The organism is Limibacillus sp. MBR-115 (assembly GCF_040549425.1).
Lineage (GTDB): Bacteria > Pseudomonadota > Alphaproteobacteria > Kiloniellales > CECT-8803 > Limibacillus > Limibacillus halophilus.
The window spans coordinates 113,113-168,900 of the sequence record NZ_JBEPTJ010000008.1 but is presented as its reverse complement, the minus strand read 5'-3'; the positions used below and the strand labels follow the sequence as shown (position 1 = coordinate 168,900).

Here is a 55,788-nt window from a genome sequence, read left to right as displayed (position 1 = left end):
CTATGGCATGGCTGCCATCGGCCATGGCCGGAGTTGCGACCAACACTACGGCGAGGGCACTCAAGGGAAGGCTCTTCATGTCTGGCTCCTAAAGGATTCAATCGGTTCAGCATTAATAGTAGCGAGTCGATATTATTGCAAATGAAATTTCGACTCGCTATAAAATTGTCATGGCAAACGATTCACCTGCGCAGATTCGCTCTTTGATCGATCGTCTCGCTCGTCTCGATGCCGCCGAGGCCTGGTCAGGCGATCTCAATCCGGCGCAGGTTGCCGCCCTGAGCTACCTTTCGCGAGCAAACAGGTTCTCCCGCTCCCCGTCCCAGGTCGCCGACTACCTAGGAGCAACGCGCGGCACCACGTCTCAAACGCTTAAGGTGCTGGAGCGAAAAGGGTACTTGGTGGAGCAGCGGTCGCTTTCCGACCGCCGCAGCATTTCCTATTCGGTCTCGCATGAGGGTCAGGCCCTCGCTGGTGAAGAAGCGCCGATCGAAGCGGTCTTGCGGTGTCTGGATGGCGCTCAGGCCGCCGCGCTTGAACACACTTTACGTGAGATACTTCAGGCCTTGCTGGACAAGCGGGGCGGGCGCGCTTTCGGCGTTTGCCGAACCTGCCGCTACCACCAGAAACGCGGCGCGGGCGGGTTTTGCACCTTGCTTTCAGAGCCGCTGAAGGAAGTGGAGACCACACAAATCTGTTTTGAACACAAAGCGCCTAAACCTGCCCATAATTGATAGCGCACGAACATCTTCCTTCCGACGGTACGCTGATCGCGAGATAACTTCGGGGATTCCTAAGCCGGGGTGGCAAGCAGGCGGGACTAGCCGACCCCGGTGCTGGAATAGCCCGAAGCGGCCGGGCAGACCCTATAGTCTCAATTTCGCCGTAAGAGCTCGTAAACCCGCAACTCTTCGAGCTTTCCTTTGACTCGCTGCATCCCTTTGTCTTCAAGGCTGAAATCCGCGGTCAGGGAATCGGCGATGTTTTCACTGACAAGCACAATGGATTCGGCTTGGGGGTTAACAATCTTTCCCAAGCCTTCCAGCCTTTGCGCGGTGTTAACCGCATCGCCGACGATCGTGTAGTTTATGCGCTCCGGGGCGCCGATATCACCGACGACGACCGGACCTGCGTGAATGCCGATTCTTATGCGGACCGGCCTCAAGCCCTGTTTGATGCGGTGCTGATTGTCGGCGGCAATCGCTTTTCGGATCTCCAAAGCAGCCCGTGCGGCTGAAACAGCAGGGTTGTCCACGTGACCCGGCGCGCCCCAGAAAGCCATGACGGCATCCCCGATATACTTATCGATTGTACCGCCTTCACGCTCTATGCAAGCGGATACCAGCGTGAGGTGCTGATTGATGAAATCGGCAACCTCGTTCGCCGACAGGCTTTCACAGGTTTCCGTGAAGCTGGCGATATCGGTGAACATGATCGCCAGTTCCTTTTCCTCGGTGCCTGCACCGACCCGCCCTTCCTTGATCAGCACGTTTACAAGGCTATGCGGCACGTATCGGCCGAAGGCCATTAACCCTTCCAGCATGGCGTTGAACGAACGGGATAGCTCATTGACCTCGCGAAACGAGGTAATGGGGAGTTGGTTCACTTCGCCGAAATCGAGGCGGCCGATTTTGGCTGCTTCAACGGCGGCGCGCCGGATTGGGCGCGAGACATAGGCTCCAAGGATGGCTGCAGCCACCAGGGAAAGGGCAAGAACGACCAACGCCGCGCCCATTGCCCAGTAGAAGATGCGCAAGGGCGCATCCACGGCGCTCTTCAAGCTGTAAGCTCCTACCGTCAACGGCAGATTATTGAAACCGGCAACCTCTCGCGAAACGATCAGGTACGGCTTTCGTCCGACCATTGTTTCGCGTGCCACGGCGCCGGGGGGCGGCGTGATCAGGAAGGCACCGCTGGCTTCGGGTATATCATTGTAGTCAGTGATGACCCCATCGGAGAACTCGTTGAGCAACGGCAGCGGCACGTCCAGAGTCTGTCCGCCAAACCCATTGATCAGGAAGGGGTGTGCCAGGACATAGTCGTGATCATAAAGGATAAACGCCGTATAGCGCGGCGGATCGCTGAGCCTAGCGGTAAGCCTGGAAAGTGAACCGGTTGAAACCGTGGCGATGACGACACCGATCAGGTCCTCACGCACCCAAACGGGCACGCGATAGGTCAAGAATGTCGTGTTGGCTTCCGGTATGAACACCGGCTTACCCCAATGGGGGCGAACGAAAGCGTCGACGTCGGCCAGCACGGAAGAAAAAGCAGGGTCGTGGGAAAGGTCCAGCGTGTTGACTGCGACGGATCCGCCGCCGTCATCCCGGACAGCCCGCAGTGCATGTCCTTCCGGGTCCGAAATCAAAAGCGCGGTGATCTGAGGCGCTGCGGCGAAGGCGCCGGCGGCGAAATCCTGCAGCGCCGGATCGGAAATCTCGTAGCGTTTATCACTGAGCGCACTGGCTACATACTTTGCTTGAAAAATAGCGGCGTTCAGATGATCGCGTAACTCGGCCTCCTCGGTCGCCAGCGCACGCTCGATCAAACGGCTCGCAAACTCCCTGATAATGCCGCGTCCGGTATACCACTGTAGCGCTTGTACGGCACTGACAGCGACCAATACGAAGATACCAAAACTCAAGATCAAGGCTGGCATTAGCGGCATTCCGCGAAGCCGTTCCGCGCCATTGGTCTTGCCGGAAACTGAAGGCTGTTTTCTCGCCTTGGTCACTGTGTATCGGCTCCCTTGCCCGTCTGTCCGGCTTACACCTCACCGGACACCCCCTCCGTCTGGTGCCTTTAACGGGACTCCCAACCCGCCATCAATAGACTTCTTCATAGGCCGCGCAAACCGCCGATTGATCACGGTCGGCAAGAAAAGCGATTTCCCCCTTCTTATGCTGAAGATAGAGATCGGCAAAACCCTTGGGGAACCAACTTGTAACCACCGAATTGGCGTGGAACCGCTCGAGGGCCTCGGGCAGGGATTGCGGCAGACGGGTGTAGCCGCGCACCGCCAGCGCGGCCGCGTCCAGCAAGGATAGGTCCTCTTCCGTCGCTTCGGGAACTTCCAGGCCTTCCTCAATGCCTTGGACGCCTGCATGCACGATGGCGGCAAGCTGAAGATGGGGGCTGGCTGCGGCGTCAGCGGCGCGAAACTCGAAATTGAACTGTGCAGCCCTGTCGATGTCGCTCATGTCGGAAACCGGGCAGATTCGAACCGACGCCTCTCGATCCCGGAAGCCCAGGTTGTTGAAAGCCGCACTCCAGCGATGCGGCGTCAAACGCAGGTAGGAAACGACACTGGGCGCGGTGATCGCCAGGATACTGTCGAGATACTTGAGAACCCCGGCAACAAACTGCCCCGCCGGCCGGGTCAAGCCATGCTTGCCCTCGGGGTCGTAGGTGGCATGTTTGCCGTTCCGGTCAAAAAAGCTCATGTGGATATGAACGCCGTTGCCAACACTGGCCGGATCGCGGATCGGCGTGAAGGTTACCTCGCGATCCAGGCGCTGTGCGGTGGCGCGTGTCAACTCGCGCAGGATCGTCGATTGATCGGCAATGGCCAAGCCGTGTTGGGGCCCCATCGTGACCTCATACTGGCCTGGGCCATACTCCTTCATGAAGGTGTCCGGTTCGATACCGGTCTTGGCGAGGGCAGCCACCAGTAGTTCAGCGAACTCGCGCTCGGCGCGGAACCCGGACAGCGTATAGGCGTCTCCTAGCGGGTGATGCCGCCCTTTGAACTGAAACTCATGCTCGAAGGCCCCATAAAGCGACAAGCCGCCGACGTCCTTCAGGCGCGCCAAAGCGGTGCGGAGCATCGCACGCGTGCAGAACTCCCAGGGGTCGCCGTTTGTATGTCTTATGTCACCCAAGGCAAAATGCTCGACGGGCCCACCGTCTTCGAAATCCACCCGTACGCGTGCATCCGGATCCGGGATGAGTACAAGATCGCCAAGCGATCCGAACGGACTGGATGCCAACAGATCGAAGCAAGTGATTTGAATGTTGGTCGGTGTCCAGCCGACGCCACGGCGTAACCGCTTATCGAACTGGCTGGCCGGAAAGCCCTTGCCGCGAACCTTGCCGGCGATATCGGTACAGCAAGCAACGATCATTTCTTCAGGCGTCATCTTGTCCTCGTATGGTTATTCTTGGCTGCCGCTGGGCGGCGATAATCTAAGGCTGTCCCAGGCTTCGATCCGCTTACGGGTCTCGGGCCAATTGACTTCCGATACTTTGACGATCAAGGCTTCGACAAAGGCGATGGCGCAAGCAACGGTATCCCATGCGGTGCCGCTTTCGATGGGTAAGGCAACCACAAGATCGCTGTGTCTTGCGATCGGTGACATCCACTTGTCGGTAATCAGAATTATCGTTGGGTTGCGTCGAGATGCGACGGTCGCCGCAAGGCGCTCAAGATCGGGTTGATAACGCCGGAAATCAAACAGGACGAAAACGTCACGCTTGCGCATGCGCAGAATGTCGTCCGGCCAACGCTCTTGATTGCCAGCCAAGTGATAAATATTCGGGCGAATCTGGCGCAAGTGGACTGACAGGAAGGTCGCGATACTGTCGCTTATGCGTCCGCCAAGCAAAAAAACGCTTCGCGACGGGTCCGCGAGCAGCCGCAAGATTGAGTTGAACTGGTCCTGAGGAACACTGCTGGCCATTTCCGCGACCTGCTCGGCAATGCGTTTGGCGTAGTCGCCCAGGAAGGATTCGTCCTGGCCACTGTGCTCGCTTGCCATTAGATCCAATGGGGAGCGTTGTCCTTCACGCAGTTCGCCGATCAACTGGCGCTGAAATTCCTGATAGCCGCCAAACCCGACTTTGCTGACGAAGCGTGTGATCGACGGTGCGCTGACGCCCGTTTGCGCGGCCAGTTCCTGAATTGTCTGCAATCCGGCAAAGGGGTAATCGGCAAGAATTGCGCTCGCGATCTTCCGTTCGCTGGCGGTAAGCTTTGTGCCATCTCGTCGAACGATGTCACGAACCGTCGCCATTTCCTCCCGATCCCCATCCGGTATGCTTTCTGACCCGCTTTAAGGTTGAATTATCAATCATGAAAATTATCAGTCAATTTAAAAAACATCGTTGACTATGAGCGGAAAATTTCTTCCACTTCCTTCTGTTGTCTTGGCGCTCAGGCCATATCTGTGAATCTCTTAGGCAGGCACCGATAGCCATGTTGCAAACAGTTCAGGCAGAAGCTTTGTTTTTGACAGCGGACGACCCTGATCCTGTTGGCACGATCAATGCCGAAGGTGGCTCTCCGTTTTTTCTGACCTGCGAGCACGCTGGTCGTCTCGTGCCGGTGCGGCTTGGTGATCTGGGCGTGGCGACGGCGGAGATGGATCGCCATATCGCCTACGACCTCGGTGCCCTGGCATTGGCCGAGCGGCTTTCCGGGTTACTGGACGCGCCCCTGATAGTACAGCGCTACAGCAGGCTGGTGGTCGATTGTAACCGGCCTTTCGAAGCGCCTGGCTGCATCCCCACCGTCAGTGACGGAACGGAAGTACCGCGAAATCAGAATATCTCAGCGCAGGAGCGCCGCCAGCGCTATGCGGAGATTCACCAACCTTTCCACAACGTCATTCGCGATGCGCTGGACGAACGTAATCAACGGGGTGTGCCGGGTGCTCTCGTTTCCGTGCATAGCTTTACTCCCTGCCTGTCGGTCAGCGGCAGCCCGCGCCCTTGGCATCTTGGCGCGCTGTCCAATCGCGACAACCGATTCGCGCGGGCATTTCTCAACGCTTTTCAGCAAGACAATCCTGGGATCGTCTGTGCGCACAACGAACCCTACAAGGTCTCCGATCAGACCGACTATACAATCCCGGTACATGGCGAACGCCGTGGTCTGCCACATATTCTGTTGGAAGTGCGCAACGATCTGATCGTCGACCCGCAGGATCAGGCCGACTGGGCCGAGAGAATCGCCAAGGCTTTGGACACCGCAGAACAATCGCAGCTTTGAAAGATGACGAGAATGGCCGCTGAATTTCCGACGACCCGCGATATAGCACTCGACCCCAAGACTTCAGGTATTTTGTTTATCGATGTGCAGAATTTTTCCTCAGGACCGGAAGGCGGCGAGTTCAAGGACGTGCCACCTGACGAGGTGACCAAGACGTACGGTTACTTTTTCGACCAGGCCAAGACCGTCGCCATTCCAAATATGCAAAAGCTCCAAGCGGCTTGCCGAAAGGCGGGGGTCGAGGTCCTTTATACGACCATCGAAAGCCTGACCAAGGACGGCCGCGACCGTAGCCTTGATTACAAGATCACCGGTTTCAATGTGCCGAAGGGTTCTTGGGATGGTAAGGTCATCGACGAGATTGCGCCCACAGATGACGAGATAGTTCTGCCGAAGTCGTCCTCTAGCGTCTTTATCTCGACCAACATCGATTACCTATTGAGAAATCTGGGCATACGGCAGCTTGTTCTTTGCGGCTTTCTAACGGATCAATGTGTTGAATCCGCTGTGCGCGATGCGTGTGATTTAGGATACCTGGTAACCTTGGTGCCGGATGCTTGTGCCACGATTACGCCGGAGCGGCAGGAAACGTCACTGCGGGCGATCAAGGGCTATTGCAGGCAGGTAAGTACCGACGACTTGTTAAGGGAGATTGAAGGCCGATAAGGGCCGGACGACCGAAAGCGCCACAGGATTTGTGTAACGCTTTCGATAGAGTGGGTTGAATGCGCCAGAACGAGAAGAGAGGCTCGGCGTTGCAGCCCGGTGGTGAAGCCAATGAATAGGACAGGGAGAGTCATATGAGAAACAAAGCAACATGGTTCGTAGCATCGGCAGCCGCGCTGTTGATAGCGACCACGTCTCAAGCGGCCGAGGATAAGATCATTATCGGCGGTGCGCTTTCGCTGACCGGTGTTCAGGCACCCCTAGACACGCCGGGCCTGCAGGGCGCGGAAGTGGCGGTGAAATACCTGAACGACAACGGCGGCCTGCTGGGTAAGCAGATCGAGTTTATCAACATCGACGGCAAATCCGATCCTGTGACGGTCGGCAACGTTGCGGTCGAATTGATCGATAAGGGTGCCGAATTGATCGTAGCGCCTTGCGATTTCGACTTCGGCGGTCCGGCCAGCCGCGAGGCTCAGGCCTCCGGGTTAGTCGGTATCTCGACCTGCGCATCGGATCCGCTCTATAGCTCTTGGTCGCTGGGCGACAAGCAGTTCACCCTCTCCATGTGGAATACCACGATGGGTGCGGTGGCGGCCGATTATGCCTTTAAGGAGCGGGGTTGGAAGACGGCCTATGTCGTGACCGACCAGTTCATCGCCTACACCAAATCCCTATCGAAGTATTTCGTCGCGCAGTTCGAGGCGAACGGCGGTGAGATCATCTTGGAAGACACCTACACAAACGGCGATAACAACTTCTCGGCGCAACTCGCCCGCCTGCAGGCGCTCGGCAAGAAGCCGGACGTGATTTTCCTTTCCTCCTATGGACAGGACATCGGCGCCATTATCCGCGCGTTACGTGAAGTGGGTTACGACGCCCCTGTTCTGGGCGGTGACGCCTATGACGACCCGGCCATGCACGAGGCTTTGGGAGATAAACTCGGAAACGATGTCTACTTCGTAACCCACACTTGGATGGGCCCCGAAGCGCATCCCGACATGCCCAAGTTCATCGATCTCTTCACCCAGATGTACGGCAACGCACCCGATACGTCTTTTGTGTCGACCGGGTGGGACACGATTATGCTGTTGGCGGCCGCCGTCGAAGCGGCGGGCACAACGGATGGCGACGCCGTGGCCAAGGCGCTGGAAGAGGGTGAATTCGATCTTCTGACAGGCAAGCTTGATTACGGGACCGCAGAGGAAGGTCACGTACCGAACAAGGCCGCCGTCTTGGTTGAGCTAAAGGGCGGTAAGCCGACTTTCGTTGGTTGGCGCAAGCCGGAAAGCATTCCTGCACCTTGACGAGGGATGACGCCGGGAGCTTCGTGTTCCCGGCGTCCTTTTCCGGGGACTAAATGTCGAATTCTACTTTGATCGCTGAAGATGTTTCGGTGGAGTTTTCCGGCCTGCGTGCGCTGGACGGCGTGACATTGAAACTCGATCCTGGCGAAATCGTCGGTCTGATCGGCCCAAACGGATCGGGCAAGACTACCCTGATCAATGCCATCACCGGACAGGTACCGTTGGCCGGCGGCGAAGTGCGGTTGGGCGAAGCGAAGTTGTCGGGACTATCGCCACGGAGTATCGCATTAAAGGGGATTGCCCGTTCATTCCAGATCGTGCGGCTTTTCAACAATCTGACGGTTATCGAGAACATCGAGAGCGCGGCGCTGGCGCACGGTGATGGGCTCCGCAAGGCCCGTCAGAAAGCGGCCGGATTGCTGGAAGAGTTCGGCCTAACGGCCCTGTCCGATGCTCTGGCTGTGGGATTAAGTTACGGCGACAAACGCCGCGTGGAGATCGCGCGCGCTTTGGCTGCCGAACCAGGGTTCTTGCTGCTCGATGAACCGGCAGCGGGCATGAACGAGGCGGAAACGGAAAAACTGCTCCACACATTACAAGGCCTGCCGCGCGAGCGCGGTCTGGGGCTGCTGATCATCGATCATGACATGAGCTTGATGATGCGCTTGTGTGACAGACTGCATGTCCTGGCCTCCGGCGGCACGATTGCCACGGGAACCGCCGAGGAAGTGCGGCGAAACCCGGCCGTGATCGAAGCCTATCTAGGATCGGAGGCGGTCGATGCTTGAGGTCCGTGATTTACAGGTGCGCTACGGCGCGATCCGCGCTGTCCACGGCGTTTCGCTGGAAGCCGCCGACGGCGAGTTGGTGGCTTTATTGGGCGCCAACGGCGCGGGCAAGTCCTCGACTTTGATGTGTATCGCCGGGGCGTTGAAGGCCGCGGGCGGCTCGATCCGTTTGGGCGCGGAGGACGTCACGGGCGCCAGCCCGGAGGCGAAGGTACGCAAAGGCGTGGCAACCGTTCCGGAAACCCGCGATGTCTTTCCAGACTTGACGGTCGAGGAGAATTTGACCTTGGGCGCCTATATCCGGCGCGCAGACACCAACGGCGTGCGTGAAGACCGAGAGAAGATGCTGACGCTGTTCCCTCGCTTGGCGGAACGTTCGGCACAACCTGCTGGTACCTTGTCCGGCGGTGAGCAGCAGATGCTTGTGATCGCGCGCGCGATGATGTCACGCCCGAAGTTGCTCTTGCTTGACGAACCCTCGCTGGGACTGGCGCCGGTTGTCGTCGACCAGATTTTCGAGATGATCGCAGCATTGAAGCAATCCGGACTGACCATTCTTTTGGTCGAGCAAAACGTCGCCAAGGCTCTGTCGGTAGCCGACAGAGCCTATGTGATGCGGTTGGGTGCGATAGCAGCCTCCGGCAGTGCTGCCGAGATCGGCGCTGCCACCGACCTCAGTGCACTCTATCTGGGAGGTTGAGCGCGTGACCTTCACCATCCAGTTCATTATCGATGTTCTGAGCCTGGGCGGGGCTTATGCGCTGATGGCTTTGGGGCTGGTCATCGTATATGGCATCTTGCGTCTCGTGAACTTTGCCTACGGCGAGTTGATCATGGTCGCCGGCTATACGATGTATATGGTTGGCGGCACCGGCTTGCCTTGGTTGGTCATGGCTTTGATCGCGGTGATCATGGCGATTGCTGCCGGCATCGCGACGGACTACGTGGCCTTTCGACCGGTCAGGGATAAGTCTGTGACGGCCGTTCTCATCACCTCTTTTGCCTTTTCGGCCTTGCTGCAGAACGCGGCGTTGTTGTTCATCTCGCCCCGACCGCGGACGGTTCCGCTGCCGGAAATTTTCTCGCAGACCGTTCAGATTGCAGGCGTCATCACGCCCCTCCGCAATCTGATTACAATAGCGGCTTCGGTTATATTGCTGGCGCTCTTCGCATTCCTCATGCGCCGGACCGTTTTGGGCATTGCCATGCGGGCGGCGGCAACGAATTTCACTATGGCCCGGATGCTGGGAGTCCCCGCGAATCTCATCATCACTTCGGCCTTTGCGATCAGCGGTTTCCTGGCCGGCGTGGTCGGACTGTTGTGGATCGGCCGGATTGGCACAGTGGTGCCGGGGATCGGTCTGGGTCCGCTTCTTGTTGCTTTCATAGCTACGGTGATTGGCGGCATGCGCAGTCTTCCGGGTGCGGTCATCGGCGGTTTTCTGCTGGCGATGATCGACACAACGCTCAACTACACCTTGCCGCAGGATCTCCTGAAATTTCGAGACGCCTTCACCTTCAGTCTGGTCATCATGATCCTGCTGTGGCGTCCCGAAGGTTTGATGAAGGGCCCGGCGTCGGGTCAACGAACATGAGGGCCTCATGAACCGCAACCTGCTGACATTGCTGATCCTCAGCAGCCTGATCGGCCTGACGGTGCTGGCCAGCGAAGCGGTGGGAATCCGGCTTTACGACCGTGTCGCCACTAATCTTTGCATATCGTTGGTTTTGGTCCTGGGGTTGCAGGTCTTTATGGGCAACTCGGGGATTCTTTCCTTCGCGCACATAGGCTTTATGGGAATCGGCGCATACACGTCTGCGGTTCTGACCATTCCGGCCCAGATGAAAGGCATGGCGTTACCCGATCTCTATCCATTCCTGCAAGGCGTGGCCCTGTCACCCTACATCGCCATTGCCATCGGCGGCGCGGTGGCCGCGTTTGTCGCCGCAGCCATCTCCTATCCTCTGATGCGCCTTTCCGACGCGGCTGCGGTCATCACGTCGTTCGCCCTATTGGTCGTTCTCTATACGGTCATGACGCACTGGAGTCAGGTAACAAACGGACCGCGGACTCTATTTGGCTTGCCTAAGGCAACGGACCTCAATCTGGCGGCGCTCGTTGCCGTACTTGCGTTGGGCGGGGCTCTGGCCTTCAAGGAGTCTGCGACTGGAAAACTCCTGAGGGCAAGCCGGGACGATGAAACCGCGGCGGCCGCCGTCGGCGCTCACATTCCACACCTTCGCTGGCGCGCCTTTATCTTGGCGGCTTTCTTCGCTGGCGTTGGCGGCGCCTTATGGGGCCACTTCATTACCTCATTCTCGCCGAAAGCTTTTTACCTGAAAGAAACCTTCCTGATCCTTTCGATGCTGGTGATCGGGGGCGCAAACACGGTCACCGGTGCGGTGGTTGGCGCTTTCATCGTGACTGGCGCCTACGAAAGCTTGCGTGGGATGGAAAGCATGATGAACGACGCCAAAGTCATGGACGAGCCGGTCGTGGGTCTGACGGAAATAGTCCTGGCCATCGCCATGATAGCGATCCTCGCTTTGCGCCCGGGTGGGTTGTTCCCGACCCGTGAGATCGGCGCGTTGTTGTTCCGGAAGAAGACGAAAACGGAGAAAACCTCATGAGTTGGAAAACTGCCCATCGCTCGTTCTACTACGCCAACGCGGAGGAACCGGAGGACATTCGGCTCGATCCGAAGACCACCGCGCTGCTGGTGATCGACCTTCAGGAAACCTATATGGAGGACAAGGATACGCCGGAGGAAACGGCGCGCTGGCAGCCTTTCTACGACCGTATGCGCAAGACGGTGATCCCCAATAACGCGCGACTGATCGCAGAATGCCGGGCACGGGGCGTGGAGGTAATTTTTGCGCGGATCGCCTGCATGAAATTGGACGGCCGTGACCGCTCCCTCAGTCAGAAGAAACCGGGCTTTAACTATCTGTTGCTGCCGAAGGATCGACCCGACGGTCAGGTGATCAAGGAGATCGCCCCCCAAGACGACGAGATCACCATCATCAAGACCACCGATAGCGCGCTGACCGGCACCAACCTGCGTTTGGTCCTGCACAACATGGGGATCAAGGATGTTATCTGCTCCGGTATTTTCACCGATCAGTGCGTCGCTTCGACGGTGCGGAGTTTGGCTGATGAGAGCTTTGGCGTGGTGGTAGTCGAGGACTGTTGTGCCGCCGCTACGATGGAACTGCACAACCATGAACTCGACATCATCAACATGATTTATTGCCACGTCGTCCATCTCGATGAAGTTCTCGAGTTCTTCGATTGACGCTACTTGCATCGGGAGGTGCAGCGTGACGGGTTTGTACGAGCGGGATAAGCGATCTCTTTCGACCCTGTCCAACCTGCGGTTTTTCCCGCAGTCGATTACGGGTGGCAAAGGCAGTTTTCTGATCGCGGAGGACGGTCGGCGGCTGCTCGACTTCTCGGCTTCCTGGGGGGCGGCCAGTCTCGGCCATTCCCATCCCGCCCTGGCGGCGGCGGTTGCGGGGGCCTTGAAGGATCAAGCGGGTGCCAGTCACCTTTCCACGGCCAACCTTCCGGCTGTCGAGCTGGCTGAAAAGCTGCTTGCTTTGGTGCCGGATCGGGCCGCGGGCAGGGTTTGGCTGGGCCATTCCGGCTCCGACGCAAATGAAACGGTGGCACGTGCCGTGCTGGCCGCGACGGGACGCTCTCGTATTCTTTCCTTTAAGGGCGCATACCATGGCGGCACCAGCGGATCGATGGCCGTGTCCGGGCACCCGGTGCAACAAGGTGTTCCCAAAGCGGCCGGCCTCAGCCTGATACCCTTCCCCAACGGGTACCGGGATGGCGGCGACGCGACTGCAGCGCAGGCAGCGCTCGATCATCTCCGAGCGCTTCTGGATGGCCCCGTTCCGCCAAATGAAGTTGCCGCGCTTTTCCTTGAGCCGATCCAATCGGATGGCGGCATGATTGTTCCGCCGGATGGTTATTTCCAAGAGGTTGAAGCGCTTTGTCGTCGGCACGGCATTTTGATCGTGGCCGACGAAGTCAAGGTAGGGTTGGGCCGGAGCGGGCGGTTCCATGCTTTTGAGCACCTTGGGATTCAGCCCGACATCGTTGTCTTCGGCAAGGGGCTGGGGGGTGGTCTTCCGGTATCCGCCGCTGTGGGCCCTGAAGCGATCATGAATCACGGCACGGCCTTCTCTTTCCAGACAGTCCATGGGAACCCGGTCTGTGCAGCGGCCGCAAAGGCAGTGCTGGAAACCATCGAGCGGGACTCGCTGGTTGAACAGGCGGCAGAGGTTGGGCTGCACCTCAAGGGACTTCTGGAGCGATTGCAGGAAAAGCACGCTTTAGTGGGCGACGTTCGTGGGCGTGGCCTGGCGGTTGGCGTCGAACTGGTGACAGACCGTCAAACCAAGGAGGCGGCAAAGACGGCAACCGCGTTGACCGTTTATCGCGCGTTCGAACTTGGCCTTATTCTTTATTATGTCGGGGTCAGTTCAAATGTGTTGGAGTTCACGCCCCCGCTGACGCTGACCAAGGAAGAGGCGACGGCTGGAGTCGCCCTGCTGGATCAGGCTCTAACCGACGTAGCGGCAGGCCGCGTCGATCAAAAGAAGGTCGCGGCCTTCGCAGGTTGGTGATGGCGTTGTTCCCCGCAGATTCTCAGGCAAAACAAACGCCGTAGATCGGCGGTAAGGTATTGGTCACCGCGCCCCAGCTATCACCTTGGTCTTCACTGACCCAAAGGCCCCCGGTGGTTGAGCCGAATGCCAGGCGATCTCCGCTGCTATCGATGGCAAGAGCGTGCCGGTAAACCAGATCGTAAGCATGGACCTGGGGCAAACCCTTTGTCAGGGCCTCGAAGCTTATGCCGCCGTCGCGCGTGCGGGTCACTACCAGCTTCCCGCCCTTTGGAATGCGCTTCTCGTCCTTGATCTCCGGTACGAACCAGGCTGTATCCGGGTCTTGCGGGTGGACCACGACCGGGAACCCGAATGTGGAAGGCTCGACGTCGGTGATCTCCGTGAAATTCTGACCCTCGTCGGACGATACGAAGATACCGTTGTGGTGCTGTACCCACATGCGCCATGGGGCTGCCGGGCAGAGCACGAGGCGATGAACATCTTGGGCGATAGGATCATGGGTCAATTCCGGTGGCACGTACTCCGCGCGCATGCCATGGCCACGTTGCGACCAGCTTTTGCCTGCATCGTCGGAGAACCATATGCCTCCGGTCGACACGGCAACCCAGAGCCGTTTTGAATCCGTGGGATCGAGACAGATGGAATGAATGCCGGGCAGGTCTGCGCCGCCACCGGCCCATTGCTTGCGCAAGGGATGATCCCAGAGCGGCCGCACTAGATCCCAACTATCACCATGATCCCGGCTATGGAACAGGCCGCCGGGAAGTGTGCCGCACCAAAGGACGCCCGGTTCATCCGCGCCACCGCTTTCGAGCGCCCAGATACGGTTTGTGCTCCATTCCAAAGGACGGCCCCACATGTCGAATTCTTCGTGGCCGTCGGGCTTCGGCGGATAGGTCGGTACAGCAATTTCGGCCCAACGATCCTTGGCCCGGCGGTGGAGCTTGACTCCGAAGTGGCCGTGGTCGAGCGCGGCGTAACAGCAACCATCCCGCGGGTCGACGAGGGCCAGCGAAACGTTGTCGCCCAGAAAATCGACGTCGCTTACCGCCCAAACGCCTGCATCGCGTTTAACCGTAAAAAGACCCTTCCGGGTCGACAGAAGAAGTTTGTCGCTCATGCTCAGCCTCCCGAGAGGGCTTGTATGACGTGAATCTGGCTGGTGGAATCCACCTTGTCGCTGAGGTGTACACGGTCGCGTATGGCCTGACCGTCAATAAAGATCGTCATATGCTTCCGAAGGCACGATTGATCATCCAGGATATAGCTGCGCGCTGCCGGGTTCTCAGAAAAAACCCGTTCAAGAACTTCCCCAACCGTCGCGCCTTCGGCCACGCTGGTGGGGCAGGCTACATGCCTTTGAATGTTGGCTGTGAAGAATATCGTGGCCATCGTTCGCAATCCCTCGCAGCTCTGGCCTTCCTGGGTCCTGGATGCCGAAAGCAAGCTATCATGGTAAAGTCGCGGCCATGAGTGCGCGGTTTTCTCTACCAGTGAAACGCTATGGACTCCCAGCACGCACGTTTGATCAAGAAAATTCGCCGGATTTTTCCGAAAAGGAGCAGCGAAGCCATCTTTGCGGCACTGCGGAGCTATGGCGTGGAGCCGCATGAGCGAGAGCCCTATCGCGTGTATCTGGCGATCCTAAAGCTTAGCGAGGAAGATCATCTTTCGGACGTCTCGTTCTATCTGAAAGTGGCAAAGCAGGACCATCGCGACGTTCTGGCTTGGGCAGAGTATCCGAATCAAACCAAGCTTGGACCTAATGCAGATTCCGAGGAGAGAGCGGAAAGCGTGCGAAAGGATGAAGCGCAATATCAAGCGTGGCTCGAAAAAACCTAAGTGTCGGCAAGAGCCAAGCTCACCCGAAAAAAAGTGCTGTCGTCGGCAAGAAACTCAATCGTCAGGTCGCCGCCCATCGTACGCATGATCGCTCGACTTATGGGTAACCCCAGCCCAGCGCCTTGATCTCGTTCCGCGCGGCGGCCGCGGGTAAACTTCTCGAACATGGCCACTGCTTCATCGCGACCGACCCCACCGCCGTTGTCGATGACATCGATATTCAAGCGGCCAGCGACAACCTGAGGTTTGAGCTTGATCCATGGATTGTCTGCGTCGTTGTACTTGACTGCATTGGTCAAGAGGTTGATCAAAACCTGACAGAGACGATCTTCGTTGGCGCGGACGCGCACCTTTTCAGCAACCGGCTGTGATTCGACGGTCACACCGCTCTTGCGTGCGAAACCGGACACCGTGGCAATTGCCGTGTCGATGGCGTTGCCGGGATCGATCGGACTGAGCGCCAAGTCGAGCGTTCCAGCTTCAAGGCGGCTAATATCGAGAATCTCATCCAAGAGACGGGTCAAGCGCAGGCATTCTTCATGAATGATGGCGATGAAGCGCTGGCGCTCCGCCTCATCCACTGGTTCAGCACTCAAAAGTATTTCGGAGAACGACCGGATCGAGGTCATGGGCGTGCGCAATTCATGGCTGACTTGGTTGAGAAACTCGTCCTTGCGCGCATCAAGGCTGCGCAACCGCTCGTTCGCATCCCTAAGTTGGCGCGCTGCGCGCTCCAGTTCGGTGGACTTCTCGGATAGCTGGCGCGAGGTTTCGATCAATCGTTGGGTCTCGTCGGCGATATTGATCAACTCGGTGATACCAATCATTTCCTGACCGGCTATGCGGCTGACCATGGCATGTGCCGAGGCCGCCCCCACCGAGCCTGACAATTCACGCTCGAGTCGCGTTATAACTGCATCGTTAGGCGAGGGCAGTCCATCCGCCGTGCCCTCGCTTCGGGCCATCTCGTCAAACAGTGCGCGGGCCGGTTCCGCACCAAGAATACGCTGCGCCAGTACGAAGAGATCCTCAGATGTCGCCTTACCGCCGACGAAACGCGGGGTTTCACCGCTGGCCGAGCGGAACACGTCGACGAAAAGTGCGCCCTGCAGGCGTTCAAGCGGTCGCATGTCCGACAGTCCTGAAACGATAAGAAAAAGGAGTGTGTTGGTCCCCAAGCTCCAAATAAGAGCATGGGTGAGCGGCTCGACATCCTGCAGTCCGAGCAGCGCTTCTGGGCGAAGCAGGTTGATACCCCAAGGTCCAACTTCGAGCATTGTTGCGATTTGAGGGAAATCGCCCCCGAAACTGGGTAGGAAAAGCGTATAGGCCCATAGGAAAAAGCCGAATCCGAGGCCGACGAGCGCGCCCATTCGCGTCGCACCACGCCAGAAAATCCCACCAACAAGACTCGGCAGAAACTGCGCGACACCGACGAAGGCGATCAAGCCAATGGCCGCCAGGGCGTCGGACCCGCCGCTGAACTGGAAGTAAAGAAATCCAAGACCCAGAACCAAGGCGATGCTGATACGGCGCGTCGTCAACAGCAGATTGCGCACATCACCGCTGACTTGATGCTGGGCCGAGAAGAAGTGCAGGGCAATGGGCATGACAACATGGTTGGATAGCATGGTCGATACGGCAATTGCCGCCACGATCACCATTGAAGCTGCTGAGGAGAAGCCGCCTAGAAAAGCCAGAAGCGCAAGGTCCTGCCGTCCGGATTGCAGCGGCAAAGTCAGCACGAACAGGTCCGGATTTGATCCACTTGGTAAGAACTTCAAACCGGCAATTGCGATCGGCATGATGAAAATGCTCATACCGAAGAGGTATAGAGGGAACAGCCACGACGCAGTTGCCAGATGCTTTTCCTCGACGTTCTCGACGACCGTGATCTGAAACTGACGAGGCAGGCAAATTATGGCGCTGGCAGAAAGGAAAGTCAGGACGATCCAGCGCGACCCAAAAACACCCTCCTGACCATAAATAACCTCGTCCGGGACATTGGCGAAAATCTCACGCCAGCCGCCGGCCAGGCCGTAAACCGCGTACACTCCAATCACAATCAAGGCGACCAGTTTGATTACGGCCTCCACTGCGATGGCCGCGACGACACCGTGGTGCCGTTCGTTTGCATCAAGGTTGCGAGTGCCGAACAGGATGGTGAAAAGCGCCATGCCTGCAGCGATCCAAAACGCGGTTGTGGTGCTATCCGCCCCGCCGGCAACAACCTGATAGCTTCGTGTGACGGACTGTAACTGCAGGGCGATGTATGGTGTGATTGCCATTACCGAAATCACGGTAACCAGAACCGCCAGGCTCGAACTTTTCCCATAACGCGACGAGATCAAGTCGGCGATCGAGGTGATACGATGGACTCGCCCGATCCGAACCAGTTTGCGCAGCAGCCACCACCAGCCGATAAAAACCAATGTTGGCCCCAGGTAGATGGTGACGAACTCCAACCCGTTTCGAGCCGCGGATCCCACCGCACCGAAAAACGTCCAGGAGGTGCAGTAAACGGAGATCGAGAGGGTGTAGATCAAAGGTGAGCGTAACCAGTGGAGCCGACCGCGCCGCGAACGTCGATCGACGACGAACGCGAGGGCGAAGAGCAGGACGACATAGCCTAGGCAGATGATCAGGATGAGATCGACGGACAGCATCAGGCGGAGGTCTTCTGATTGTCCTGAAGGTCTTCGGCGGTCGCGCTGCCGTCATTTGGGTCACTCAAATTCCGAGACAGCAATGCGGCGACCGCGATCAAACCAGCCCATACCGCGAACACATAGACCCAGACACCGGGCAGGCCGAATAGCGTCAAATCCAACGGGAATATCTTTGCTATTGGCGGGGTCAAGAGCAGTAGCCCGACGAACGGCAGGATTAACGCCCTGTCCCGGGACTTGCTGTGCCTCAAAGTGCGATCTGGAATACGGGCCATGTTTGCGACACCAGTGGGATTTATTTGGAAACGGCGCCCGCGAGGCGCTCCACTGCGGCGATGACCTCCGCATTCGAGAAGGGTTTCGTAATGTATAGGTTGGCGCCACACTCGAAGGCCGTTTCACGATCTTCGCGCTGGCCTTTTGCCGTCAGCATAATCACCGGCAGGTGCTGGCCGCGCTTGTCCGCACGCAAACGGCGTAGAATTTCAAAACCGTCTAGTCCGGCAAGCATTACATCAAGAATCATGACATCCGGCGAATCGGTCAGTGCCGCTTCCAGTGCGGCCTGACCATCCATCTCCGTGGTCACGATGAACCCTGCTCGCGCAAAAAGAAACGTCAGAGATTCAACAATATTCGGCTCGTCCTCGGCCAATAGAACACGTTTGGGCATCGTGCTGGCCTTCCTCCCATCTTAATGTTGCCCTAAATTTCTTGGGTTTTGATTTTGTATTCTGGGCAGGATGGTAGGCGATCATTTCGCCGATGTCTTCAATGGAAAGATCCAAACTGCTGAAGGACTACCCTGCAAAGGGGTCTTCGACCCGATGCCCGCAATCTTTGCGTGGGCAGATTCGGCAGGCAGGCCCGACCTCTTCGACCGGTACCATGGGGCCAGGCGCATAGATCGTCTTGCGCGCATCCGCTTCACTCATGACCAGCATATCGGTGACATAGTGTCGGGGTTTGCCAAAACCGGTCGGTCCGATATTGCGGGCCCTTGCAAGGAACACGAAACGGGCTCCCGTGGGAAAAAGCGCGCGCTGTCGGATGACGGCTTCCGGCGACTGTTGAGCTCGGTAGAGAACCCACAGAGGGCAGGCGGAGGCGTAGCGAGGTGCAACCAATCCGGCAAGGCTGCGCATTTCTAGAATCGTGCCGGCGGCATTTGCGCAGAGATAGCCAAATTGAGGCACCGTGTCTTCTCGCGGTAAGGCTGTTAGGCGCCGACAGACTGTTTCAATATCGAGCGAAAAGGAGTCAGCCAATGCCTCAATATCGTAACCAAGCAACTCTGCCGTCGGTTGGAAGGAATCTATTGGTGCAAGGATTGCAGCGACGGCGTAGTTAACGAGGAGTTCGCGTGCACGGTTGCGCGCCGTAAGGGTTTCCAGTTCGGGCTGACCGTCGACAATGCCCTCTATTAGATCGCAAAGTTTTTCTTCGGCCAAAACGCGGGCTTTCTCGTAGCGTGGCTTCGGCAGGGAGTCGCTGATGACGCCCAGGTTGCGCGCTGCGTCTTCAATCTCCTCGAAAAAGTTGTCGCGCGCATCAAAAAGCGCATCAACTTCGTCCAGGGGCGTCAGATTCCGGTCGGTTTCCTCGACTTTATCGAAATAGGCGGCAAGGGCCTCACCGATTGAAGAAAGGGTGCGGCTCTCATCATGGATCATGCTGAGAAAACGGTCCCGGTCCACAGCGGAGATATCCGGGAAATCCTTCAAAATCTCTGCGGCCGACCGGATGGCGGCAATTCGGGTCAACATGCGATGAACGGTTTCACCAAGAAATGGGTCGTGAGTTAACCGGTCCGCGAGCGCACGGGCGGCCTCCGTTGCCTCGTGTTCGGATCGGGATAGCGCCGCGATGGCGCGCGACCAACCGGGATAACGCCCGATCAACTCGTCTACACTTTCTGACTCGACCTCGATGCCCTGGAGTTCGGGCGCATAGGCGATTTCCTCAAGGGCTTCCAGCAATCGATACTCGGCTGCGCCGTCGAGTTGGTCCAACTCCAATCCTAAAGCTTCCGCCGCGCGGCGAAGCAAGCTTCCAGCAATGCCTCTTTTGTTATGTTCGATCAGGTTGAGGTAGGAGGGCGAGATGTCCAACTTTTGGGCCAGCGCCACTTGCGTGATACCTAACGACCGCCGCCGCTCCCTAAGCCTCGTACCAACCATCACTTTTGGCATCGCGCTTTCCCAGTATTCCCAGCGGTTTAGTTTGCTATCTGTAAAAAAATTTACAGATTAACGCTATCTGCTGTCTAAATATTGACAGAATTTATCAATAATTTCAAATGGTTATTGTTACATTGACAAAACAAGATCATCCTATCCTTGGCGCAGATAGCGCCCATTGAGTGGGGTCGGGCCCAAGAAGACGGCGCCACCAGCTAATTCAAACATAATCTTGGGAGGATATTGATGACTACGTTTTCCACGAGCCGACGTGGGCTGCTCAAGGGCGGTGCCGCGCTGGGATTGGGTTTTGCTGCGCCGACAATTCTGACGAGCAAAGCCTTTGCCGCCAGTTACACAAACGAGCCCAAAGGCTCCACGGTCACCTTCGGTTTCAACGTTCCGCAAACGGGTGCCTACGCCGACGAGGGTGCCGACGAACTGCGCGCCTATGAATTGGCCGTAGAGCATCTGAATGGTGAGGGTGACGGTGGAATGATGGGTACTTTCTCGTCCAAAGCGCTGAAAGGCAATGGCGTGCTTGGAAAGAAGGTTGTGTATGTCACCGGTGATACGCAGACCAAGTCCGATGCCGCGCGCGCTTCCGCAAGGCGCATGATCGAAGCCGATGGCGCGATCATGGTTACCGGTGGTTCCTCGTCCGGCGTTGCGGTTGCCGTTCAGGGCCTCTGTCAGGAAGTTGGCGTTATTTTCATGGCCGGTTTGACGCACTCCAACGATACAACGGGCAAAGACCGAAAGGCCAACGGCTTCCGCCATTTCTTCAATGCCTACATGTCCGGTGCCGCGCTGGCGCCTGTGTTGAAGTCAAACTACGGGAGCGACCGCAAAGCCTACCATCTGACGGCCGACTACACCTGGGGCTGGACGCAGGAAGAATCCATTGCCGCCGCCACCGAGGCGTTGGGTTGGGAGACCGTCAATAAGGTTCGCACGCCATTGGGAGCAGGTGATTTCTCGCAGTACATCACGCCCGTCCTGAACTCCGGAGCTGACGTCCTAATTCTCAATCACTATGGCCGTGATATGGTGAACTCGCTTACCCAGGCGGTTCAGTTTGGCCTGCGCGACAAACAGGTGAATGGCAAGAATTTTGAAATTGTCGTGCCGCTTTACTCGCGCTTGATGGCTCAAGGCGCAGGCAAGAACGTGAACGGCATCTTCGGGTCGACGAACTGGCACTGGTCATTGCAGGACGAAGCCTCGCAGGCGTTCGTAAAGTCCTTCGGTCAGAAGTATGGCTTCCCGCCCAGCCAGGCGGCGCACACCTGCTATTCCCAGGCGATCCTTTATGCCGATGCTTGTGAGCGTGCGGGCACCTTCAACCCCTGCGGCGTTGTCGAGGCGTTAGAGGACTTTGAGTTCGATGGGCTTGGCAACGGTCCGACACTCTATCGCGGCGCTGATCACCAGTGCTTCAAGGACGTGTTGGTGGTGAAAGGTAAGGAAAACCCAAGCTCGCAGTTCGACCTGCTCGAAGTGGTCGAGGTTGTGCCTGCGGCGAATGTGACCTACGCCCCGGATCACCCAATGTTTGCGGGTGGCGACCTGGGTTCGTGCAACGCCGGCGTCTGATTGTAAGAAGCCCAGTTGAGACCGGTCGCCCGATCGGGCGGCCGGTCGTTCCCACGGCCGAGGTTTAAAAAATGGATGCGATTCTTCTGCAGATCCTAAACGGCTTCGACAAGGGTAGTGCCTATGCGTTGATAGCCCTGGGCTTGACACTCATTTTCGGAACCCTGGGTGTCGTTAATTTTGCTCACGGCGCCTTGTTTATGCTCGGTGCGTTTTGCGCTGTAGCGGTAAACAAGCTTCTGTCGCTCGATATTGTCACCTTGAGCGAGACGCAGACGACAGCGTGGGGTACGCCGCTGGAAATCCGAACGCCTTATGCCGAGGTCTGGTTCGGCGAAATCGGTTCGGTCCTGGTCGATTACTCGGTGCCGCTTTCCATCCTTGTGGCGATACCGGTGATGTTGATCATCGGCGTGGTCATGGAGCGCGGCCTCATCAAGCATTTTTACAAGCGCCCCCACGCCGAGCAGATTTTGGTGACCTTCGGGTTGGCGATTGTGCTCCAGGAGATCATCAAGGCTTGGTTCGGCGCAAACCCAATCCCGCAACCCGCGCCAGGATCACTTAGAGGGATGATTGATTTCGGCGCGGCTGTCGGGTTTGAAGCGGGCAGCGTCGTTTATCCTTTGTGGCGGCTCGTTTACTTCCTTTTTGCCTTTGTCATCATTGGGGCAGTCTTTGCGTTCTTGCAGTTCACCACCCTCGGCATGGTAATTCGCGCCGGTATGGCAGATCGCGAAACGGTCGGGCTGCTGGGCATAGATATTGATAAGCGCTTTACGCTTGTGTTCGGAATCGCGGCCGTGGTCGCAGGCCTGGCAGGCGTCATGTACACACCGATTCTCAGTCCCGACTATCACCTTGGGATGGATTTCCTGGTTCTCAGTTTTGTGGTCGTCGTCGTTGGCGGCATGGGGTCGTTGTCGGGCGCGGTTCTGGCGGGCTTCTTGCTGGGTATTCTCCAGAGCTTCGCATCAATGAACGAGATTAAGCAGGTCATACCGGGTATCGATCAAATTATTATCTACCTTGTTGCCGTCGTTGTGCTCTTGGCCAGACCGCGTGGTCTTCTGGGGCGCAAGGGCGTGATGGAGAGCTAGAACATGATAGAAAAAACCTCTCCACGTGCGGACCGAATTCTCCTCCTGGCGTTTGTTGCGGCGGTTCTGCTCGGTCCGATTCTCCTTGCGCCCTTCGGCGCTGGTTACCCGGACCTTTTGCAGAAGTTTGCTATATTCGGCATCTTCGCAATCGGCTTTAACATCCTCTTCGGCCTCACCGGATATTTGTCATTCGGGCACGCTGCTTTCCTGGGCGTCGGCTCCTATGCGGCGGTTTGGTCCTTCAAGCTGTTGTCGATGAATGTCGTGCCCGCGGTGATCTTCGCGGTGATCGTGGCGGGCCTTTTCTCAGCCGTCATCGGCTATATCTCCCTGCGGCGATCCGGCATTTACTTTTCGATTCTGACACTGGCCTTTGCACAGATGTCGTACAATCTAGCCTATTCGGTTCTGACACCGATCACCAACGGCGAGACCGGACTGCAGATCACGCTCGGCGATCCTCGGGTTCTTGACAGCGTTGCCAATGATGGTGGTCTGCCGGTCACCAATCTCTTCGGCCTGGCAATGAACCAGACCTGGGAGACAGCTTTGCTCGGGATGACCCTGCATTTCAACACCGGGTTCTATTTCTGCGCGTTGTTGCTCATTGCCGCCTTTTATATCTCGATGCGGATTTTCCGATCACCGTTCGGCATGATGCTGCGGGCGGTGAAGTCGAATCAGAACCGTATGAGCTACACGGGGCTCAATATTCGTCCCTATATGCTGTCGGCCTTCATGATTTCCGGCATGTATGCCGGCCTTGCAGGTGGGTTGTTGGCGGCGACGGACCCGCTGGCTGGTGCTGAACGGATGCAGTGGACCGCGTCGGGAGAGGTTGTGCTGATGACCATTCTGGGTGGCGCCGGCACCTTGATCGGGCCGGTGCTCGGTGCGGGAATCATCAAGTACGCGGAGAATGTCTTCTCATCCTTCAACGATCAGATACTCGCCGGTTTCTTTGACTTCCTACCTGATTCCCTGGCTTCGGCATTGGTTTGGGCTGCAAGCGCCTTCGTTGGCGATGGCTGGCAACTGACCTTGGGGATCATCTTCATGGTGATCGTCACCTTCCTTCCAGGCGGCCTGATGGAAGGCGTCAACCGGATTCGGAAGTGGCATGAACAGCGCCAAAGGGGCAATGACCTGTCCTCTTGCAGCGCCAAACCGGCTGAGTGAGGAGACGAAGGATGGCAATTCTCTCCGTACGCAACGTCAACAAGAACTTTGGCGGTTTGGCCGCGCTTGCCGACGTCAACTTGAAGGTCGAGGAAGGCATGGTCCATGCCATCATTGGTCCCAACGGCGCTGGCAAGTCGACATTGCTGAACTGTTTTGTCGGCCGGCTCGATCCGGATACCGGCTCAGTCGACTTCGACGGTACCTCGCTCCTCGGTCTCAAACCGCACGAGATCAATCAGGCCGGCATCAGCCGGGTCTTTCAGACACCTGAGATTTTCGGCGAGCTGACTTTGGTTGAAAACGTCATGATCTCCGCTTTCGCCAAACGTGACGGGGCCTTCAAGCTTAATGGTTGGCAGGAAGTGTGGCGCGCGCAAGACATACATGGGCTTGCCATGGAGACCCTCTCCGACCTTGGACTTGCGGGGTTTTCCCTCAATAACGCCGGACAGCTTTCGCGGGGCGACAAGCGTCGCCTGGAACTGGCCATGTGTCTGGTTCAAAAACCCAAGTTGCTACTGCTGGATGAGCCGACTGCGGGCATGGCCCGCGCAGATACGAACCGTACCATCAGCCTGCTCAAGGAAATCGCCGGGCGGGGCATCACCATGATTGTCATCGAGCACGACATGCATGTGGTGTTCTCTCTCGCGGATCGGATTTCAGTGCTATCACAGGGCACGATAATCGCCGAGGACCTGCCCGAGAAAATCAAGGGGAACCCGCGCGTGCAGGAGGCTTATCTCGGTGGGGCACATTTATGAGCACCACAAGATCGATGCAATGCCGGAAGGGAGGAACGCGATGAGTCCGTCCGCAGCCAGCGCGACAATCGGGGCCAAAGAAGCCTCGGATTCCGCTTACGTCTCAGTGCGTGGCATTCACGCATACTATAACGAGAGTTACATCGTACAAGGTGTCAGCTTTGACATTCGCGAGGGTGAGATCGTGGCGCTTTTGGGGCGCAACGGTGCTGGAAAAACCTCCACCCTGCGGACTCTGGCAAGAGTCGACAATCCCGCTTTGCGGCAAGGGGAGATATGGCTTGATCAGAAACCTCTGCACCAGATGAAAGCCTTTGAGGCGGCGCAAAGCGGTATCGGATTGGTTCCAGAAGATCGCCGCATTATCTCGGGCCTGACGGTCGAGGAAAACCTGCAGCTTGCCCAGATTGCGCCGCCGAAAGGTTGGTCGATCGAACGGGTGTATGAACTCTTCCCTCGTTTGGCAGAGCGTCGGCGGCAGGATGGTGTCACGATGTCTGGCGGCGAGCAGCAGATGCTGGCGATCGCCCGCGCGTTGGTGCGTGATGTCAAGCTGCTCCTTCTTGACGAACCCTACGAGGGGCTGGCTCCGGTTATCGTACAGGAGATCGAAAAGACTCTACAGCAGATCAAGGGTCTGAGCATGACGACTATCATCGTCGAGCAAAACGCGATTGCGGCGCTGAACCTGGCAGACCGAGCTATTATTCTTGATATGGGCCAGATTGTTTTCGACGGCACTGCAACAGAGGTTCTCGAGAACGCCGAACTACGCCAGGAATACCTTGCGATCTGATCGAACCCGCGAACAATTGCTTCGTGATCCCAACGCGCGGTCTTTATCGAACAACAGAAGAAGCTCGCCCGAATCATCGGCGCGCGGGAACGCAATACTAGGGAGTAGGCTAAGAGGGTTCGAAAAGGGGCCGGTGTGAAAAACAGCCGGCCCCTCTTTTCTAGTGACCGACGACCTTTCGATAGAGATGCCAGGTCGCATGCCCCAACAAGGGCATGACGATGATCAAACCCAAAAGGGCGGGCAGTGAGCCGAGGACCAAGCTACCGGCCACGATCATGCCCCACACCGCCATGGTTTTCGGGTTGGCGCGAACAGCACGAACCGAGGTTTCAATGGCTTTGTTTACGCCGACGTTCTTGTCTAGCAGCAGAGGAAAGGACACGACGCTGATCGTCAGAACGAGAAGCGCAAAAAGGAACCCGATGCCAAACCCGAAGATGATCATTGCCCAACCGGCGGAGGTCGTGAAGACATCCCCTATGAAGGCGCCAATTGCAACGGGTGGCTCCGGCCCCAAAGTCGCCGCGTAGACCGCATAGGCAGCGCCCAGCCAAACCAGAAAAATACCAAGCAGAACGAGACCTAGGGCGATAATGGAGGTGAAAGCCGGGGCGCGAATTACACCAAAGGCATCGAGCCAGGTGACCTTGTCGCCTCGTTCCCGACGGCGGCTGATTTCATAGAGCCCCACCGCCGCTACCGGCCCAATCAAAGCAAACCCTGAAAGGAGCGGGAAAAGGAGCGGCAGCATGTCGTAGCCGAACAGCAACCGCGATAGCACCAGACCGGCTACCGGATAAATGATGCATACGAAGATGATATCCGTTCGATAAGCACCCAGGTCGGCGAACCCTTTGACCAGTGCGTCCTTCAAATCGACGATTTCGATACGCCTGATTGTTAATTCGGATTGTTTGGCTTCGTCGGGGTGGCGCAAATTGTGATCGGCTTTTTCGATCACGCCACCTACGGCTTTGACTTCATCCATGACCCACTCGATTGGATTGCGGATGTGGTCTTTCGAGTCCATATCGCTCCTCCCGAACTTTCTGGTTGGTGACCTTTGTCGGACCGCTGATCGAACAGAACCATTTTTGTCGATCCTGGCGGCGGCGAAGCCCACCTTGTCTTGAAGCTTACCTCAATTCTCGACCGTCGTCCTCAGCTATCCGGTTTCCATAAGTCAGCCATGCCGAGCGGCTTGGGCTTGCTGGTGTTTCAATAGGGTAAGCCAAAGACATGCAAGACCCAAAGACTCCAGCTAAGGGCAGCGGCACCGCCCATCGTTGCCGCCACCGCCATGCCGACGATACTGCGATCCTTCATTGCTAATTCTCGCGCTGGCTCAACGGAGCACGCGGTCGGTCCTTCAAAAGATCAACCTCCTGCGCCAAAGAACAGATGGCGCGTGAACAGAGTGTGCTCCGATTCAATCGCCATGATGCCGACAAAAACCAACACCGCCAGCGGTGGCACGAGGATCGCATAGATCAGCGCCAGCCGCTCCCAGACCATATGCATGAAGACCGCGACGATAAGGCCTGCTTTTAGCATCATGAAAATCAGGATGAGCGTCCATCGCAGATACCCTTCAAACTGGAAGTAATCGACCATGTAGGAAAGAGCGCTGAGGACGAAGAGCCAGCCCCAGACCACAAAGTAAACCTTGAGCGGGTGATGCTGGCCATGATCCGGAGCCGCTTGGTTCGCGGTTCCCGGCGAAGAATGTGCGGCTTGTGTCATATCATCCCCCCTCACCAAAGATAAAAGAATGCAAAAATAAACACCCAAACCAGATCGACGAAGTGCCAGTAGAGGCCCATAACCTCGACGGACTCGTAGTTGCCTTTCCGGCTGGTGAAAAATCCCTTTTTCTCTTCGTCGTACTCGCCGCGCCACACCTTGCGCGCGACGATCAACAAGAAGATCACGCCGATGGTCACGTGAGTCCCGTGAAAGCCGGTCACCATGAAGAAGATTGATCCGAACTGCGGTGCGCCCCAGGGATTACCCCAGGGTCGAACACCTTCGTGTATCAGCTTACTCCATTCGAATACCTGCATGCCAACGAAGGTGGCTCCAAGGGCCGCCGTCACCAGCAGTAGGATCAAGGTCATGCGTCGGTTCCTGCGATAGCCGTAGTTGACCGCCAGCGCCATGGTGCCGCTGCTGCTGATCAGGACGAAAGTCATGATGGCGATCAGGATCAGAGGGATGGACTCGCCGGCGATGGTGAGGGCGAAAACCTCGCTCGTATTTGGCCAGGGATCGACCGTCGACATGCGCACTGTCATGTAGGCGATCAGGAAGCAACTGAAGATGAAGGTATCGCTCAGTAGGAAGATCCACATCATGGCCTTGTGCCATGACGCCGTCTTGAAGGATCGCTGATCCGCAGACCAGTCAGCTACGAAGCCTCGTCCACCAGGTTGTAGCGCCGCGGAGGCCGCGGCATGAGGTGTCGAAGAGGATTCTGCCATGTCAGGTCTCCCAGTCTATCTAAGCCCACAAAGGACGAGCAGAGCGTTCAGGTTGTCGTTGTCCGAGAACAGCAAGCCAAAGAGGATCAACCAAATGATGAGAAGGAAGTGCCAGTAAGTCGTGCACAGGCGGATTCGAAGGGCCATGTCCTGCGTGTTCGGGCTCTGCCAAAGCACTTTGGCAGTTCGCCTCCAGGCTACCAGCCCACCCATCATGTGCAGCGCATGCAGTGCGGTGATGAGATAGAAGAATGCGACCGCAGGGTTGGTGATATCGAATTCAACAGCGGCGATCATCTGCCTCCAGGCTAGGAGTTGCCCAATCAGGAAGGCGACGGCGAAGAGCCCGGCCACAAGCATACCAACCTTCGCATTGTCCACGCGATCGCGGCGAATGCTGAACAGAGACCACTGAAAAGCAATGCTGCTTTGGATCAACAGCCCCGTATTGAACCACAGAATCCACTGGGATGGCGTCGGGCGCCAATCCTCGAAGAGCATGCGGTCTGCGTAGGTGATGACCAGAAGCGCGAACAAAACCGAAGCGATACAGAGGAACATCCGAAGCCCGACCGTGGCAGCCGACAAATCAAAGCTCCGCCCCCCGTCTATCGCGGGGTTATCGGATCCTACCCATGGCTTTTCCACAAGTTGGTGGAAGATGTTCATGTTGCCTGCTCCTTGGTTATGCCACTCCTGGGGTTATGCCACTCCCGGCTTATGCCTAATCTTGAGCATCGCTATTCCGCCGCACCCCCTCGAACCGCGCTGGGCGGCATGTTCTGGGGCAGGAAGTCGTCCTTTGCTCCGGGCACGCTGTAGTCGTATGGCCAGCGATAAACGACCGGCAACTCATCGCCCCAGTTGCCGTGTCCAGGGGGCGTTTCCGGCGTCTGCCATTCTAGCGAGGCTGCATTCCAAGGATTGCCGCCGGCCGGTTTACCTTTGCGCAAGCTCCATACCAGATTGAACAGGAACATGATCTGCACGGCACCGACGATGAAGGCGGCAATGCTGACGAACTCGTTAATGGTCACGACGGAATGGGAGATGAAAGGCATGTCGCCCAGCTCATGATAGCGGCGCGGGACACCCATCAACCCGAGGTAATGCAACGGCAGGAAGATCGCGTAGGCACCCAGGAACGTCACCCAGAAGTGTATCTGGCCCATCGTCTCGTCGAGCATCCTTCCGGTGATCTTCGGATACCAGTGATAAATGGCGCCGAAGATAACCAAAATGGGCGCGACACCCATCACCATGTGGAAATGGGCAACCACGAACATGGTGTCGGAAAGTGGGACATCCACCACGGCGTTGCCCAAGAAAAGGCCCGTCATGCCGCCGTTCACGAAGGAGATGACGAAACCCAGCGCAAACAGCATCGGCACCGAGAAATGGATGTTTCCGCGCCACAGCGTCAGTACCCAGTTGTATACCTTCAGAGCCGTCGGAACGGCGATGATCAGGGTCGTCGTGGCGAAGAAGAACCCGAAATAGGGGTCCATGCCGCTGACGTACATGTGGTGTGCCCAGACGATGAAGCTGAGACCGCCGATGATGACAATCGCCCAGACCATCATGCGATAGCCGAAGATGTTCCGTCGGGCATGAACGCTGATCAAGTCGGATACAATTCCAAAAGCAGGGAGGGCGACGATGTAGACCTCCGGATGCCCGAAGAACCAGAAGAGGTGCTGGAACAGGATCGGGCTGCCCCCTTGGTAGTCCAGCGCTTGCCCCATCTCAACGATGGCCGGGACGAAGAAGCTTGTGCCGAGGATACGATCAAACAGCAGCATGACCGCGCCGACGAAGAGAGCCGGGAAGGCCAGCAAGGCCAGCACGCTGGCGGTGAAGATGCCCCAAACGGTCAGTGGCATGCGCATTAGTGTCATTCCGCGCGCGCGCGCCTGAAGCACAGTTACGACATAGTTCAGGCCACCCATCGTAAAGCCGATGATAAAGATAATCAGCGAAACCAGCATCAGGATGATGCCCGCGCCGCTTCCCGGCGTCCCGGACAGGATGGATTGCGGCGGATAGAGCGTCCAACCTGCGCCAGTTGGGCCGCCCGGCACAAAGAAGCTGATGACCAGGACGATGACCGCCAGCAAGTAGAGCCAATAGCTGAGCATGTTTACATAGGGGAACACCATGTCCCGGGCGCCCACCATGAGCGGAATCAGGTAGTTACCGAATCCCCCCAGAAACAGCGCCGTGAGCAGATAGATCACCATGATCATGCCGTGCATGGTGATGTACTGGTAATACTGCTCTGCATCGATGATCGATAATTCAGGAAAGCCCAACTGCAGACGCATCAGCCATGACAGCACAAGCGCCACTAAACCGATGGCGATTGCCGTGCTGGAATACTGGATCGCAATCACCTTGGCGTCTTGGCTAAAGACGTACTTTGTCAGCCAGCTTTTGGCGTGATAGAGCTCTACTTCGGGAACTTCCAGGGGGGGTACTTCGTCCGAGGCGCCACCCGGCATGTTGTGCGTTGTATCGACCATCAGGCGACTCTCCTCGATCCAATCATTTGGCGCCGCAGATGCCGGGCTGCCAATCCGTGCGTTCCTGTCGTCACAGCAGGTCTCATCGTCATGGCTTAGCCTCCCCCTGGTTTTGTGTCAGGCTCGAAATCCGGCTTTCGCGGGCTGCCGCGGCTAACTGTGCAAAGGTCTTTTGTTCCTGCAGCCAAGCGAGATATTCGGCTTCCTCATCCACCACGACTTCGCCGCGCATCAGGGCATGGGCGACGCCGCAGAGCTCTGCGCAGAGAACTTGGAAGGTCCCGGTGCGAGAAGGTGTCAGCCAAAGGAAAGTGACCATACCCGGCACCATATCCATCTTGGTGCGGAACTCCGGCACGTAGAAGCTGTGCAGGACGTCTATGGAGCGCATCAGGACTTTGACGGGCTTGTCCAAAGGCAAGTGCAAAGCGCCACCCTGAACGACGATATCATCCTGACCGTTGGGATCGTCGGGATTGATGCCCAGCGGATTGTCAGGGCCAATGTGCTTGATGTTGGACGTACCGAGCTGGCCATCCTCGCCCGGTAGGCGATAGCTCCAGTTCCACTGCTGGCCGATTACCTCGATCTCAGTTGCCTCCGCCGGCGGTTCGACGAACTGGTTCCACACAAACAGGCCGGGAGCCAGCATCGCCGCAACCGCAACCGTTGTCAGAACGGTGAGGATAACCTCCAGCTTCTTGCTTTCGGGCTCGTACTCCGCACGGTTCCCTTTCTTGTGGCTGTAGCGGACAACGCAGTAGGCCATGAAAAGCAGAATGATCACGAACACGGCACCAGTCAGCAGAAAGGTCAGATTTATCGTGTCGTCGATGTACTGCCAGTTGGACGCGATCGGAGCCCACCACCAGGGGCTGAAAATATGAAACGCGACCGTGCCGAGAGCCACACCGATCAACATGTGCGCTACATAGTTCGGTCGTTCGCGGACCAAACCTTCCGATTCGTCGAAAGCCGCGCGAATCAAATTGAAGACAACAAGGACGCCGGCGAGGAAGACGATCAGGCCGATCCAGTAGAAAATCCCGCTGCCCGCACGGCTTGCCAAAAATAATCCCAGCAGGCTGGCAAGGCCCATACATCCGCCGAGGTTCCATCTCGCACTTTTACTCACCGTTCCCTCACCTTCGTTTTATGGGTCCGGCGTGTTTGCGTACGCCGTCCCTTCATTGTTCCAGCGGTCAAGGTTGAAGTAGCGATATGCCGCTTGCGGTCGAGCCTCGGTTTCGCGGGTTGTGGCCCCGTGAATTCTGCCTCGTCCCGAAGCCAATTGAATCGACTGAAAAACGCGTAAGGAATTCGCTCTGCGCCTGAATGTTTAGCGCAGCCTGCAAAAATCGCTGTCGTGCCGAAGCGAAGGGTAGGCGAATCGACTTGCCACCCCTGGCGGTCGGCGATCGCGTACTGGTATGCCATATGCACACCTCCAGTCCCGCCGCGCCGGGCGGACGTAGTCGCGATAGGTCAATCTGTTCCCGGACTGGCCAGCGGAAGCAAGAAGCACGCCTTGGCCCTACCAGCCTCGCCGGATCTGTTGCCCGTCACGACTGTTAATCGATCTCCGGTGTCTCTGACTCACTGCGTGATCGACGCAAAAATACTGCGCGACTTATATGCTGTGGTCAAGCGTAAGCCCTTTATTAGGCTTGTATATCTAAATCAGAATATGTTTTTTGCGATATGAGGTCCGGGGTTACGTGGGGCCTCTGGCCAACAGCCTAGGGCCATCTCTAAAGCGGCTGAAAACTGCAAAATCAGTGGCGCAGTATAGCGTTCAGGGCAGAAGAAAGCGCCTTTTCGATCTCACGTCTTTCACCCTCGTCAATCGCGGAGAGGTTGAGATGCAGTTGCATTCTCTCGGACTTGACCTCGATCACGTCCGAGGACAGATCCATGTGGTCACCGTAAATGTTTTCTATGACGTAAGGCACGATCTCCCTGCTGATACCCTTGAGCGTGATGGGTTCAAGCGCGCGCGCGGTGACATGATCCTGGACCAGGGCGTAAGTTTCATAGCTCATGACGATGCCGCCGGGCTGTGCGATGGACTCGAGCCTGGCCGCTAAATTGGCTTCGGCGCCGATGATGGTGTAGTCCATGCGGTCGTCGCTACCGAAGTTTCCGACGTTGCAGTACCCGGTGCTGATGCCCATGCGGGCGCGCAATGGGTTCTCCAGGCCACGCCGCCGCCATTCGCCCCCCAGTTCCTCCAAGCGCCGTTGCATGGTGATGGCCATCTTCACGCAAGCCAAGGCGTCTTCTTTCGCACCTCTGGTTTCGGGATCGCCGAAGAATGCCAGTATCGCGTCGCCGATAAACTTATCGACCGTGGCGCCGTGTTCGTGGGCGATCTTCGCCATCTCGGTAAAGTATTCATTCAACAGTGCGGTCAGTTCTTCAGGCTGGAGGCGCTCGGTGGTGACGGTGAAATCCTTGATGTCCGAGAAAAAGATCGTGAGTTTCTTGCGCTCGGTCGCGATTACGGCGTCGCGCGCACCGCTGAAGATCGATTTGTAAACCTGTGGCGAAAGATACTTGGAAATCTTGATCGAGATGGCTGCCAGGAAGGAGTTCGCCTCCTCCAACTCGCTGTTCATGCCTGCGAACTGTACCGCCAAACGCCATTGCACCGCCGCGAAGGCAAGACCGATGAATCCAGCAAACCCCAAATAGGTCAGCAGGTAGGTGAAGGAGAACAGATTTGCGGCAATGGGTTGGTCTATCCTGATGGATTGAATGCCACGCACGTCGCCGACCTTCCAGTCGCTTCGCGGGCTTTCGGGATGAGAGTTGTGGCAGGCAACGCAGGTCGTGCCCATGACGATCGGCACTGCCATCCGGATCTGCCGATTCAGAAGCGATCCGCCAACCTCGGTCACATTGCTGTCAGGGCGTCCGTCGGCGCGCAGCGTGTTAAGGGCTTGGCTCTCGAATGGGTCCAGCACATGCGGGACGCGCCCCTTGAAGGTTTCATCGGAGACGAAACGGTAGGTAATTCCCTCCGCCCGCTTGCCGATCACTTCGCCTAACTCGATAGACAAGGTCGCAGGGATCGGGATTCCACCCTCGATCTCCTCATAGTTATGGGCCAAGGTCGCGTTGCCATCATTGTCAAGGACCCGGCGAACCACATTGCTTGAGTAGTATCCCCGGATCTCGGAAATCATTCCGTTGAGGTCTCTGGCTTGCCGGGTCAGCGATTCGTTGGAGAGTTGGTGAAGATCGAGCCAAACGGCGACCGGCAACATAATCAAAGCCAACAGGACCACCGCTACCACGCCGACCGGATGGGAAAGCGATCGCCGTCCGGCGGCATCCACGCGTGCGAGGATGCCATCGCCCTCGCCGCGTCGTGACGCACCCGCAGATTTTTGACTGCTCATTCCCACTCCCCCAGCGCCGCCAACGCCTCGGCCTAAATGCGCCTCACTTTGACGCCGCTTACGGCCAGCCTTTCCCCTTAGGCAGCTCTCAAGGATCAGGATATACCAACTTTCACCTTGGTCGCCGTTTTTCTGCTTCTGCCTAGGTGGGCGGTGGCAAAAGCGTTTGGGGTCTGCGGGATTTTCGCAAAGCAGGTTACACTGATGGAAGCCGACAACGATCAGGGGCGATGCTTTGGACCAGGAAGCAGACTTCATCCACTCCCTCGGTTTGCTAGAATTGCCCGGCCATTTGCACGACTGGCTTCAGGATAACTTTCTGCGCCTGGAGACCTTGACGCAGGCCGGGATAATCGTCGCCGCTCTATTGGTGGCCTGGCTGTTGCGAGGCAGTGTTAAAGGTGTTCTGGGAATACCGGCCAAGCGCACGCTTACGTGGGACGCCAAGCTACACCGTGTTGCCGAAGCGCTCCCTGATCTCGCCTTTCCGATCGCACTGTTGCTCTTGATCCTTGCGGGTCGGGCCGTAGCCGAAGCGGCGGAGCTTCCCAGCGGTCTGCTGGTGGTGGCGATCAGTCTGACGGCGGCCTGGATCGTGATCCGCTTGGGCGCTGCCGTTGTGCAGAGTCCGCAAACTTCCCGCATTCTGGCGGTTTCCGCCTGGGCGCTTGCGGCCCTCAATATCTTGGGTTGGTTGGACGATACCATCAGAATCCTGGATGGAACCGCACTTCCCTTCGCAGGGCAGCGCATTACGCTTCTTGTGGCCTTGAAGGCGGCAATCCTGCTGCTCCTGCTCCTGTGGCTTGCCCGCGTGCTGACGCGCTTTGCCCGTGGACGCATCGACCGTTCCAAGATGCTTACGCCTTCGATGAAGGTTTTGATCGAGAAGTCGCTCAAGATCGTCGTCTTCTCTTTAGTTTTCCTGGTGACCCTTGATTACCTCGGTGTCGATTTGACGGCCTTTGCGGTTTTTACGGGTGCGTTGGGCGTGGGCGTCGGCTTTGGCTTGCAGAAGGTCGTTTCGAATCTGGTTAGCGGTTTCATTCTCTTGATGGATCGCTCTATCAAACCCGGTGACGTGATCGAACTGGACGAAACGTTCGGATGGGTGACCTCTCTTGGCGCACGCTATGTCGCGCTCTCGACCCGTGATGGTAAGGAATGGCTCATACCGAATGAGGATCTGATTACCCAGCGGGTCGTGAACTGGTCCTATTCCAACAAACTCCTGCGCCTGCCGGTTCGTTTCGGTGTCGCTTATCATTCGGATGTGCGCAAAGCGATGGAACTGGCGATACAGGCCGCGAAATCCGAGCCTCGCGTGTTAACGGACCCGGCACCGGTATGCCGCCTTGTCGAATTCGGCGACAACTCAGTCAACTTTGAGCTGCGGGTCTGGATCTACGATCCCGAAGGCGGTGTCATGAATGTACGCAGTAACATTCTTTTGGCTCTATGGGATCTCCTACGCCAAGAAGAGATTGAGATACCCTTCCCGCAGCGCGACCTCCACATCAAGGAAGGTTCACGGCTGGTCGTGAAGTTGGACAAGGATCAACCGGACGATCAAAAGTAGTGTGTGTCGGGAAATCTCATAGCGCCCGTCAACCCGACCGTCATTGTCGGATTTTGGCGACTCCAAGTGGGACCGCGTATTTCTTGCACCAGATGATGACTTCCGATGCCTCTTCGAGCGCGGCGGTCGCTGGTGCACTGTAGCTTTGTTCGCCGGTCCAGGATTCGAGCTTTTCGAGAATGCCGCCATCGGTTGGCTTTGATGCGTTACCCAATGCAACGTAGGCATCCGGGGCGCTATCGAGCGAGAAACTTTCATCTAGCTTGATCGTGATCGTGCCATTCTCGTTCGTAACGGAGACCGTCCCGGAGGTCTTGTGACCCGATGCGCCGGTGAAGGAGCCCTCGCCAGCAAAGGCCGGGGATGTGATGATCAAGACTGTCGCCACGGCTGCTAAAAAAGTCCGCTGGAACATGATGTGCCTCCAGATATATCAAAGGAAGTTCTGTATCTTTAACAGCTTTATCGGACTGTTGGCCCCGTCTTGCCAGTTAACATCTCGTGATGAAGCGGTGCTTACAAAGCTGGGGCAGGGTTCTACCGGAGCTAGCCGAGTGCTGGCGAACCTGCGAGTTTCACCGAGGCAGCAACTGTTACAATTTCCGTATTGTCGGCCCTTTGACACGCGCCTATTGTCATCAAACGTTGGCTTTTGAAAGCCTGTTCCAACGTGCATCATGCGCCGCAGCGCGTCGGTGTCTGGTGCTAGGCCAAAAATGGTAAAGGTACCTTTGTAACGACCTAATCATAGAACGTGCGCGCGCAGACGTTTCGGGCACCTGCCCATAAAAAGACCGCGGAAGCACCGGGGTCACGACGACAGGAGAGAATGAAGATGGAAACAAAAATCACCTTAACGCCCCGCGCCAAGCGGGCCTTTAGCCGCCGCTCCGTTCTTGGTGGTGTCGCGGCTGCTGCACTTGCAGCACCCATGATTAGCCGCCGTGCCTTGTCTTCATCGGGCGAGGTCAATGTCTTTACCTGGGGTGACTACTTCCAGGACAACATGACCGAGGCCTTCACCAAGGCGACGGGCATTAAGGTCAATGTATCGACCTATGGTTCGAACGAGGAGGCGCAAAGCAAGCTACGTGCCGCCAACGGTGCTGGCTTTGACCTGATCTTCCCATCGGTGGATACCCGTCCCAACTACGATGACGGGGACTTGCTCGCCGAGATCGACGAGAGCCGCATCAAGGTAGACAGGGTACAGTCCGCGTTGTGGCGTAATTCCCTGCGATTGGGCGCTGCCCGTCGCGGCAAACGGTACCTCGTGCCGTTCAGCTGGGGTACCGAAGGCATCACCTATGACAGCAGTGTTCATAACATCGGGCCGGGCGAGCTGTCCTATGGACACCTTTGGGCCGACGGATTGGACGGCAAGGTAGCCGCCCGTCAGAAATCGGTGCTGGTGAGCTTGGCGATCTATCTCGACTCGACTGGTGAGTTGAAGTCAGACCGCGCCATGGATTTCTATAAAACTGAAGCCGATTGCCGTCGGGTCTTCGAGGGCTGTCTGGCGTTTGCCGGTAAGCACAAGAAGAACATTGGCGCTTATTGGAACAATGCCACGGAAGCAACCGGCGCTTTCACGGATGCCGGCTGCACGGTCGGCCAAACTTGGGACACCACCGGCATCAAGTTGCATCAGGATGTCGATCCGAAATGGCGCTATGCGGCGCCCAAGGAAGGCGCTCTGGGCTGGATGGACACCGTGGCCATTCCTTCCGGCGCGGCGAACGTCGATCAGGCCTACGAGCTGATCAACTTCCTGATGACGCCCGAGATCGGCGGCATGTTTGCGAACAACACCGGCTATAACTCTGCCGCAGTGAATGCCAGCGAACATCTGACCGATGCCAGCAAGGAAGCCTTCGCATTCGCTTATCCGGGCGATGCAATCGATAACCTCTGGTGGTGGCCGATGTTCACGCCATGGTTCTCGGAAATGCGTCAGGAGTACGTTGAGAAACTGACGAACCTCTGATCTGTCGAGGGCGCGGGCGAAAATTCGCCCGCGCCTTTTTCCGCCAATGACATGGATAAAGGGCCGACAGATGCGTGGTAAGGATATCGTTCTGGATGGCGCTTCGGTGATGTTCGGCAGTTTCACTGCGGTGCACCCGACCGATCTCAAGATAGAAGCTGGAGAGTTCTTCTCCATTCTCGGCCCGTCGGGCTGCGGTAAAACAACCATTCTCAGGATGCTGTCAGGATTCTTGCAGCCGACCGAGGGGGAAGTCCTGATCGGCGGCGAGCCGATGACGGGAATCGGACCCAGCAAACGTCCGACCGCTCTGATCTTTCAGAATCTGGCGTTGTTTCCTCTGATGACGGTTTGGGAGAACGTTGCTTTCGGCCTGGAAATGCGGGGATGGAGCAAGCCCAAACGCCGGGAACGAGCCTTGGAGCTCTTGGCGACCGTCGAGTTGACCGATCATGCGGACAAGACACCTGCGGAGTTATCCGGCGGTCAGCGCCAGCGCGTTGCCATCGCCCGGGCTTTGGCGGTTGAACCTGCGGTGCTGTTGCTAGACGAGCCGCTGTCGGCCTTGGACCTTAAGTTGCGCCAACACATGCGCGCCGAATTGAAACAGATCCAGAAGGCAACCGGTATCACGTTCGTTTACATTACCCACGATCAGGGCGAAGCCTTGACCATGTCCGACCGGGTCGCGGTCATGAACCAAGGGCGCATCGAACAGGTCGGCACTGCGGATCATATTTACAGCGCGCCAGCTAACTCCTTTGTCGCGTCCTTCGTCGGCGAGAACAACCTGCTGCACGGCGAGATCGCGGAGATCAACGGTGATTACGCATTGCTTGCGGCGCCCCAAGGTCGTTTCAGAGCGCGCAACGCCCATGGCTTGAACCTGGGGGACAAGGCCATGCTTTTCGTTCGGCCTGAACGCATGCAGATTGTCGCCAACGGCGAAGCGACGGAAAACACCATGGCGGCAAAGTTTTTGAGACGTGATCTTGAAGGCCCTTTTGCTAACCTTTTCGTGCGCTGCAATGGCGGTGAATTCGCAATTCACCAAACCAATTTGGCTGAAGCCAGCGCCTCTCATCCCGAGGATTTGACCGTTACCTTTCCGGCCGATGCAGCCATCGTGATGGCGGAGGGGATATTAGCCGATGAGTAATCTGCTGCGCTCCTTTGGCGGCCCCATGACGGCCGTTATTCTGTTCCTCGTCAGCCTGTGGGTGTTTGGGATGATCGCCGGCCCGCAGGTCATTATGATCGAGCAGTCCTTGTGGAAGATCGAGCGCGGCGAGGGTGGGGCGGAACTCTCGAACCGGATCGACGGTCTATACAACCAGGTCGACATTCTTTCGTTGGACCGGATGGATCTAGAAGAAAAGCCGGCCACACCCGAACGCGACGCCAAACTTGCAGCGATAGACGCCAAGATCACTGAGATACAGGCTGAAGTGAGCGAACTGGAGAGCCGTGAGATCGAGCCGAGAAAAGTCTACACCTGGGAAAATTACGGCCTCATGGGGTCGGCCCATCTGTCGATTTTCATCAAGACAATTCTGGCATCGCTCTCCGTAACGGCCATCGCTTTCGTGGTTTGCTATCCCATTGCTTTTGCGGTTGCCAAACTCGCCACGCCCGGGCGCGCGGCCATCATCATGCTTGGTCTCGTTATTCCCTATGCAATCAACGAGTTGTTGCGAATTTTCGCCTGGCAGATGATCTTGAACTATAACGGGGTGGCGAACGTGTTGCTGGGGCTGCTCGGATTTGAGCCGATTCCCTTTTTGGAAAGCGGCACGGGCGTCTTCATCGCTATGGTTTATGCCTACATCCTCTTCATGGTCTTCCCGATCTACAACACCATCGAAACTCTGGACATGAACCAGATAGAAGCCGCACGTGATCTCGGCGCGCCGACCTGGAAGATTCACTGGCGCGTTGTTCTGCCCCACGCCAGACCTGGGATCGCAGTCGGGTGTATCATGACCTTCATGCTGTCGGCCGGGTCTTATGCCGTGCCCTACATCATGACGCGCGGCATCGCCGAGCCCTGGTTCACACAATTAATCTACAACAAGTTCTTTGAGTCGACGAACTGGAACGCCGGATCGGCCTACGCCTTTACACTGCTGTGCGCCTGTGTGGTCTTCATCTTTGTCATGATGAAACTCCTCAAGGTTCGACTACAGGATATTGCGAAATGACCGGGGTTGCTGCCGCCGCGCCAGGGGCCGCCAGCCGCATGGTATTGCGGGTCTACATGACGATTTTCTTCATCTACATGTTCTTCCCGCTCTTCATCATGGTGGCCGCCGGATTCAACGACTTCGCTCAGCCGTCCGTCACGGTCTGGCGGGGTTTTACCTTCAAATGGTTCGGCCTGCTGGCACAAGACGAGCGCATGTGGACCGGGTTGGCCAACTCGGTGATCATTGCCGTTGTGGTGATCATCGTCGCGTTGCCCCAAGGATTGGCAGGGGCGTTTTTGATTACGCGCCTGCAGTCGCGGTTCACGGGACTCATTTATGCAATCATGGTTTCACCCTTGCTGACCCCGGGGATCATTCTGGGAATCTCCACCTTGATCTTTTGGCGCAACCTGGGGGTTGCCGGCGGCCTCTTCACCGCTATCCTCGCGCAGTCCACCTTCATTGCGTCGTATGCCATGTTGATGTTCATGGCGCGGTTGCAGCGCCAGGACTTGAGCCTGGAGGAGGCGGCATTGGACCTTGGCGCCACGCACTCGCAAGCATTCTGGCGGATCACCGTTCCCTTCTTGAAGCCAACGATCGTTACTGCCTCGGTCATTGCTTTCCTGCAGTCTTTTGAAAACTACAATACGACCATCTTTGCGATCGGCGGTGAGCACACCTTGGTGACCGAAATTGGATCACGTATGCGCTTTGGTCTTAGCCCGACCATCAATGTGATCGGTATTCTTTTCATTGTTTTGACCGTGATCTTCGCCACGCTCTATGTGCTGGTGCGCGAACGCGAACGTCGCCGGGAGGCCGCCAAGTGAACGCGCCTGATGGTTTTGTGGGATCCGATCATGGATTGTGGGCACAGCGAATCGCAGGCCTGTCCAAGACGCAAGCAGCGGAGTTGGCAAGACGAGCACGCCACGCGCCCTTGTTTATGCACGCCTATTCATTGCACTTGAACTTCCGGTTCGGCGATTTCAAGCCGATTGATCTGCTGGATTTCGCGGCGGAGCAGAAGCTGATCGGCGTGAAAATCCATGTTGAGGATGGTGAGGAGGCAAACAGCCTGCTGACGGCTTCCGACAAGACGCGCGCGGCATTCGCAGATCATGCGCGCGCGCTGGGCTTGAAGGTGCATATCGAAACCAGTTCGACGGCGCTGGGAGACCTTGAGGCCGCCATTGAGGTGGCGCGTGCCGTTGGCGGCGTGTCCGTTCGTTCCTATCCACGCTATGAGGCCCATGTCTCGGAGATAATCGCACGCACCATCGACGACCTCAAAGCCTTGTCCCGATTGGATCCGGAAGGAAAGTTGCTCTTTACTCTCGAACAGCACGAAGACCTAAACTCCACAGACTTGGTCGGAATCGTCGAAGCCGTCGGCAATCCGCGCCTTTCGTTGCTGTTCGATTTCGGCAACATGATCAATGCCTATGAGCGTCCGCTGGAGGCACTTCGGATACAGGCACCGCACGTGACGGAAGTGCATGTCAAAGATTGTCACGTCGTCCCGGACCGGGGCGGATGGGCGCAAACCGGCTGTATCAGCGGCACGGGCGATCTGCCCTTCGCCGATCTGTTGGTGGAATTGCTCTTGTTGGGCCGCGACGAGCCTCAGGTGACGGCTTTGGCGCTGGAAGAAGAGGTTGATTACCACGCGCCGGCGATGCGGTTTCCTGACGAGACGGATGACCCCTTCATTCCCTTTCGTACCGCGAGCCTGACGCCTTTCGATGTGGCGACGCTACCCGAGCGCATGGCGCGGGAGCGCCAGGAAGCTCTCGGGCAGATCATTACGGTACGTGGCTTGCTACAGGAAATCGAAAACCTGGCGCTCGAAGTTGCGCGCTAGACCTCACTTCCAGCCGGCCTCCGCAGCGTCGTCACTGCATTTAACCCGTACCGCGACCTTTGCCTGCGCGGATTGGTCCGGCGATAGGTTCTTCCAACGCACACGCCAGGTGTTCTCGCTGACAGGAAGGTTCATGGTGATCCCGACACTGTTGACCTTCGGCTCAGCCGACGGCATACCGCCGCCGCCAGACGACACATAGGGTTTGTCTGCCGGACAAGTGACCTCGAGGTTGCATTCGTCGCCAGGGCCCATGTCGCACTGCTTTACCTCTGGCTTCTGCCAGGCGGACTCGGCCTTTGCCTTATAGGGTGTCATTCCGACCAAAATCGCCAAAGCAAATGGGATAACTAAATGCCGTGCTTGCATTGTCAGTCTTCCTCCCGTTGAGCATTTGTAACAATGAGTATGACGGTGGAGGAAAGAGGCTCGCAAGCAGTCAGATTGGCTGTCCGGTGATCGCTTCTCGCAGGAAGCCCGAGCGATCCTGGCCGTAGTAGGGCTCGTTCTTGTAGAAGTAAGTTGGTGAGCCGAACACGGCTTTTTCAGCGGCTAGGCTGGTGTTGCTCGCCAGCTCCTCCTGTATCGGGGCGGTCATGGCTTCCTCGCAAATCTTGCGACCGGAAACGCCGAGGTTCAGTTGATCGAGAAGCGTCGAAATGACGCAGGGGTCTGCGATGTCGAAATCATCTCGCCCTCGAACCGAATGATGTGACTGCGTTCTTTAGCTTGACGCGCCGACGCGTCTGTGTTCTTGTGCAGCGCAACATAAAGACCCTCGCGATTGCGCGACCGACCGATGCGATATGAGCCCCGGTCTTCCCGAGCGGATCTTCTTCCAAATCTTTCTGCACCATGATCGCGCATGGCTGGCGGACCAAAGCGCCGCCGAACAACCGGGCAACTCCGCAGGAGTGTCCGCATGGGTTGGTGCATGAGGATTAATTTTGACTAACACGACCTTTTCCGATCTTGGCCTGACCGGCCAACTACTCTCGACCCTTGAGGCCGCGCGTTTCCACGTTCCTACGCCCATTCAGGCGAAAACCATTCCGTTGATCCTGTCCGGCAAGGACGTTTTGGGTATTGCCCAGACAGGCACCGGCAAGACGGGCGCTTTCGCGTTGCCGCTTTTGCAGCAGCTCGCAGAAAACCGCGTTAGCACAAAGAACGGTCGCATTCGCGCCTTGATCCTGGCGCCGACCCGCGAGTTGGCGGTGCAAATCGAAGCCGCCTTGCGGATCTTTGGCCGCCAGATGCGTTTGTATCAAGTCGCCGTGTACGGTGGCGTGGGCCGCCGTCCGCAGATCGAGCAACTTCGCCGCGGCGTCGATATCGTCATCGCGACCCCGGGTCGTTTCTTGGACCTCTATGACGAGGGCCACATCGACATGAGTAACCTCAGCCATTTGGTGCTGGATGAAGCCGACCGCATGTTGGATATGGGCTTCATCAATGATATCCGGCGGATCGTTTCCGGGATGCCGAAGGAGCGCCGCTCCCTGTTGTTCTCGGCCACGATGCCAAAGACGATTGATCGCTTAGCTGCGGAAATCCTGAACCAGCCAGCGCGCGTGGAAATGCCGCGTGAAAGTGTGGCGCCAGCCGCCATCGAACAGCGTGTGATCCACGTCCCGACACCTGAGAAACGCGAGCTTTTGACGACCTTGCTGCGCGATCCGGGTATGTCCAGGGTTATTGTTTTCACGCGCACCAAGCACATGGCCAATCGCGTGCAGGAGCACCTTTCCAAGGCCGGAACGCAGGCTGAAGCGCTGCATGGCAACAAGAGCCAAGCTGCCCGGCAGCAGGCGCTCAAGCGCTTCCGCTCCGGCAATGCGCGTGTCCTTGTTGCAACAGATGTTGCCGCGCGCGGTATCGATGTGACCGCGATCAGCCATGTTATCAACTTCGATCTGCCCAACGAGCCGGAAAGCTATGTACATCGCATCGGCCGTACAGCGCGTGCGGGCGGCTCAGGTGTCGCGCTTTCTTTCTGTGGTCGTGACGAAATCGCCTATCTGCGTGATATCGAGCGGCTGATTGGCCTGTCCCTTCCAGCGGAGGGGGACGTTCCCTCGGCGCAGGAGATGGCGAGCATGAAGCACGTCAAGCCGGGTCGTGGACGGCGTGGCCCAGGCGGTCACGGCGGCGGCAGAGGCCGTAATGGTTCGAGCCAGGGTGGCCCGGGCCGCAGTGCCCCGGGTCGTGGTGCCGCAGGCCGCAATGGTCCGTCCGGGCAAGATGGCGGACAGCGTTCCGAGAGCCGCAAGGGCGGACAGGCAAACGCCGGCCGCTTCCGCGGTACCAAGCGCGCCGCCTGAGGCATAGCCAGGGCCGATTTGAGGCTACAGGTTTAAGGATAACCCCGCCGGTGTTTGATAGCACCGCGCGGGGTTTGCTTATGCGATGGCTTCGCCGCCATCGACAACAAGGGCATGCCCAGTCATGAAGGAAGACCGGTCGGAGGCTAGGAAAACAATTGCTTCGGCAATTTCTTCCGGGCGCGCCCATCGCCCGAGGGGAATCTTTTCCTTCACATAGTTTTCAATGGCTTGACGGCCGCCCATCTGGCGAATGAAGGGTTCGTTGAAGGGGGTGTCCACCCAACCTGGACACAAAGCATTGATGCGAACGTTGTAGCGTCCGTAATCAATCGCGATCTGGCGTACCATGGCGATCACCGCGTGCTTGGTCGTAGCATAGGCAAGCATTTCCCGGTCGTAGAACACACCGGAGTTGGAAGAGGTCACTATGATCGAGCCACCGCCTTGTTCGCGCATCTGGGGCATCGCCAGCCGTGCCGCCATGAAATGTGCCCGAACATTCAATTCCCATGACGCGGTTAAACCGGACGGATCGACCTGTTCCAACGTCCCTTCCACTTGGATGCCCGCGTGACTGTGCAGGATATCAAGACGCCCGAAATCTCGAACTGTCCGGGCGATCAGCTCCGCAAGTTGCGCATCGTCGGTTACGTCCGTTGCCAGCGCGCTCGCGCGGCCACCCTCCGCTGCAATGAACGCTACAGTTTCACCACCTTTCTCGGCCGATAGGTCTGCAACAATCACGTTTGCTCCCTCCAACGCCAAGGCACGTGCACCCGCCCGTCCTATGCCTGAGCCGGCGCCGGTAACGATTGCGATTCGGTCCTTCAGAATCATCCAGATGGCTCCTTTGCCGAACGAACAGGCGGATAGGCGTATCAGCGCCGGGTCGGCTTCTCCCGTTTGCGCAACATGAATTGGGCCGTGATCAACAGGGTCAGAGAGACAGCAAGAACCATTGTGCCGATGGCATTGATCTCCGGTGTGACGCCACGGCGTATCGAAGAGAACACATAGATAGGCAAAGTGGTCTGCGAGCCGGCGACAAAGAAAGCAATGATGAAATCGTCAAAACTGAAGGTAAAGCTGAGCAGAAATCCGGCAAGGATCGCCGGAAAGATCTGCGGCAGTGTTACCTGCCAGAACGTTCGCCAGGGCGTCGCATAGAGATCGGTGGACGCCTCGATCAACGCGCGGTCCATTCCTGCGATCCTCGCCCTTACGATGACAATCACCAACGACATGGTGAAAAGCGTATGAGCGGCGATCAGCGACCCCAGTCCCATGTTTAACTTCGGCGCCGCTTCCGGCCCGGTGGGCCATATCGAGGCCAGGAAGGGGTTCACTACCTCGAAGACCGTCACCAGGGCAATTAGTGTCGCAATCCCGATAACGATGCCCGGTATCATGATCGATACGTAAATCATGGCGTCATAGAAAACCCGAATGCGACCCTTAACCTGTTGCAGGGCGAGCGCGGCCATGGTTCCGAACAGGCTCGCCATAACCGCACTCGCCAGGGCGACGGTGAAGCTGGTGGTTAGCGAATCCATGACGATCGGGTTGGCGAGCGCCTTGCCGTACCACTGAGTGGAAAACCCGCGTAGATCGCTGGCATGGCGTCCCGCATTGAAACTGAACAGCACAATCACGCCGATCGGTATGTAGAGGAAGAGATAGACCGCCAAAGCATAGAGACGCATCCGGCCCTCCCTAGAACAGCGAGACATCGTCGCGCTGACCGGCGCGGCGCATGGCAAGGCGCATATAAAGGCTGACGGTTATCAGCATGATGACCACGAGTGTCGCCGCGACCGCCGATCCATAGGCCCAGTTCCGAGATTGCAGGAAAAGGTCGACCAGGGCGTTGCCGACGAAGAATACCTTTCCACCGCCAAGCAGAGCCGGGATGAGGAACTCGCCCATCAACAGGATGAAAACCAGCATGCAGCCGGTTGCCACACCTGGAAGCGATAGCGGCAAAGTCACCTGACGGAAGGTTGCAAAAGGAAGGGCGCCAAGGTCGCTGGAGGCCTCTAGCAGGCGCTTATCCAGCTTTTCCAAACTGACATAGATCGGGAAAACCATGAGTGGCAGGTAGCCGTAAACAATCCCAACAAGCACCGCGAATGAGGTGTTCATCAAGCGAACGTCGGCGATCCCGACCATATCCAGCAACAGGGGGAGGCCACGCCCGCCAAGGATGAATATCCAGGCGTAGGTTCGGATCAAGATGCTGGTCCAGAAGGGAACGATCACGAGAATGAGCAGCAGGGTTCGCCAACGAGGGCTGACACGAACCGCAAGATAGTAAGCCAGTGGATAGGCCACGACGAGCGCGGCTAGGGTGCCCAAGGGTGCCATGATCAAGGTGTTCTTGAAGGCAGTGAGGCGCGCCGGAAGATTGGCATATTGCGCTAGCGTGAAGGCCGGGACATAACCGCCTGCGGCCCCCCGTTCACCGAAGCTGAACACGATGACGACTATCAGCGGCAGGACGAGCATTCCCAGCAACCAGAGCGTTGCTGGCGCGAGTAGGGCTCTGTTGATCCAGGTACCTTTCATTGCCGGGTCTACTCGTCCTTTGCGTAAGCCGCTTTCGTCAGGCCGACTTGAAGCGGGCCAACAACTCGGCCCGGTTTGGATCGGTCAGCGTTGCCGCTGCGCCGAACTCAAGAGCATCCAGCAGTTCTTGTGCCGGATAGAGGATTGGGTCTTCCAGCAGTTCCTTGGGCAACAACGCATTGGTGCGGCTGTCGGCGACCGGGTAGCCGTGGGCCAGCACCTCCTTCGCGTTGACCGCAGGGTCAAGCAGGAAGTCGATCAAGGCGTAACCGGCGGCACGGTGCTCGGCTCCGCGCGGTACCGCATAGTAATCGCTCCAGATTTCCCCACCTTCGCGGCCGAGAACATAGCGCATCTCCGGCATGTCGTTGTTTAGCTGCTTGCCGTCGCCGGTCCAGCACATTGACATCCAGGCATCGCCATTGCGCAGAGGCGGCTGATAGTCACTGTTGATGGCATAGAGGTGTGGTTTGACGTCGAGCAGCAGTTTTTCGGCATCAGCCAACTCCTTTGGATCAACAGAGTTGAAGGAGTAGCCGAAGTACTTGAGTGCGTTGCCGATGGTCGTGAGTTGGTAGTCGTGCACCATGGTGCGGCCGGAGAACTCGGCCTTGGTCATATCCCAGAATTCCTTCCAGGTCGTCGGTGTCATGCCGCCGCTATGGGCGGTATTGATGACGTAACCCGTCGTTCCCCAATTCTTGGGGACTGCGTAGAGCGTGCCGTTCACGGTACCGGCGTCAGAGAACCGCGGGTCGAAGGCTGCTGCGTCGTAGTTTGAAAGCTTGCTGAGATCGAGTGGCTCAATCAGATCTTCTCCGACATAGGTGGTGATCGTGTAGTTTGTCGGCACGAAGACGTCCCAACCGCTGCCGCCGGCTTGCAGCTTAGCCAACATCTCTTCGTTTGAACCGAAGACATTGACTTGCACATAAGCCCCGGTCATTTCGGTGAACTTCTCAAAGTTTGCCGGATCGTGGTAGTTCGGCCAGGTCGCGAGCACAACCCGATCACCGATATCGCCGGCGGCCCAAGCTTTGCGGGGTCGCAAGCCCGGAACGGCACCCGCCATCACGGCGCTGGCCATCCCTAAACCGGTAACGCCGAGGAAATGCCGCCGGGTGATGGAACCTTTTTGATAACGCCGCAACTGCGCGATGAATTCCTCACGGCTGATAGGCAGATTATCTTTGTAGTCTTTGGACATGATCTTCTCCCATGCAAATCACTTAGGGGTGCCGACGGTGATGCGCTGCTTCCCTTTTTTATCGGTCCTCCAAGACCAGGGCAGTGGCGCTTCGCCAAGATATCTGCACCTGATCGCCTGTATTGAAACCGCCGGTCATGGCCTCGGCGTGCTTGGGGGCACGCACGAGGATCTCGCCCAGGCCCTCGGCCTCGACGAGATATTCGGTCTGTTCACCCAGGAAGATGCGATTCCGGACCCGTGCAGGTACGCGAACATCGGCTTCCCGGGGGAGCATTTCGTTAGGTGAATGAATCGATATCAGTTCTGGGCGAATTGCGATGACGCCGGCTGCCCCCGGTGCCAACGCCTGCGCGGTTCGCGGCCTGCGACCGACAAGCACTATCCCGGTCGCCGCCTCAATGCTGGTGTGCCCATCTGCAGTTTCGCCGGCTCTCCCGGCGATGAAGTTGGATTTTCCAACAAAATCAGCAACATATCGGTTGGCAGGCTCGTCGTAGAGTTCTGTAGGTCCGCCGGTCTGAACGATGCGTCCGTCCAGCATGATGCAGATGCTGTCGCTCATCGACAGTGCCTCCTCCTGATCATGCGTGACAAGGATGAAGGTGATGCCGACTTCCCGTTGCAGGGTTTGTAGCTCTATCTGCATTTCCCGGCGCAGCTTGCGATCCAATGCGGCCAAAGGTTCGTCGAGCAGTAGGACTGTGGGGTGGTTAATCAGCGCCCGCGCCAGTGCAACCCGTTGCTGTTGGCCGCCCGACAGCTCCCATGTACGCCGTTTCTCAAATCCGGCAAGTCGAACCAGGTCCAGCGCCTCGCCGACACTCTTGGTGACCTCGGCTTTAGCCGGACGCGGCTTAACCTGGCGCAATCCGTAAGCGATATTGTCGAAAACGTTCAGATGCGGGAACAGGGCATAGTGCTGGAACACCATGTTGACCGGCCGGCGATAGGCAGGGATGCCGACCACGGAACGGCCTTCGATCAGAACATCGCCCTCGGTCGGCTGATCGAACCCGGCGATCATGCGCAACGAGGTTGTCTTGCCACAGCCCGAGGGCCCCAGAAAGCTGAAAAAGCCCCCGCGGGGTATGGAAAGGTCAACACTGTCGACCGCAACGACGTCGCCGAACCGTTTGGTGACCTTTTGGAACTCAATATCGTGATGATCCTTGGATTCTGTCACCAACCTATACCCTTACTCGACTTAATGGCCTTGTTTTCTTGATTAGAGGGTTATACCTCTGTTCGGGTCATAGGCTCGCAAATTTCACTTACGAGGGATATACCTCCCAAGGAGTATATCCGGGTTGGTAGAGGCAGGTAGCGCCAGCTCATCATGAGTTTTGGGTTTGGCACATAAGTCTTCCGAGGGGTATCCCGTTGAGCGGTGATCGAGACTGGCACCAGGAGCTTGCGAAAGCTGTAAGAGCTTTGCGAACCCCCGACTTTCCGCAGGCGCTCGTGGCGGCGCTCGGGACGCTCGTAAGTTTCGATTTTTCTGTCATGTTCGCCTACCGCGGAGACGAACGGCCACTCGATCTGTTTGATAACTTCGGCGAGACAAGACGGGAGATTTTTGTCTCGATTTATCAGGAGGGGCCTTACCTGCTGGACCCCTTCTTCCAAGCATCGCGAGACAGTTGCGCCCCCGGGCTCTACCGGATTCGAGAGCTGGCGCCGGATCGCTTTTACCAGAGCGAGTACTTCCGTTCCTACTACGTGAGAACAGGGCTTTCCGAGGAGATTGGGTTCTTTATAGCCCTGCCGGAGGAGGTACGGGCGGTGATTTCTCTAATGCGGGCAGGCAAACGCCAGACCTTCAGTGAAAAGGAGATGGCGCGCCTGCGGTTGGTGGAACCTGTGGTGCGCGCCGCCGCCGAATATCATTGGGAGAACCTAAGCGCGCGCTTCTCTGCCGAACGCCCAGACCCGGAGCAGGAGATACTGGAGCGCCATATTGATGCGACCTTCAGAAACTTCGGCCGTTCGCTTTTGTCTCCCCGGGAGCGCGAGGTCGCGGGCTTGATTTTACGCGGGCATTCGTCGGATTCGATTTCCAAGATATTGGGAATCGCGGCTGGAACCGTGAAAGTCCACCGCAAGAACACCTATTCGAAACTTGGCATTGCGTCCCAATCGGAGCTCTTCTCAATCTTTCTCGGGTCTCTGTCGCAGATGCGATCAACTGTGGTGGTGCCCTCAAGGAAATAGGGCTCCTGTGGCTCAATAATCGCTGATATGTTCTGAGCGATCCTGACGCGCCGAAGCGTTCAGGGCGTTGGCGATTGAACCGTAGGCGGATCGGGGCTCATGGAATGACGGAGGCGTTTGATTACATCATCGTCGGTGCCGGATCGGCGGGCTGTGTATTGGCTAATCGCTTGACCGCGGATCACCGAAACCGGGTGCTGCTGCTTGAGGCAGGAGGGTCGGATGCGCGGTTCTGGATTACGGTACCGATCGGCTACGGTAAAACCTTCTATGACCGTCGTGTGAACTGGTCGTACGAAACGGAGATTGAGCCCGGACTTGCCGGGCGAAGCAGTTACTGGCCCCGTGGCAAGGTTTTAGGCGGTTCCAGCTCTATCAACGCTATGGTCTATGTTCGCGGCAATCCTGCTGACTACGACGATTGGGCCGCCATGGATTGCGCTGGCTGGGGTTGGTCGGAGGTCGAGCCCTATTTCCGTAAGATGGAGTCTTGGCGCGGAGAGCCGTCCGAACTACGAGGATCGAACGGCCCGTTGAGCGTTTCCGATACGTCCCGCGAAATCCATCCTCTTTGCGATCATTACCTGCAGGCTGCCCAGGAAGCGGGTTTGAAAGGGAACCCGGACTACAACGGCGCTTCTATGGAAGGCGTCGGTCCTTATCAGATAACGGTGCGCGATGGTCGCAGGGCTTCAGCTTCTCAGGCCTATCTGCGTCCTGCGATGGGGCGTAAGAACTTGACCGTCGTTACCAACGCCCTGGTCGAAAGAGTATTGATCGAGGAGCAGCGTGCGACCGGTGTGCGCTATCGTCACGGCGGTCGTGTGCGGGAGGCGCGAGCCAATGTGGAAGTCATCATCAGCGCCGGCGCTGTAAACTCGCCACAGGTGTTACAGTTATCGGGTATTGGCGAGGCCGAGAAGCTCCGCGATCTCGGGATTCCGCCGATCTTGGATGCGCCACAGGTCGGGAAAAATCTCCAGGACCATCTGGGTGTTGACTATCATTACCGCGCTAACCGGCCAACGTTGAACTCTCAACTCAGACCCTGGTGGAGTCAGTTGTTGCTGGGCGCGCGCTATCTGCTGACGCGCGGCGGACCTTTGGCGTTGAGCGTCAATCAAGCGGGCGGATTCGTGCGCTCGGATGCGGGGCGATCACGCCCGAACATGCAGCTATACTTCTCGCCCCTGACATTCGATACCGCGCCAACCGGTACGCGACCGGTGACCCGCGTCGATCCTTATCCAGCCTTTCGGCTGGGCGTCTCTCCTTGCCGCCCCCTCAGCCGGGGTTGGCTCTCCATACGCTCTCCTGATCCGACCGACGCGCCGGAAATCCGGCCCGGTTACCTAAGCGTGGAGGAAGATGTGGAAGAGATGTTGAGCGGCGTTCGCTTGATCAGACGGCTGGCCGCAATGCCGGGTCTGAGCGAAGTGATCGCCGAAGAGATGCAGCCTGGGCCGATCGTCTCTGGTGACGATCAACTGCGTGAGGATATCCACAAGCGGGCATGGAGCGTTTTCCACCCCTGCGGCACCTGCCGGATGGGTTCGGACCCGAGCCGGTCGGTTGTGGATCCCAGTTTCAGGGTTCATGGTTTGCGGGGAATGCGGGTTGTCGACGCTTCGGTCTTCCCGACAGTTACTTCCGGAAACATCAATGGGCCGGTGATCATGGTTGCAGAACGCGCCAGCGACATGATTTTAGCTGACAGGAACCGGTGATCGGCCACTGAAACGCTCTTCGATTTCCCAGACTCTACAGGCCATGCAACGCGGCGGGGATGCTTGGCGCGGTTGCTCCGTACTACCCAGTGAGGGCAAAACACCCAACAGGGATAGATTGGAGCTAAATACCATGATTGGTAAAGCAAAGCAGTTTCTCAAACCAAAGCGGTTGATGCTTTTCGTGGGCGCTTGCGCCCTCGGGTTCTCCTTCGCCGCTATGCCCTATTCTCCGGCGCTGGCAGGCCACAGCCGCCAGGACACTTCCGGCTGGAACGGCAGCCGAGATAATGATGGCAACAGGCGTGTGCAGTCACGTGACAGGTATGAGGAAAAAGACTATCCCAAGTCCCGCTCCGGTGAGAGGCGCGTTGGTAACGGCGATGAGCGACCCCGCGCCAGTAACCGCAATTACAATGACCGGGACCGTTACAGAAACCGTACCGACCGCGCTGTTGTCAGTCGCGATGACCGGCACTACCAGCGCGACTATGACAAACGCAAAAAGTACAAGAAGTACGAGAAGTATGATCACAACAAGCACGGCACGCACGGTCATTGGAACCAGGGGCAAGGGCACTGGAAGCACGACCACAAAAAATACAGCAAGAAGCATGCCCACAATCACGACAGGCGCCGTTATTACAGAGATGTTGTGATCTATCGACCTCACGGGCACTGGTATTCGGGCTACGGCTATTACCGCAACGACAACGATGCCTATAAATGGTTGGCGTTCACGGCTATCACGCTAAAGCTTTTGGATAACCTCAACGAATCGCAGCAGCGCGCTCATGAACGCGCTCAGATCAATGCTGCAACAGCACCGATTGGCGAAACCATTTACTGGCGTGAAGCCGGGGCTTATGGCTCAGTTACGCCGCTACGCGACGGAAATAGTAACTCCGGGCGTTACTGCAGAGAGTTCCAGCAGACCGTGACGATCGGCGGTCGAAACGAACAGGCTTACGGCACCGCTTGCCTGCAGCCGGATGGCAGTTGGGAGGTTGTCTCCTCCAACAACTGACCTCAGCGTGCCAGAGCGGTCTTCATGTTGCGGACCGCCTGGCGGATGCGCTGCTCGTTTTCAACCAGGCCCAAACGAACGAAACCCTCTCCGTACTCTCCGAATCCGACGCCGGGGGCAACCGCGACCTTGGCTTCTGTCAGCAGGTGCTTGGAAAACTCCAGGGACCCTAAATGAGTGAAGGCCTCGGGGAGGGGGGCCCATACGAACATCGTCGCGGGCGGGCTCGGCGTTTCCCAGCCAGCTGTACGCATTCCTTCGACAAGACAGTCACGCCGTTGTTTGTAGCGTTTCCGCATCTCGTCAACACAGTCCTGCGGGCCATTCAACGCTGCGGTAGCAGCGACCTGTACGGCGGTGAAGATGCCGTAGTCTACATAGGATTTTACGCGCGCAAGCGCTGCGATCAGCTTCGGATTTCCGGCGCAAAACCCGACCCTCCATCCCGGCATAGAGTAGGTTTTCGACAGCGAGGTGAACTCTACGGCCACGTCCTTTGCGCCCGGCACCTGAAGTATGGACGGTGGCGGCCCACTCTCGAAATAGACCTCCGAATAAGCGAGATCGGAAATGATGTAGATACCGTGCTGGCGGCAGAAGGCGACGACCTCCTCGTAGAAATCGAGGTCGACGACCTGACCCGTTGGATTGGCGGGATAATTCAGAACGACAGCAAGTGGCTTGGGGACCGAATGGCGGAGTGCGCGCGACAATTGCTCGACCACCGTTGCGCTATCACCAAGCTGAAACTGCCTGATGGACGCGCCGGCGATGATGAAGCCGAATGCATGGATCGGATAGCTGGGCGAGGGGACAAGAATGATATCGCCCGGGCTCGTGATGGCTTGGGCAAGGTTAGCCAAGCCTTCCTTTGAGCCCAAGGTCACGATTACCTCTCGGTCAAAATCCAGATCGACATTGAAGCGCCGGTCGTAGTAGGCGGCGAGGGCTTTTCGCAGGCCGGGAATCCCGCGGGATTGCGAATAACGGTGGATGCGTGGATCCGACAGGGTTTCCACCAGCTTTGCCGTAACGTGCGCCGGTGGCGGCTGGTCGGGGTTTCCCATGCCGAAATCAATGATGTCCTGACCGGCGGCGCGACCCGCGGCCTTCAAAGCGTTCACTTCGGCAAAAACGTATGGTGGTAGGCGCTTAATGCGATGAAACTGCTCTGCGTTATCCAATTCCACCTGTGGATACTCCCATCTCAGGCTAATGACGAGGGAATCGCGCTCACCTCAAGTGGTGGCGCTCGTTCCGGCGGGCGTAGAGTTCTGCGGCAGTTCGCCCACCGTCAAGGGCAAACTTCGGTTGGCCCACCTAATTTTACACGAGATGATGAAACGCACTGTGGAATTACTGGCATCCTGCAGGGGAGTCAGTTACCCTTCGGCTGAGGGGGCGCGATTATTTCCACACAGTTTTGGGGTGTTCGGATTTGGCGCGGCCGAAAGAGTTTACCTCCTTGCCGGGAGGAAGGGCGGCCACGGATTTACTGGGCCGCCCTCTTTTTTCCATTCAATCCTTAAGGCTTAAAGCGGCGATTTCAATGCGTGCCGCCGCGCCATATAGAGCCGATGGGTCCATAGTCGCCTGTACCGGTGGGACCACCGACGGCCACGCCGGCTTGATGGCCGCAATCTGCTCTTTGATCTCAGCGACCAAAGAGGTGTCCGCATCGGATTGGGCGAGCAGATCGGTCAAGGATTCGGCGACGCGAGTAAAGCCCAAAGCGTCCTGATACTCGTGCCCATTGACGATCTTGCCGTCATCAACACCCTCGTCGTATTCCTCCGCGGCGGTGTGGATGAGGTCGTAGATCACCTCGGCGATTTCATCAGCAGGTTGAGGGCCCGCGGCAGCTTCAGCGCGCGTGATAGCCTCAAGAACGGCTGCATAGGCTGCTTGAACCTTAGCATTGTCGGCTTGGTTTTCCACCAACGTCGCCAAGGTTTCCAGTTCCTCCTCGAACCCCGGAGCGCCGCGATCCTTCAAGGCATCTTCCATCGACTCATACAACTCATCCTCGGGGTGCTTCATGTGCGTCGCGGCATTGGCAAGTTTCCCCAGACCGTACAGTTCGACACCAACGCTCAAGTGGCCGCGCATGAGACCAAGCTGTGTCAGGTAAGCGGAGTCCGAATGGCTAAGCTCACCACCTGCGCCGCCTTCGCCAGCCTCTCCCGCTTCGCCGGCCTCTCCCGCTTCGCCGGATGCCAACTGAACTTTGCTCCAGACAGTGTCTCGTGACCGCTCAGTGTTATCTGGTGCATCGCCGGCAAGAGCTGCGGTCGCTAACGAGGTGCCGGCGAGAAGTGCGGCACCTAGGCCGACCCAGACTTTGTTCCTAATAACCATCACTAAATCCTTTGGCAGAGTGTTTCTGTTGCCGCTTGCACCGCGGCGTTGAAAGCACTAACTTAGATGCGAATGATTATCAATAGCAAATAATGCTCCTATGATTCTGCAACTTGGTGAAGTCGTTTCCGCTCCTGTCCTGGGTGCCTTACAAGCCGTTATGGCAAAGTTGGAGATGTTTGAAGACGGTGCGAAAACCGCCGGTTGGCGTGCGCGTGAACGCAAAAACAACCTGCAAGCAGGAAGAACCTCCTTGGCATCGGGGGCAGTAAAGAAGGTGGAAAAGGCCCTGCTGGCGAATACGCTTTTTCAGTCCGCCGCCCGTCCGAAAGAGATCGTCCGGACATTGCTCAGTCGATACGAGGTGGGCATGCATTATGGCGCACATGTGGATGACGCGGTCATGGCAGGGCGCCGCACCGACCTTTCCTTCACGTTGTTTCTGGCAGACCCAGAGAGCTACGACGGCGGCGCGTTGGTTATTGACCGGACGGAGGGTGAACGAGCCTTCAAGCTACCGGCCGGTCACTTGCTTCTCTATCCCTCGACGACGTTGCATAGGGTCGAACCGGTAACCCGTGGATCACGATTGGCGGCCGTTGGTTGGGTCCGCAGTCTTATCCGCGACGATGCTCAGCGAGAACTTCTCTTTGACCTGGATCGAGCTGCGGTCTTGCTCCGCAGTGAAGCGGGGCGCGACGCGGCCATCGATCTGGTGCTCAAGACGCGCAGCAATCTGATTCGCCGTTGGGTGGATGATTGAAGCGCTGGCGCGTCGCCCGCCGCGGTCCTGTTGGGATCAGAGTATCTGC

General features: G+C 57.5%; 55 protein-coding genes (2 of these 55 cut by a window edge). 27 read left to right on the top strand and 28 right to left on the bottom strand.

Annotation, left to right across the window (positions count from 1 at the left end):
* Positions 1–79 carry the 5' end (the start) of a hypothetical protein gene (locus ABIE63_RS15455; protein ID WP_354505690.1) on the bottom strand. The gene continues 671 nt to the left of window position 1, outside the view, so 79 of the gene's 750 nt are visible here — the first part of the coding sequence; the start codon lies at positions 77–79; the stop codon falls past the left edge of the window.
* Positions 80–170: 91 nt separating this feature from the next.
* Between ABIE63_RS15455 and ABIE63_RS15450 the strand changes: the two genes are divergently transcribed.
* Positions 171–734, top strand: a complete 564-nt coding sequence (locus tag ABIE63_RS15450) for a MarR family winged helix-turn-helix transcriptional regulator (RefSeq protein WP_354505687.1) — start codon at positions 171–173, stop codon at positions 732–734.
* A 140-nt stretch (positions 735–874) separates the two neighbouring features.
* On the opposite strand, the gene ABIE63_RS15445 is transcribed toward ABIE63_RS15450, so the two are convergent.
* The 3 genes from ABIE63_RS15445 to ABIE63_RS15435 all read right to left on the bottom strand — a co-directional run bounded on the left by ABIE63_RS15445 (position 875) and on the right by ABIE63_RS15435 (position 5,012).
* Complete coding sequence (locus ABIE63_RS15445; RefSeq protein WP_354505684.1) at positions 875–2,734, bottom strand: adenylate/guanylate cyclase domain-containing protein; 1,860 nt, start codon at positions 2,732–2,734, stop codon at positions 875–877.
* Between the two features lie 91 nt (positions 2,735–2,825).
* Complete coding sequence (locus ABIE63_RS15440; protein WP_354505681.1) at positions 2,826–4,139, bottom strand: glutamine synthetase family protein; 1,314 nt, start codon at positions 4,137–4,139, stop codon at positions 2,826–2,828.
* A 15-nt stretch (positions 4,140–4,154) separates the two neighbouring features.
* Complete coding sequence (locus tag ABIE63_RS15435) at positions 4,155–5,012, bottom strand: MurR/RpiR family transcriptional regulator (RefSeq protein ID WP_354505678.1); 858 nt, start codon at positions 5,010–5,012, stop codon at positions 4,155–4,157.
* Between the two features lie 182 nt (positions 5,013–5,194).
* Between ABIE63_RS15435 and ABIE63_RS15430 the strand changes: the two genes are divergently transcribed.
* From ABIE63_RS15430 to ABIE63_RS15390, 9 genes are all read left to right on the top strand, one after another.
* The gene (locus tag ABIE63_RS15430) at positions 5,195–5,989 is read left to right on the top strand and encodes an N-formylglutamate amidohydrolase (RefSeq protein ID WP_354505675.1); all 795 of its coding nucleotides are present in this window, start codon (positions 5,195–5,197) and stop codon (positions 5,987–5,989) included.
* 12 nt (positions 5,990–6,001) lie between these two features.
* Positions 6,002–6,655 carry an isochorismatase family cysteine hydrolase gene (locus tag ABIE63_RS15425; protein ID WP_354505672.1) on the top strand — a complete coding sequence of 218 codons (654 nt, stop codon included), beginning with the start codon at positions 6,002–6,004 and terminating at the stop codon, positions 6,653–6,655.
* A 134-nt stretch (positions 6,656–6,789) separates the two neighbouring features.
* Complete coding sequence (locus ABIE63_RS15420) at positions 6,790–7,962, top strand: ABC transporter substrate-binding protein (RefSeq protein ID WP_183416985.1); 1,173 nt, start codon at positions 6,790–6,792, stop codon at positions 7,960–7,962.
* A gap of 53 nt (positions 7,963–8,015) precedes the next feature.
* Complete coding sequence (locus tag ABIE63_RS15415; RefSeq protein WP_183416986.1) at positions 8,016–8,750, top strand: ABC transporter ATP-binding protein; 735 nt, start codon at positions 8,016–8,018, stop codon at positions 8,748–8,750.
* The gene (locus tag ABIE63_RS15410) at positions 8,743–9,450 is read left to right on the top strand and encodes an ABC transporter ATP-binding protein (protein WP_183416987.1); all 708 of its coding nucleotides are present in this window, start codon (positions 8,743–8,745) and stop codon (positions 9,448–9,450) included. Before ABIE63_RS15415 ends, ABIE63_RS15410 begins: the two co-directional genes overlap by 8 nt.
* A gap of 4 nt (positions 9,451–9,454) precedes the next feature.
* Entirely contained in the window at positions 9,455–10,345 is an 891-nt protein-coding gene (locus tag ABIE63_RS15405) for a branched-chain amino acid ABC transporter permease (protein ID WP_354505667.1), read from the top strand.
* A 7-nt stretch (positions 10,346–10,352) separates the two neighbouring features.
* Positions 10,353–11,381 carry a branched-chain amino acid ABC transporter permease gene (locus ABIE63_RS15400; protein ID WP_183416989.1) on the top strand — a complete coding sequence of 343 codons (1,029 nt, stop codon included), beginning with the start codon at positions 10,353–10,355 and terminating at the stop codon, positions 11,379–11,381.
* Positions 11,378–12,046 (top strand): cysteine hydrolase family protein, encoded by a 669-nt coding sequence (locus ABIE63_RS15395; protein WP_183416990.1) that lies wholly within the window; start codon positions 11,378–11,380, stop codon positions 12,044–12,046. Before ABIE63_RS15400 ends, ABIE63_RS15395 begins: the two co-directional genes overlap by 4 nt.
* A gap of 25 nt (positions 12,047–12,071) precedes the next feature.
* Positions 12,072–13,388, top strand: a complete 1,317-nt coding sequence (locus tag ABIE63_RS15390) for an aspartate aminotransferase family protein (RefSeq protein WP_354505663.1) — start codon at positions 12,072–12,074, stop codon at positions 13,386–13,388.
* Positions 13,389–13,410: 22 nt separating this feature from the next.
* Here the strand turns inward: ABIE63_RS15390 and ABIE63_RS15385 are convergent, their stop codons facing one another.
* Positions 13,411–14,511: a hypothetical protein gene (locus tag ABIE63_RS15385; protein ID WP_354505660.1), complete on the bottom strand. Its 1,101-nt coding sequence runs from the start codon at positions 14,509–14,511 to the stop codon at positions 13,411–13,413.
* Positions 14,512–14,513: 2 nt separating this feature from the next.
* Positions 14,514–14,783 (bottom strand): MoaD/ThiS family protein, encoded by a 270-nt coding sequence (locus ABIE63_RS15380; RefSeq protein ID WP_183416993.1) that lies wholly within the window; start codon positions 14,781–14,783, stop codon positions 14,514–14,516.
* A 111-nt stretch (positions 14,784–14,894) separates the two neighbouring features.
* Here ABIE63_RS15380 and ABIE63_RS15375 point away from each other — a divergent pair, with 111 nt between their 5' ends.
* Positions 14,895–15,233: a hypothetical protein gene (locus ABIE63_RS15375; RefSeq protein ID WP_354505656.1), complete on the top strand. Its 339-nt coding sequence runs from the start codon at positions 14,895–14,897 to the stop codon at positions 15,231–15,233.
* Here the strand turns inward: ABIE63_RS15375 and ABIE63_RS15370 are convergent.
* The 4 genes from ABIE63_RS15370 to ABIE63_RS15355 form a co-directional block, all read right to left on the bottom strand.
* The gene (locus ABIE63_RS15370) at positions 15,230–17,899 is read right to left on the bottom strand and encodes a sensor histidine kinase (RefSeq protein ID WP_354505653.1); all 2,670 of its coding nucleotides are present in this window, start codon (positions 17,897–17,899) and stop codon (positions 15,230–15,232) included. The two genes, ABIE63_RS15375 and ABIE63_RS15370, sit on opposite strands and share 4 nt — an antisense overlap.
* Positions 17,899–18,177, bottom strand: coding sequence for a hypothetical protein (locus tag ABIE63_RS15365; RefSeq protein ID WP_183416996.1), 279 nt, complete (start codon positions 18,175–18,177; stop codon positions 17,899–17,901). Before ABIE63_RS15365 ends, ABIE63_RS15370 begins: the two co-directional genes overlap by 1 nt.
* Before the next feature lie 20 nt (positions 18,178–18,197).
* On the bottom strand, positions 18,198–18,575 hold the full coding sequence (locus ABIE63_RS15360; protein WP_183416997.1) for a response regulator transcription factor: 378 nt from the start codon (positions 18,573–18,575) through the stop codon (positions 18,198–18,200).
* A gap of 127 nt (positions 18,576–18,702) precedes the next feature.
* Entirely contained in the window at positions 18,703–20,094 is a 1,392-nt protein-coding gene (locus tag ABIE63_RS15355; protein ID WP_354505649.1) for a short-chain fatty acyl-CoA regulator family protein, read from the bottom strand.
* Positions 20,095–20,328: 234 nt separating this feature from the next.
* Between ABIE63_RS15355 and ABIE63_RS15350 the strand changes: the two genes are divergently transcribed.
* From ABIE63_RS15350 to ABIE63_RS15330, 5 genes are all read left to right on the top strand, one after another.
* Entirely contained in the window at positions 20,329–21,678 is a 1,350-nt protein-coding gene (locus ABIE63_RS15350) for a substrate-binding protein (protein ID WP_354505646.1), read from the top strand.
* A gap of 71 nt (positions 21,679–21,749) precedes the next feature.
* The gene (locus ABIE63_RS15345) at positions 21,750–22,778 is read left to right on the top strand and encodes a branched-chain amino acid ABC transporter permease (protein ID WP_183417000.1); all 1,029 of its coding nucleotides are present in this window, start codon (positions 21,750–21,752) and stop codon (positions 22,776–22,778) included.
* A 3-nt stretch (positions 22,779–22,781) separates the two neighbouring features.
* On the top strand, positions 22,782–23,960 hold the full coding sequence (locus ABIE63_RS15340; RefSeq protein WP_354505644.1) for a branched-chain amino acid ABC transporter permease: 1,179 nt from the start codon (positions 22,782–22,784) through the stop codon (positions 23,958–23,960).
* An 11-nt stretch (positions 23,961–23,971) separates the two neighbouring features.
* Positions 23,972–24,727, top strand: a complete 756-nt coding sequence (locus ABIE63_RS15335; protein WP_354505641.1) for an ABC transporter ATP-binding protein — start codon at positions 23,972–23,974, stop codon at positions 24,725–24,727.
* A gap of 40 nt (positions 24,728–24,767) precedes the next feature.
* On the top strand, positions 24,768–25,523 hold the full coding sequence (locus tag ABIE63_RS15330) for an ABC transporter ATP-binding protein (protein WP_354505638.1): 756 nt from the start codon (positions 24,768–24,770) through the stop codon (positions 25,521–25,523).
* Positions 25,524–25,683: 160 nt separating this feature from the next.
* Here the strand turns inward: ABIE63_RS15330 and ABIE63_RS15325 are convergent, their stop codons facing one another.
* From ABIE63_RS15325 to ABIE63_RS15295, 7 genes are all read right to left on the bottom strand, one after another.
* On the bottom strand, positions 25,684–26,556 hold the full coding sequence (locus ABIE63_RS15325; protein ID WP_354505635.1) for a DUF2189 domain-containing protein: 873 nt from the start codon (positions 26,554–26,556) through the stop codon (positions 25,684–25,686).
* Between the two features lie 347 nt (positions 26,557–26,903).
* A complete protein-coding gene (locus ABIE63_RS15320) occupies positions 26,904–27,269 on the bottom strand; it encodes a cytochrome C oxidase subunit IV family protein (RefSeq protein ID WP_183417005.1) in 366 nt (121 codons plus the stop codon).
* Positions 27,270–27,280: 11 nt separating this feature from the next.
* On the bottom strand, positions 27,281–28,006 hold the full coding sequence (locus tag ABIE63_RS15315) for a heme-copper oxidase subunit III family protein (RefSeq protein ID WP_354505632.1): 726 nt from the start codon (positions 28,004–28,006) through the stop codon (positions 27,281–27,283).
* Positions 28,007–28,021: 15 nt separating this feature from the next.
* A complete protein-coding gene (locus ABIE63_RS15310; RefSeq protein ID WP_354505629.1) occupies positions 28,022–28,675 on the bottom strand; it encodes a cytochrome c oxidase subunit 3 in 654 nt (217 codons plus the stop codon).
* Between the two features lie 71 nt (positions 28,676–28,746).
* Entirely contained in the window at positions 28,747–30,528 is a 1,782-nt protein-coding gene (locus ABIE63_RS15305; RefSeq protein ID WP_354505626.1) for a cytochrome c oxidase subunit I, read from the bottom strand.
* Between the two features lie 88 nt (positions 30,529–30,616).
* Positions 30,617–31,663 carry a cytochrome c oxidase subunit II gene (locus ABIE63_RS15300; RefSeq protein WP_354505623.1) on the bottom strand — a complete coding sequence of 349 codons (1,047 nt, stop codon included), beginning with the start codon at positions 31,661–31,663 and terminating at the stop codon, positions 30,617–30,619.
* A 640-nt stretch (positions 31,664–32,303) separates the two neighbouring features.
* On the bottom strand, positions 32,304–33,932 hold the full coding sequence (locus tag ABIE63_RS15295; RefSeq protein WP_354505620.1) for an adenylate/guanylate cyclase domain-containing protein: 1,629 nt from the start codon (positions 33,930–33,932) through the stop codon (positions 32,304–32,306).
* A 235-nt stretch (positions 33,933–34,167) separates the two neighbouring features.
* Here ABIE63_RS15295 and ABIE63_RS15290 point away from each other — a divergent pair, with 235 nt between their 5' ends.
* Positions 34,168–35,511, top strand: a complete 1,344-nt coding sequence (locus ABIE63_RS15290; RefSeq protein ID WP_183417010.1) for a mechanosensitive ion channel family protein — start codon at positions 34,168–34,170, stop codon at positions 35,509–35,511.
* 40 nt (positions 35,512–35,551) lie between these two features.
* On the opposite strand, the gene ABIE63_RS15285 is transcribed toward ABIE63_RS15290, so the two are convergent.
* Positions 35,552–35,926, bottom strand: a complete 375-nt coding sequence (locus ABIE63_RS15285; protein WP_183417011.1) for a DM13 domain-containing protein — start codon at positions 35,924–35,926, stop codon at positions 35,552–35,554.
* A gap of 420 nt (positions 35,927–36,346) precedes the next feature.
* On the opposite strand from ABIE63_RS15285, the gene ABIE63_RS15280 reads away from it, so the two are divergent.
* The 5 genes from ABIE63_RS15280 to ABIE63_RS15260 all read left to right on the top strand — a co-directional run bounded on the left by ABIE63_RS15280 (position 36,347) and on the right by ABIE63_RS15260 (position 41,551).
* Entirely contained in the window at positions 36,347–37,498 is a 1,152-nt protein-coding gene (locus tag ABIE63_RS15280; protein ID WP_183417012.1) for an extracellular solute-binding protein, read from the top strand.
* Between the two features lie 70 nt (positions 37,499–37,568).
* Positions 37,569–38,657: an ABC transporter ATP-binding protein gene (locus tag ABIE63_RS15275; protein WP_183417013.1), complete on the top strand. Its 1,089-nt coding sequence runs from the start codon at positions 37,569–37,571 to the stop codon at positions 38,655–38,657.
* Entirely contained in the window at positions 38,650–39,699 is a 1,050-nt protein-coding gene (locus ABIE63_RS15270) for an ABC transporter permease (RefSeq protein ID WP_354505614.1), read from the top strand. Before ABIE63_RS15275 ends, ABIE63_RS15270 begins: the two co-directional genes overlap by 8 nt.
* Positions 39,696–40,517 carry an ABC transporter permease gene (locus tag ABIE63_RS15265; RefSeq protein WP_183417015.1) on the top strand — a complete coding sequence of 274 codons (822 nt, stop codon included), beginning with the start codon at positions 39,696–39,698 and terminating at the stop codon, positions 40,515–40,517. The genes ABIE63_RS15270 and ABIE63_RS15265 overlap by 4 nt, the downstream gene beginning before the upstream one ends.
* Positions 40,514–41,551 (top strand): TIM barrel protein, encoded by a 1,038-nt coding sequence (locus tag ABIE63_RS15260; RefSeq protein WP_354505610.1) that lies wholly within the window; start codon positions 40,514–40,516, stop codon positions 41,549–41,551. The genes ABIE63_RS15265 and ABIE63_RS15260 overlap by 4 nt, the downstream gene beginning before the upstream one ends.
* Positions 41,552–41,554: 3 nt before the next feature.
* Here ABIE63_RS15260 and ABIE63_RS15255 read toward each other — a convergent pair whose 3' ends face one another.
* Together ABIE63_RS15255 and ABIE63_RS15250 are read right to left on the bottom strand one after the other, a co-directional pair.
* Positions 41,555–41,920, bottom strand: coding sequence for a hypothetical protein (locus tag ABIE63_RS15255; protein WP_354505607.1), 366 nt, complete (start codon positions 41,918–41,920; stop codon positions 41,555–41,557).
* A 70-nt stretch (positions 41,921–41,990) separates the two neighbouring features.
* Entirely contained in the window at positions 41,991–42,149 is a 159-nt protein-coding gene (locus tag ABIE63_RS15250) for a hypothetical protein (protein WP_354505604.1), read from the bottom strand.
* Between the two features lie 349 nt (positions 42,150–42,498).
* On the opposite strand from ABIE63_RS15250, the gene ABIE63_RS15245 reads away from it, so the two are divergent.
* Entirely contained in the window at positions 42,499–43,875 is a 1,377-nt protein-coding gene (locus ABIE63_RS15245; protein WP_354505601.1) for a DEAD/DEAH box helicase, read from the top strand.
* 78 nt (positions 43,876–43,953) lie between these two features.
* On the opposite strand, the gene ABIE63_RS15240 is transcribed toward ABIE63_RS15245, so the two are convergent.
* The 5 genes from ABIE63_RS15240 to ABIE63_RS15220 are packed head-to-tail and all read right to left on the bottom strand — an operon-like array spanning position 43,954 to position 48,836.
* Complete coding sequence (locus ABIE63_RS15240) at positions 43,954–44,715, bottom strand: SDR family NAD(P)-dependent oxidoreductase (protein ID WP_183417019.1); 762 nt, start codon at positions 44,713–44,715, stop codon at positions 43,954–43,956.
* A gap of 41 nt (positions 44,716–44,756) precedes the next feature.
* Positions 44,757–45,581: an ABC transporter permease gene (locus ABIE63_RS15235; RefSeq protein ID WP_354505597.1), complete on the bottom strand. Its 825-nt coding sequence runs from the start codon at positions 45,579–45,581 to the stop codon at positions 44,757–44,759.
* Positions 45,582–45,591: 10 nt separating this feature from the next.
* Positions 45,592–46,443, bottom strand: a complete 852-nt coding sequence (locus tag ABIE63_RS15230) for an ABC transporter permease (protein WP_183417021.1) — start codon at positions 46,441–46,443, stop codon at positions 45,592–45,594.
* A gap of 37 nt (positions 46,444–46,480) precedes the next feature.
* Entirely contained in the window at positions 46,481–47,650 is a 1,170-nt protein-coding gene (locus ABIE63_RS15225; protein ID WP_354505593.1) for a spermidine/putrescine ABC transporter substrate-binding protein, read from the bottom strand.
* A gap of 58 nt (positions 47,651–47,708) precedes the next feature.
* Positions 47,709–48,836, bottom strand: coding sequence for an ABC transporter ATP-binding protein (locus ABIE63_RS15220; protein WP_354505590.1), 1,128 nt, complete (start codon positions 48,834–48,836; stop codon positions 47,709–47,711).
* Between the two features lie 197 nt (positions 48,837–49,033).
* Between ABIE63_RS15220 and ABIE63_RS15215 the strand changes: the two genes are divergently transcribed.
* From ABIE63_RS15215 to ABIE63_RS15205, 3 genes are all read left to right on the top strand, one after another.
* Positions 49,034–49,864 (top strand): LuxR C-terminal-related transcriptional regulator, encoded by an 831-nt coding sequence (locus ABIE63_RS15215; RefSeq protein WP_354505587.1) that lies wholly within the window; start codon positions 49,034–49,036, stop codon positions 49,862–49,864.
* Positions 49,865–49,968: 104 nt separating this feature from the next.
* A complete protein-coding gene (locus tag ABIE63_RS15210) occupies positions 49,969–51,591 on the top strand; it encodes a choline dehydrogenase (protein ID WP_354505584.1) in 1,623 nt (540 codons plus the stop codon).
* Between the two features lie 133 nt (positions 51,592–51,724).
* Positions 51,725–52,618 (top strand): RT0821/Lpp0805 family surface protein, encoded by an 894-nt coding sequence (locus ABIE63_RS15205; RefSeq protein WP_354505581.1) that lies wholly within the window; start codon positions 51,725–51,727, stop codon positions 52,616–52,618.
* A gap of 2 nt (positions 52,619–52,620) precedes the next feature.
* Here ABIE63_RS15205 and ABIE63_RS15200 read toward each other — a convergent pair whose 3' ends face one another.
* Complete coding sequence (locus ABIE63_RS15200; RefSeq protein WP_183417131.1) at positions 52,621–53,802, bottom strand: LL-diaminopimelate aminotransferase; 1,182 nt, start codon at positions 53,800–53,802, stop codon at positions 52,621–52,623.
* A 334-nt stretch (positions 53,803–54,136) separates the two neighbouring features.
* On the bottom strand, positions 54,137–54,976 hold the full coding sequence (locus tag ABIE63_RS15195) for a hypothetical protein (RefSeq protein WP_354505578.1): 840 nt from the start codon (positions 54,974–54,976) through the stop codon (positions 54,137–54,139).
* A gap of 100 nt (positions 54,977–55,076) precedes the next feature.
* Between ABIE63_RS15195 and ABIE63_RS15190 the strand changes: the two genes are divergently transcribed.
* A complete protein-coding gene (locus tag ABIE63_RS15190; protein ID WP_354505575.1) occupies positions 55,077–55,739 on the top strand; it encodes a Fe2+-dependent dioxygenase in 663 nt (220 codons plus the stop codon).
* A gap of 36 nt (positions 55,740–55,775) precedes the next feature.
* Here the strand turns inward: ABIE63_RS15190 and ABIE63_RS15185 are convergent, their stop codons facing one another.
* On the bottom strand, positions 55,776–55,788 hold the 3' portion of the coding sequence (locus tag ABIE63_RS15185) for an amino acid ABC transporter ATP-binding protein (protein ID WP_221205883.1). 746 nt of this gene lie beyond the right edge of the window; only the last 13 of its 759 coding nucleotides appear in the window; its start codon lies beyond the right edge, outside the window; it ends in the stop codon at positions 55,776–55,778.

Excerpts from the sequence above, each read along its gene's own strand:
- ABIE63_RS15450 (WP_354505687.1), top strand. The coding sequence starts at position 171 with ATGGCAAACGATTCACCTGCGCAGATTCGCTCTTTGATCGATCGTCTC.
- ABIE63_RS15440 (WP_354505681.1), bottom strand. The coding sequence starts at position 4,139 with ATGACGCCTGAAGAAATGATCGTTGCTTGCTGTACCGATATCGCCGGC.
- ABIE63_RS15435 (WP_354505678.1), bottom strand. The coding sequence starts at position 5,012 with ATGGCGACGGTTCGTGACATCGTTCGACGAGATGGCACAAAGCTTACC.
- ABIE63_RS15430 (WP_354505675.1), top strand. The coding sequence starts at position 5,195 with ATGTTGCAAACAGTTCAGGCAGAAGCTTTGTTTTTGACAGCGGACGAC.
- ABIE63_RS15425 (WP_354505672.1), top strand. The coding sequence starts at position 6,002 with ATGGCCGCTGAATTTCCGACGACCCGCGATATAGCACTCGACCCCAAG.
- ABIE63_RS15420 (WP_183416985.1), top strand. The coding sequence starts at position 6,790 with ATGAGAAACAAAGCAACATGGTTCGTAGCATCGGCAGCCGCGCTGTTG.
- ABIE63_RS15415 (WP_183416986.1), top strand. The coding sequence starts at position 8,016 with ATGTCGAATTCTACTTTGATCGCTGAAGATGTTTCGGTGGAGTTTTCC.
- ABIE63_RS15410 (WP_183416987.1), top strand. The coding sequence starts at position 8,743 with ATGCTTGAGGTCCGTGATTTACAGGTGCGCTACGGCGCGATCCGCGCT.
- ABIE63_RS15400 (WP_183416989.1), top strand. The coding sequence starts at position 10,353 with ATGAACCGCAACCTGCTGACATTGCTGATCCTCAGCAGCCTGATCGGC.
- ABIE63_RS15395 (WP_183416990.1), top strand. The coding sequence starts at position 11,378 with ATGAGTTGGAAAACTGCCCATCGCTCGTTCTACTACGCCAACGCGGAG.
- ABIE63_RS15385 (WP_354505660.1), bottom strand. The coding sequence starts at position 14,511 with ATGAGCGACAAACTTCTTCTGTCGACCCGGAAGGGTCTTTTTACGGTT.
- ABIE63_RS15380 (WP_183416993.1), bottom strand. The coding sequence starts at position 14,783 with ATGGCCACGATATTCTTCACAGCCAACATTCAAAGGCATGTAGCCTGC.
- ABIE63_RS15375 (WP_354505656.1), top strand. The coding sequence starts at position 14,895 with ATGGACTCCCAGCACGCACGTTTGATCAAGAAAATTCGCCGGATTTTT.
- ABIE63_RS15370 (WP_354505653.1), bottom strand. The coding sequence starts at position 17,899 with ATGCTGTCCGTCGATCTCATCCTGATCATCTGCCTAGGCTATGTCGTC.
- ABIE63_RS15365 (WP_183416996.1), bottom strand. The coding sequence starts at position 18,177 with ATGGCCCGTATTCCAGATCGCACTTTGAGGCACAGCAAGTCCCGGGAC.
- ABIE63_RS15360 (WP_183416997.1), bottom strand. The coding sequence starts at position 18,575 with ATGCCCAAACGTGTTCTATTGGCCGAGGACGAGCCGAATATTGTTGAA.
- ABIE63_RS15355 (WP_354505649.1), bottom strand. The coding sequence starts at position 20,094 with ATGCCAAAAGTGATGGTTGGTACGAGGCTTAGGGAGCGGCGGCGGTCG.
- ABIE63_RS15350 (WP_354505646.1), top strand. The coding sequence starts at position 20,329 with ATGACTACGTTTTCCACGAGCCGACGTGGGCTGCTCAAGGGCGGTGCC.
- ABIE63_RS15345 (WP_183417000.1), top strand. The coding sequence starts at position 21,750 with ATGGATGCGATTCTTCTGCAGATCCTAAACGGCTTCGACAAGGGTAGT.
- ABIE63_RS15340 (WP_354505644.1), top strand. The coding sequence starts at position 22,782 with ATGATAGAAAAAACCTCTCCACGTGCGGACCGAATTCTCCTCCTGGCG.
- ABIE63_RS15335 (WP_354505641.1), top strand. The coding sequence starts at position 23,972 with ATGGCAATTCTCTCCGTACGCAACGTCAACAAGAACTTTGGCGGTTTG.
- ABIE63_RS15330 (WP_354505638.1), top strand. The coding sequence starts at position 24,768 with ATGAGTCCGTCCGCAGCCAGCGCGACAATCGGGGCCAAAGAAGCCTCG.
- ABIE63_RS15325 (WP_354505635.1), bottom strand. The coding sequence starts at position 26,556 with ATGGACTCGAAAGACCACATCCGCAATCCAATCGAGTGGGTCATGGAT.
- ABIE63_RS15320 (WP_183417005.1), bottom strand. The coding sequence starts at position 27,269 with ATGACACAAGCCGCACATTCTTCGCCGGGAACCGCGAACCAAGCGGCT.
- ABIE63_RS15315 (WP_354505632.1), bottom strand. The coding sequence starts at position 28,006 with ATGGCAGAATCCTCTTCGACACCTCATGCCGCGGCCTCCGCGGCGCTA.
- ABIE63_RS15310 (WP_354505629.1), bottom strand. The coding sequence starts at position 28,675 with ATGAACATCTTCCACCAACTTGTGGAAAAGCCATGGGTAGGATCCGAT.
- ABIE63_RS15305 (WP_354505626.1), bottom strand. The coding sequence starts at position 30,528 with ATGGTCGATACAACGCACAACATGCCGGGTGGCGCCTCGGACGAAGTA.
- ABIE63_RS15295 (WP_354505620.1), bottom strand. The coding sequence starts at position 33,932 with ATGAGCAGTCAAAAATCTGCGGGTGCGTCACGACGCGGCGAGGGCGAT.
- ABIE63_RS15285 (WP_183417011.1), bottom strand. The coding sequence starts at position 35,926 with ATGTTCCAGCGGACTTTTTTAGCAGCCGTGGCGACAGTCTTGATCATC.
- ABIE63_RS15280 (WP_183417012.1), top strand. The coding sequence starts at position 36,347 with ATGGAAACAAAAATCACCTTAACGCCCCGCGCCAAGCGGGCCTTTAGC.
- ABIE63_RS15275 (WP_183417013.1), top strand. The coding sequence starts at position 37,569 with ATGCGTGGTAAGGATATCGTTCTGGATGGCGCTTCGGTGATGTTCGGC.
- ABIE63_RS15270 (WP_354505614.1), top strand. The coding sequence starts at position 38,650 with ATGAGTAATCTGCTGCGCTCCTTTGGCGGCCCCATGACGGCCGTTATT.
- ABIE63_RS15265 (WP_183417015.1), top strand. The coding sequence starts at position 39,696 with ATGACCGGGGTTGCTGCCGCCGCGCCAGGGGCCGCCAGCCGCATGGTA.
- ABIE63_RS15255 (WP_354505607.1), bottom strand. The coding sequence starts at position 41,920 with ATGCAAGCACGGCATTTAGTTATCCCATTTGCTTTGGCGATTTTGGTC.
- ABIE63_RS15250 (WP_354505604.1), bottom strand. The coding sequence starts at position 42,149 with ATGACCGCCCCGATACAGGAGGAGCTGGCGAGCAACACCAGCCTAGCC.
- ABIE63_RS15240 (WP_183417019.1), bottom strand. The coding sequence starts at position 44,715 with ATGATTCTGAAGGACCGAATCGCAATCGTTACCGGCGCCGGCTCAGGC.
- ABIE63_RS15235 (WP_354505597.1), bottom strand. The coding sequence starts at position 45,581 with ATGCGTCTCTATGCTTTGGCGGTCTATCTCTTCCTCTACATACCGATC.
- ABIE63_RS15230 (WP_183417021.1), bottom strand. The coding sequence starts at position 46,443 with ATGAAAGGTACCTGGATCAACAGAGCCCTACTCGCGCCAGCAACGCTC.
- ABIE63_RS15225 (WP_354505593.1), bottom strand. The coding sequence starts at position 47,650 with ATGTCCAAAGACTACAAAGATAATCTGCCTATCAGCCGTGAGGAATTC.
- ABIE63_RS15210 (WP_354505584.1), top strand. The coding sequence starts at position 49,969 with ATGACGGAGGCGTTTGATTACATCATCGTCGGTGCCGGATCGGCGGGC.
- ABIE63_RS15205 (WP_354505581.1), top strand. The coding sequence starts at position 51,725 with ATGATTGGTAAAGCAAAGCAGTTTCTCAAACCAAAGCGGTTGATGCTT.
- ABIE63_RS15195 (WP_354505578.1), bottom strand. The coding sequence starts at position 54,976 with ATGGTTATTAGGAACAAAGTCTGGGTCGGCCTAGGTGCCGCACTTCTC.
- ABIE63_RS15190 (WP_354505575.1), top strand. The coding sequence starts at position 55,077 with ATGATTCTGCAACTTGGTGAAGTCGTTTCCGCTCCTGTCCTGGGTGCC.